The sequence below is a fragment of the Alkalibacterium sp. AK22 genome, assembly GCF_000585255.1.
Taxonomy (GTDB): Bacteria; Bacillota; Bacilli; order Lactobacillales; family Carnobacteriaceae_A; genus Alkalibacterium.
The window spans coordinates 115,344-160,245 of the sequence record NZ_JANL01000015.1 but is presented as its reverse complement, the minus strand read 5'-3'; the positions used below and the strand labels follow the sequence as shown (position 1 = coordinate 160,245).

Here is a 44,902-nt window from a genome sequence, read left to right as displayed (position 1 = left end):
TTGGAGCTATGAATTATTCAGGAATATATAACTTTTTTAACTTCTCCTGCATTGTACCACTAATTCTCCGGCTTACACATACTTCAGAAAAAATCTCTTGCTGTTACTCTTCTTTACCTGCAGGATTCAAATCGTCAAGAAATAGCCGCGATCTTCTAAAAGACACCCGCGCATCAAAGCAGACAAAAACAGGCTGATCCTGCATATGAAAGGATCAACCTGTTTGGATAAAATGGTCCTGTATCTTTTTTGAGAAACAAACGCCCGTCTGTCCTCTGTTTTCTGTTACTTGCCCAAAATCTCAGCAGCCTGCTGCAGGGACCGTCCTTCCACTTCTGCCAGCTTGCGTGCTTTGTCCATCAGAACGGCAAAAGCATCCGGGGTCAGGCACTGTTCGCCGTCACTCCATGCATTTTCAGGATCATTGTGTACTTCAATCATCAAACCATCGGCACCGGCTACGATGCCGGCTTTCGCTCCCGCCTCCACCAGATAGGACTCCCCTCCGGCATGGCTTGGATCGACAACGATTGGCAGGTGAGACAGTTTCTTGATGGCCGGTACAGCCTGAATATCTAAAGCATTACGCGTTTCTGTCTCGAAGGTTCGGATTCCCCGTTCACATAGGATCACATTTTCGTTCCCTTCTGACATGATGTATTCAGCTGACATCAGCCATTCTTTATAGGTAGCCGACAGACCGCGCTTCAAAAGAACAGGCGTCTGTGTTTTCCCGACTTCTTTCAAGAGATCAAAGTTCTGCATATTGCGGGCACCAATCTGAATCATGTCCACAGATTCAACAAACGCGTCAATCCAGCTGGTCGACATCAACTCTGTCACAATAGGCAAGCCTGTCTCTTTTTTGGCCGCTTGCAGCATCCGAAGCCCCTCCAGCTCCAGACCCTGGAAACTGTATGGTGAGGTCCGAGGCTTGAAGGCGCCGCCCCGCAAGAAGTTGGCTCCTGCTGCCTTGACGCGCTTGGCAACCTGGATGATTTGCTCTTCACTTTCAACCGAACATGGTCCGGCAATCACGCCTAAAGTGTCTCCACCAATCGTCTGATCACCGACCTGAATCACTGAATTATCTGGATGGAATTTGCGGTTGGCTTTTTTGTAAGGTTCCTGTACCCGGATGATCTGTTCAACGACTTTGTTGGCTTTGATATGATGCTCATCCAGTGCACTGGTATCGCCAATCAGACCCAGAAAATCCCGTCTGGCATCCGAAAAGTGACTGACAGCTACCCCTTTGCTTTCCAATCGATCGGCCAGTTGTCTAATATCTTCTGCCGGTGTCCCTTGTTTCAATACAATAATCACGTTTTTGTCTCCTTCAATAATCCTGATTTTATCGTGCTGTTTAAAGCTAGCTGATACCCGGGTAGACAGCTTCCATCCGGGTTTCAGCCTTCACCTTGCCTGTGTCCGCTGTTTTCAATGGGCTGCCTGTTTTTTTGAGGCCTGAATCAGTTTTTGGATTGTTTCCCGGTCATTGTCGTGGAAGCAGTTGACAATCTGACTCCCGACAACGACGCCGTCACCGTACTCACTCAGCTGGCGGACATGATCCGGGGTAGATACCCCGAACCCGGCCAGGACGGGTGTATCAGTCATTTTTTTGAGTTCCTGAATATATTCACCCACCGTTTCGGCAAAGGTTGTCTGCGCGCCTGTTGTGCCTTTAACGGTGACTGCATATAGAAAGCCTTCCGTCTTTTGAGCAATTTTCTCAAGCCGTTCTTTAGGGCTAGTCAACGCCGCTAGGCGGATAAGGGCAACATTGTTCTGCGTCAGATCACCAGTCAGCCGGCTTTCTTCTTCCATCGGCAAGTCTGGAATAATCAGGCCGTCTACTCCCGCTTTCGCACTGTCTCTGGCAAAAGCCTTGATTCCGTATGCAAAGATTGGGTTCATATAGGTCATCAGGATGATGGGAATCGACCGGTCCGCTTTGGTTTCTTCGAGTTTTTTCATTACCCCTCTTAGCGTCACTTTTTCACCTAGTGCACGGAGACCGGCTGCCTGGATGGTCGGTCCGTCCGCTACCGGATCGGAAAAGGGAATGCCCAGCTCCAAAGCTGTGGCCCCGGCTGCTTCCAGAAACTGAATCCGCTCATTCAAGACGTCTAGTCCCCCGTCTCCGGCCATGATATAAGGGACAAACAGCTTATCGCCCTTGTTTAGTGTCTCTTGGAATCGCTGGTCAAGTTTTTCTTTACCCATGAGAAGATCCTCCTAATTTTTCACGTACGGTCTCTACGTCCTTGTCGCCTCGTCCAGACAGGCAAATCACCAGGCTTTCGTCCGGTGTCATGTCCTGGGCGATTTTTTGTGCATAGGTGATGGCGTGCGCTGTTTCCAGCGCAGGAATAATGCCTTCTTTGCGGGACAGCAGCTGCAAGCCGTCCATCGCTTCGTCATCCGTGATCCCGGCATAAGTGACCCGTTTGGTTTCCATCAGATAGCTGTGCTCCGGTCCAATCCCCGGGTAGTCCAGTCCGGCGGAAATAGAATACGGCTCCGTGACCTGCCCGCCTTCATCCTGCAAAAGATAGGACATCATGCCGTGCAGGATACCGACTTTTCCGGCTGATAGTGTCGCTGCATGCTGGCCGGAGGAAATCCCTTTTCCAGCGGCTTCTGCTCCGTATAGCTTGACGGACTCTTCTTCCACAAAGGGGGCAAACATCCCCATAGCGTTACTGCCGCCGCCGACACACGTCACAATCGCGTCCGGCAGTTTATTTTCCACTTCCCGAAACTGCTTCTTGGTTTCCAGTCCAATGACACTTTGGAAATCCCGTACGATTTTAGGGAAGGGATGGGGTCCAACAACCGATCCGATAATATAGTGCGTATCTTCCACATTGGCTACCCAGTAGCGCATCGCTTCATTGACCGCGTCTTTCAAAGTCCCTTCACCCTGGTCGACGCTGACAATTTTGGCTCCCAATAGTTCCATTCGAAAAACATTCAGTTTCTGACGTCTAACATCTTCTTTACCCATAAAAATAATGCAGTCCAGATCCAGCAGCGCACAGGCTGTCGCAGTGGCCACCCCGTGCTGGCCGGCTCCGGTTTCCGCCACGACTTTACGCTTACCCATGCGCAGTGTCAGGAGCGCTTGCCCTATGGCATTATTGATTTTGTGTGCACCTGTATGGTTCAGGTCTTCTCTTTTCAGATATACTTTCGGTCCGCCAAAAACTTCTGTTAGACCCTTGGCAAAAGTCAGCGGGGTTTCACGACCGACATAATCTTTCAGATAACCATCCAGTTCTTTCTGGAAAGCCGGATCTTTCTGAGCTTCTTCATACGCCGCTTCCAGTTCAAGTATGGCCGGCATCAGTGTTTCAGGAACGAAGCGTCCACCGAACTGACCAAAATGGCCTGCCTGATCCGGTACCGTTGTCTGTTTATTCATCATGCGTTCTTCTCTCCTTTAGTTGTGTGCTCGTGTGTTCTCACGGTTTCTATAAACTGTCTAATTTTTTCAGGATCTTTCTGTCTATCTGTTTCCACTCCGCTGGATACATCGACTCCAGCCGGCTGCAGTGTGCGGATAGCGTCTAAAACATTGTCCCTATGGAGTCCACCCGCCAGCATAAAGGGACGGTTTGGGCGGTTTTTCTTTAATGTTTCCCAGTTGAACGGCTCTCCGCTCCCCGGGTGCGGGCTGTCAATCAGCAAGTGTGCAGCCAGCTTCAAGGCCTCTTGTGACTCTGTTATATCCTCCTGGCTTAAAGCACGAATCAGTGGGGCCTGAACACTTTTGCAGTCATCTAGGCTTTCCTGTCCATGCAGCTGGACATAATTCAGGTCCACTGCTTTTTGAATGGCATTGACTTCTTCTATCGGCTGATTACGAAAAACCCCCACAACTTTGACCCCCAGGTCCGTGCAGCTCTGACGGATCAGTCTGGCTTGATCTACCGTCACCTGCCGGCTGCTTTGGGCAAACACCAGACCGATCATGTCTGCTCCAGCTTCAGCCGCTACTCTGGCGTCCTCAACTGTCTGAATCCCACAAATTTTAATGAGCATGCTGAGTGGCTCCTTCTTTAAAAGTCTGAATCAGACCGGCCGGATCCTCTGCCCGCATCAGCGTTTCTCCAACTAAGACCGCCTTTGCGCCAGCTTTTGAAACCTGCTTAACGTCTGCTGCCGAGACAATTCCGCTCTCACTGATCAATACTTGCTTGCTTGTATCAATCTGATCAGCAAGGGCTTCTGTTGTAGCCAAGTCTACTTCAAATGTTTTCAAGTTCCGGTTATTGATGCCAATCAGCCGCGGTCCAACCTGCTGGACCCGCTTCAGTTCTGCCTGATTGTGCACTTCCACCAGCACATCCAGTTCTTTTGACCGGGCATAGGTGTAAAGATCGTTCAGTTGACTGTCCGACAAGGCAGCGGCGATCAGTAAGATCACGTCCGCTCCGTAAGCATAGGCCCGGTCAATCTGAATGCGGTCAATCACAAAGTCCTTGTTTAATACCGGCAGGTCCACAGCTTCACGGACTGCTTCTAAGTCCGCTATCGTTCCGCCGAAAAAGGGCTGATCGGTCAGAACAGATATCATCCCTGCACCCGCTTGTTCGTATACCTTGGCCTGCTTGTCTGGCTGGAGCGCTGTATTGATTTCTCCTTTAGACGGGGAAGACCGCTTGAATTCAGCAATCACCTGCATTCCGCCTTCTGTTTGACAGCGGTCATAAAAAGACCGGACCGGCTGCTTGCGCTGTATCTCTTCTATCGAAAAGTGTTCTTTCAAAAAAACGACTTCTTTTTTCTTTTCTTCTATTATACGGTCTAAAATGGTCTCCATTAGACCGCCTCCTTTTTATATGCTCTCAAGTTGTTCAGCCTTTCTAAGGCGGCACCTGAGTCGATGCTCGCTGCTGCCAGCTGCACCCCTTCTTCTGGTGTCGCTGCCTTACCACTAGCCAGCAGACCCAAACCGGCATTCAGCAAGACAACATCCCGGTGAGGGCCTTTTTTGCCTTCTAGTACGGCGGTCAAGATAGCTGCATTTTCTTTTGCGTCGCCGCCCTTAAGCTCTTCATTGTCGACTCGATTCAACCCAACAGCTTCCGGCGTTAGCTCAAAAGACTCAAGTTTGCCATCTGCTAGCAAGATGCACTGGCTTGGACCGGACAGAGAGGCTTCATCCAGGCCCCCACTGCCGTGAACAACCACTGCACGTTCTCTTCCCAAGTTTTTCAAGACCTGGGCAATGGCTTCCAGCTTGTCTTCCCTGTAAACCCCCATCAGTTGAGTCGTCAGGGCTGCCGGGTTGGTCAGCGGACCGATCAGATTGAATATAGTCGGAATCCCCAATGCCTTTCTGACCGGCATCACATGCTTCATGGCCGGATGAACCTGTTGAGCAAACAGAAAAGCGATATGGTTGTCTTCAAGAAGCTGCATCATGTCTTTTGGTGTCGCACTCAAATGGACACCTAGTGCTTCCAGGACATCGGCACTGCCTGTTTTGCTGGAAATGCTGCGGTTGCCGTGCTTGGCTACTTTAACGCCCGCTCCAGCCAGTACAAAAGCGCTGGTTGTACTGATATTGAAACTCTGTGAACCGTCTCCTCCGGTCCCACAATTATCCATGACACCTGCCAGTTCTTTCGGCAACTGAATGGCATGAGCCTTCATCTCTTTGGCTAAGCCGGTCAGTTCGCTGACTGCTTCGCCTTTCGTCTGTAGGGCGGACAGGAAAGCCGCTTTTTGACGTTCATCTGTTTCTGGCGAAAAGAGCTGCCGGCTGGCGTCCTGCATTTCGTCACTCGTCAAGTCCTGCTGCTGTATGACTTTTTCGATATAGCTTCTCATTGGACTGTCTCCACTTCCTTTTCAATCGTGTTCAGGAAATTCTGGATCATCTGTCTGCCGTTAAGCGTCCCGATAGATTCCGGGTGAAACTGGACACCATAAATCGGGTAGGTGTCGTGTTTCACAGCCATAATTTCACCGTCCAAAATGGAGGTGGCCGTTACTTTTAAGCAAGCGGGAAGAGTCTCTTTTAAAATAACGAGAGAGTGGTAGCGCATGACTTCAACTTTTGCTTCCAGTCCTTCAAACAAATCCGCTTGGTGATGCAGAACCTGGGCTGTTTTCCCGTGTTTGACTTCGTCCGCATACCCAACGATTCCCCCAAAGGCTTCTCCGATGGCCTGATGGCCCAGGCAGATTCCTAAAATAGGTAGCTCTTCTTTCAGTTCTTTAACCATATCGATACATATACCCGCTTCAGCTGGCGCACCCGGACCCGGGGATAAAACAATGGCCTTAGGCCCCAGCACTCTAATTTCTTCTATTGTGATCGCATCGTTTCGGACGACTTTGACTTCTTCTCCGCATTCGCCTAGGTATTGATACAAGTTGTAAGTGAATGAATCATAATTATCAATGAGTAAAATCATTTTTGTCCAACCTCCAGTAAGGATTTTGCCTTGTTCATCGTTTCTTGATATTCAGTGGCCGGATCGGAGTCGTACACAATTCCGGCACCTGCCTGTACGTAGGCTTTTTGATTTTTAATGACCATGGTCCGGATAGCTAGTGCCAGATCCAGGTCTCCATTCAAGTTGATATAGCCAATCGATCCGGCATAGACGCCTCTTTTTTTCTCTTCCAGTTCATTGACCAGCTGCATTGCCCGAATCTTGGGTGCACCTGAAACGGTGCCCGCTGGAAGCGTGGTCGTCAAGGCATCCAGGCCGCTCAGACCCTCAGCCAGTGTCCCGCTGACTTCAGACACGATATGCATTACATGCTGGAAACGCTCGATTTCCATAAAGGTATCGATACAGATTGAACCGATTTTTGAGACACGGCCCAAATCGTTACGGCTCAAGTCAACCAACATTTTGTGTTCAGCTACTTCTTTTTCATCTGCCAGCAGTTCCTCTGCATAAGCGGCATCTTCCGCTTCAGTCTTGCCTCTTGGCCGTGTGCCGGCGATTGGATTCGTAATGACCTGACCTCCTGATACTTTGATCAGACTTTCCGGAGAAGCCCCTAGCACGATATAGTCTTTAAAATCGACAAAAAACATGTACGGTGAGGGGTTCGACACTCTTAGCTTGCGGTAGAAACTGAAGGGGTCGACATGAAAGTCGGCCTGCATACGCTGAGACAGGACAGCCTGGAATATATCTCCGTCAATAATGTGCTGCTTGGTTTTTCTGACCAGTTCCATAAAGGTTTCTTTGTCTGTGGCTGCCTTGAATTCCAGTGGAGTCAGCTCTTCTCTTTTCTCTTCCATCGGCTGATTAAGCATGCTCTCAATTTGACTGATTTGCTCGGCGGCATCCCCGGTTTCGTGGACGTCAAGGGCTACGATTGTGACTTCCTGCTTCTTGTGGTCAAAGACGACCAGTTCCCGGTAAAACATTAAATGAATGTCCGGCATCCCGATTTCGTCTTCCAGCCGCTCACCAATCTGCTCGTACTGCCGGATAGCGTCATAGCCGATGTAGCCGACCGCTCCACCGTAAAAAGGAAACGGCAAATCAAGGGCTACGTTCGGGATATGGGCTTTCACGACTTCCAGTGGTTGGCCCGTGAGCTTTTCTGTCTGCCCTTGGGCTCTCACCTCTATCTTATCGCCGTCCCCGATGATTTCTTTGTAAGGGTCCATCCCGATAAAAGAGTAGCGTCCTTTTTCACCGTGGCCGCTCGAGCTTTCCAGAATGAACTTTTTTTCACCTTGCAGACGCTGGTAAACAGCTATCGGTGTCAGCATATCTCCGTTGATTTGTTTTGTTTCGTATGTGATTGTCATCTTTGTCTCTCCTCGTGTTTGTTTATCGTTTTAAGTTATATTTTTGAATGCAAAAAAGCCCCCCATCAGCTTTTATACTGATGCGGGACGATAAAATTTACCGCGGTACCACCACAATTCAGGAGGAAACCTCCTGCACTCTCATCCGTTATCGGGGATGAAGCGACCAGTCCTACTCTTTTTCAGACAGGTTCTCATAAGTCCATTCCATGCACTGTCCATACCTGCTTCTCAGCCCTGCAGGTTCTCTGTAGTGAAAACAAGTGCATGTACTCCTCTTACTTGTCGATACGTTATTTTTTTATGGATCCGGCTGTAAACCGCTTCGCCTTGCCTGTTCTTGATAACAAAAAAGGCAGAAACTCAGTGTAAATGAGTTTCTGCCTTGGCAGAGTCCACAAGTATTCAGGGTACAACGGTCTGCCGTTCTGATGCACCTGACGATACACCTTGCCTGCTGTTTAACCTGAATACCAATCATGTGTGTAAAGAATCACTCATCTACGATTCACTTCTTCAATTTTTGCGCAACGCCAATAACCAGCGCGTACGTCGACGCCCCAGCTTTGCCATGAATAATGTGCAGTCAATTGAACAAATAAATCCTTAGACATGATTGAGTGATCCTCCTCTCGTTTGAATGTGTGTTAATTTCTTAATTGTTTCTCATTATAGGGAGCCCCCATAAGAATGTCAAGCCTGCCGATCAAAAAAATAACCCCCGTTTTTTATTCTATCCGTTTCAACCTCTCATTCAGCACGGCTTGCAGGCTCAGTTAAAGGTCTTTTGGACGGTTTCAACCAGTTTACGGTTGAACTGTTCCTGCCTGTTTGACTGCTTGGCTTGCTTGTTGACCAGCAGGCTAACATAAAACTCAGGCGCATCGGTCAGTTCCAGCTTCACGATGTCGCTGCGGTCTCTGACCAGCAGATCAATCATCAGACCGGCACTCATGCCGGAAGCAATCATTGAATTGGCTGTCTGAATCTCGTTGCTGTAGTGAATATAGGAGTCCTCGATCTGATGGTCTTTGGCCCATTGCTCAAAAATACGCTGGTGTGTATAGCCTTTGGCCAAAGTTACAAAATGCGTTTCTTTCAGCATCCGGCTGCTGATACGCTTGAAGCCTGCCAAAGGATGGCTGGGTGATACCCACAAGTGCAGCTGTTTCTGAGCAATCGGCAACTGGATCAGGTGGCTGTCATCCAGTGTCTGCCTGTCACTGCCAACGATAGCCGCCGATACCTCTCCCTTTTTGACCAGCTCATACATCGCATCCGAACTTTCTTCTTCCACAAACTTCAGATCACTTAAGTATTCCGCCAGCTGCGGCATGATTTGGGGAAGGAAATGCCCTCCAATTGTCGGCAGGAAGCCTAGAGTGACCGTTTGGGAGCCCAGACTGTGCATCTCCTTTTTAGTCTGTTCAATCAGATCAGTGATTTCGACCGACTTTTCAAAGAGTAGCTCACCTGCTTCAGTGAGCTCTACGCTTTTTGAAGAACGATCACGACTGATCAAACTCGTGTCAAATTCCGTCTCTAGTCTTTTAAGCGCGATGGATATAGATGGCTGAGATATGTAAAACGCTTCCGCGGTCTGAGTGAAACTTCGTGTTTCAGCTAAGGTTCTGTAGTAAAAAAGATCCTGCAGTTTCATTTGTTCAAGGCCTCCATTAATATGTGAGCATACTCACGAATTTTCAACTTATAAATATCACTTATAATAACATAAAAAGGCCATATTTCCTATTTTGTAAACGCTTGCTATATTGAGTGTGTAGACAGCGCTTACATTAAAAATTGACTCACTTTCTTTTCAATGAAAGGTTTAGAGATGAAAGGTTCAGAGGTTTGTCGACAACTTCTGTTCGGGTCAACAGTCTGCCTGCTGTCCTGATTTTACACGTACACATGGAGGTGTCCTTTTTGAAAATCATCAAACAGTTATTTTGGTTATTTACTTTTTCTTTTGCCGGAGAAGTTTTGTCTTACCTCAGTCCGGTCGCTGTCCCCGGTAGCGTACTTGGCATGGTGCTGATGTTTCTAGCCCTGCAGTTCAACTGGATCAAAATGGAACAGGTGGAGGAGGCCGGTGAATGGCTGACCAATAATATGGCTATCCTATTCATCCCGGCCGGTGTCGGCTTGATGACCAACTTCGGCATCATCAGCTCTGTCTGGTGGCAGCTATTGATTGTTGTCTTTGTCTCTACCACACTGATGATCGCTCTGGTCGGTGTCACGGTCCAGGCCATTATCAGAAAAGCACATAAAAAAGCAGCGCAGGTCTCTGAGACTCCGCTGTCATGGAAGGGAGAGCGCGTCGTTGATTGAAGAACTGGCATCCAATCCGTTTTTCGGAATCATTCTATCTGTTTCTTTGTACCTGATTGGTCAAAGGCTTCATAAAAGGTGGCCGATCCCGCTCTTTACTCCACTGGTGTTTGCAATCATCATGACAATCGTGATCCTTTTGACCTTAAACATCCCTTACGCGTCCTACTTCAACGGCGGACAGTACATCAACATGTGGATCACGCCTGCAACAGTGGCTCTAGCTATCAAGCTGAAGAAAAATATCGAGCACTTGAAGAAAAACGTCACGGCGATACTGTCGGGCATCGGTATTGGAGTGATTTTCCACACTGTGATTATCGTTATGCTGAGTCTACTCTTCCAGTTCAATGAAGAGCTAGCCGCAACCCTGTTTCCGAAATCCGTCACCACAGCCATTGCACTGGGTGTATCGGAATCACTTGGCGGAATTGCTTCGCTAACTGTAGCCGTTGTTGTCTTTACGGGTGTTTTAGGCGCCGTAATCGGGCCGACGCTATTCAACTGGCTGAATGTCACTGATCCGGTAGCCCAGGGTGTTGCCATGGGCTCGGGCTCTCACGCCATGGGAACGACCAAGGCGATTGAAATGGGAGATGTTCAGGGAGCCATGTCCGGCTTGTCCATCGTCTTGACCGGCATCGCCGTCGTCATCCTGGCTCCTTTCGGTTTGATGCTGATCCAGCTGTTCTTCTAAACAACAGACTATTCAGTAAGGACTGGCCGCATTAAAACGTCGAATCGTTACGTTAAGGGCGGCTATCTTATCCGTCCCTTACCTGCTAAAAAATGCAGCCCCTATCTTCAGAAAAACTTATGCTATCAATGATTAAAAAAAAACAAACTTACAATGGAGGAATCAACAATGGAACAGACTTATGTTATGGAATATAAAGCACCGTCAGAAGTAAAGGACATCGATGTGGTCAACACTTATGAACTGGAAATGCAGGCAGGAGAGATCGTTCCTCAAGGCGGCTTCGACTATATTTCCGGCGGGTCCGGTGACGAATATACCCTCAAGCAGAATGTCGACTGCTTTAATCAAAAAGGCATCCTGCCTCGGGTTCTGGCTGACGTCGAAAATCCTGACACACACACATCCATACTGGGTCATGACATCAAAGCGCCTTTTATTATGGCACCCATCGCTGCTCACGGGCTGGCTCACCAGAGTAAAGAAGCTGGTACTGCCCGAGGCGTATCCGAGTTCGGTACGATCATGTCCATCAGTGCCTATTCCGGCGCGAAGTTTGAAGAAATCGAAAAAGGCCTGAACGGCTCTCCCCGCTGGTTCCAGCTTTATATGAGCAAGGACGACGAAATCAATAAGCTGATCGTCGATGAAGCCAAGGCTGACGGGGCTACCGCCATTATTTTAACCGCCGATGCGACGGTGTCCGGCAACCGCGAAAAAGATATCCGTAACAAGTTTGTTTATCCTTTCGGCATGCCGATTGTTTCTCGCTACCTGACCGGATCCGGTGAAAAAATGTCTTTGAACAATATTTATGCCCAGTCTAAGCAGAAAATCAGTCCACGGGATGTCACATTCTTATCTGAATACTCAGGCTTGCCGATTTTCGTCAAAGGGGTCCAGAGTGCTGAAGACGCCTTGCTAGCCATCGGTGCCGGAGCTGCTGGCATATGGGTCTCCAATCACGGCGGCCGTCAGCTAGACGGCTCTCCTGGTTCCTTTGAAGCTCTAGAAGATATCTCCAAAGCCGTTCAGGGACGTGTACCGATTGTCTTTGATTCTGGCATCCGCCGTGGCGAGCATATCTTCAAAGCCCTGGCATCCGGTGCCGATGTCGTAGCTATCGGACGACCTGCCCTATACGGCCTTGCCCTGGGTGGATACAAAGGTGTGAAAAGCGTCTTTGAATACTTCGAAAAAGACCTAAAACGTGTCATGCAGCTAGCTGGTACCCAGACGGTGGAAGATATCAAGCAGACAGAACTGTTCGATAAAAAATAAAGGCCTAGATATATAAAAGGCACAGGACCCAAAGCGTACCTCTCTGGTCCTGTGCCTTTTTGTCTGTGCAAGCATTTGGCATCTTCTAACTTTCCATAGCTGTCTGACACACCGACGAACCTGCAGTGCTGTGATCAGGTCATCTGATACGTCAGCACACTGAACGCCAGTGAAAGAACGAGCCATAAAACCTGAACAATGATAATCGCCCGCTTGATATGTGCAGGCTTTTGCGTACCGTAGAAGTAAAAGTACAAAAACAAACCGGTGATGACTGCCGAGTTGACCGCTGCCCAGATGACGTTGCCCCCCAGACCAATTAGATCAGTCAACACACTCAGCAGCATCCCGATCCCGTTAGAGTAAAAGAGTGCCGTCCAGATATCGTTGGTATAGACCTGCTCATCTTTGGCAATCCACTGCGTCGGAAACTTGATCAGCGCATACTGCACCACTGTAACCGCAAAAAGTCCCAGTCCACCAATCAGCAGACTGACCAGTATGACGACAGTGACCATCCCCATGCCACTTTCTGGATCAGTTGTGACCCCCTCTGTGACTAGCCCAGTCAACGCCGACAGCAAGATAACCCCTATGTAGAACCCCATCGCTTTTTTGGGGAACTGATCATGTGTCTGTGGCTGATCTGTCTGATTATTCGTTTGCTTCATCTGCTTTTCCTCCAGTATAGCCCGCCTGATGGCGACGACTTAATGTATGTCCACACGGCTTATCCGTTTTCACTTTAGCATAAGAGCAGCTTCGAGTACAATGAAATCGAGATTAGTGCTTCAGTATTATAGAGAGAGGACGACTATTCGCTCTGCCTAGTCACCCTTCTCTATATCGACAACGTATCCGGAAGAAGGCAGATAGTATATTCTGTAAACTTTCCCTTCTTCGAGCGAAAATGTCCAGGGATTTTTCGTATAAATTCGTCCGTCCATTTCAAACTGATTAGGATAGTACGAGGCCGTCATGACTCCCTCATGGATGCTGTAGTTCTGCTGAAGCGCATAGGGGATATCCTTGAATCCCACAAATAACACACTGTAGCCCCAGTAGATTAAAATACAAAGCATAAGCAACCAAAAGCTCCTCCCCTTTGTAGACAGTGTTTGACGAAACAGCTGGATAGTCAGTCCAGCGCATACAGCAGACACTATTAAAAAAATCAGGCTGGCCCATAATAAACCGGCAAAGTAATATCCCATCTGATTGTCCCCTCTTGAAGGCAGTGAAGCGTGCAGCCGAACATACTCTGCTGCACGCTTCTACATATGATCATTCTCCATTGAAAGATACTGCACTAGATTATATCGATGATTTCTTTTTTACCTGCGGCATTAGCTGGGGCATAGCTGAATATAAGCCCGACTAGCGAAGAGATACCCAAGGAAACTAAAACGGTCACCATATCGACTCCGGTTGAAAACGGAAGCAGTATCGCTGCAGCTGCCGAAAACATTAGGCCTAGAAGGTAGCCGAACGCTCCACCGATACTGGTCATCATGACTCCTTCCAACACAAACTGCAGACGGATACTTTTTTGAGAGGCGCCTAAGGCTCGTCGAATCCCAATTTCCTTTGTGCGCTCAGATACAGAAATATACATCATATTCATTACCCCAATCCCTGCAATAAATAAAGAAATACCCGCCACACTGGCGATGAACAAAGTGATGCCGTTGAGTACCTGCGAAACACCATCCGTCATCATCGACATATCCCAATGTTCGTAGCTTCCCATCGCACGCATGGAGCCTTCTTCCTCCAGGTAAGTCACGGCTTCACTGGCTACTTCAGAAGGCAGACTGCCCCTTTGAACAGTCAGACGGACTTCGCTGGCAGTGCCTCCCTGTGTATGGTAAAGGTTATAACTGGCTGCAGGGATTTCAACTTCATCCAGCATAAATTCGCTAAACAAACCCGTCCTATCGATTGCTGCTTCATAAACTCCTATAATGGTGTATAGTTCGTCTCCCAGTCTGATTCCTTTACCAACCGATTCTTCTGGTATTAGAAACATTTCCTCTGCCAGAGTGTGGGGGATAACCGCAACCCGGCTGCTTCTGGTGTAATCTGAAAGCTGAAGACCCCGTCCGACTGAGACTCCTCTTCCTGATTCTTCTGTCAGAGTGATATCAACATACCGTTCTTCCCCATTAACCCGTGTATCCAGAGACGTATACTGAAGATTCCCTTCGATTCTTGTAGCCTCTGCTACTCCGGATAAGCGCTCAAGAGACTGTAGATCACGGTCAGTGAACAGTTCGTCGTTCGTTTCAAGCATCCACATAGGATCTTCTGACTGGAATGCAATATCAACTGTCACTAGGTCTCCTTCTTCAGGGTTCAATGCATCCATGACATAGCGCTCAAATCCTCTACCTATGGACATGATTGTGCTCACTGCTGCAATCCCAATAACAATGCCGATCATCGTCAGAAAACTGCGTTTTTTGTTTTTCAAAAGAGCCATCCAAGCTCCTCTAATTACAACTTTGGGTTTCATCCTGCTAGTTCACCTCTTCCGTCAGCAGTCCATCCTGCATATGAACTACCCGGTTGCAGTAGTCTACCGTCGATGGATCGTGGGTTACTAACACGATTGTGACCCCTTCTATGTTGAGTTGCTGGAAAACATGCATGATATCTTCTGACGTTCTAGTATCCAGTGCACCTGTAGGTTCATCTGCTAAAATAAAGTCCGGCTCATTAATGATTGCTCTAGCAATAGCGGCTCGCTGCTGTTGCCCACCTGATAGCTGCTTTGGATACTTATCCTCCTTGTCACCAATTCCCAGTTTCGTCAGCAGTTCAGAAACTCTCACTTTAGTTTCTTTCTGTGTCCATCCTGCATACAAAAGCGGGAGCTCGACATTCTCTGCAACGGTCAGTGTTTCAATCAGATTGAACTGCTGAAAGACAAAACCGACTCGCTCATTTCTGAGCTGGGACAGGTCCTGGTCTCCCTTGGACATCACCTTTTCGCCATCCAGAAGATAGTCACCCCTGTAGGCTTTATCCACAAAACCAATCAGGTTAAGTAAAGTGGATTTCCCTGAACCCGACGGCCCCATGATTGCAAGAAAGTCCCCCTGCTCTACCGTCAAATCGATGTCTTTCAGTACGGGGATCCAGTCGTCTTCAGCTTTATAGGCTTTTTGGATTTTTTTTAATTTAATCATACCGTACACTTACCTCGTCCCCATCTGAAAGTGTGTCTTCCGGTTCCTCCAGCACCTCTTCCCCGGACATCAGTCCTTCTTTCAACAGGTACATATTCCCTTCGCTCTCAACCTCTACTGGCCGGCGTTCAGCCGTCCCGTCATTGTAAACATAGACATACGTCCCTTCCTCCTCGGATATTACTGTAGAAGCAGGCAAGTATATAAGTCCTTCATAGAAAGCTATCTCTACAGAAAAACCATACTGAATCGGTTCGTCCGGACTGACGGTAAAGAGGTAACGGGCTGTTTCATTTTCCCCACTCACTTGTGCTGGGATAGATGAAACATAGGTGATAGCTCCTTCCATTTCCCGATCAGAATTTGTCAGGCTGATATGTACCTTTTCACCTTTTTTAATTTTTTCAAAGTCGTATTCAGAAACACTTGCCTCAATTTCTACATCTTCCGATACGATACTTAAGTAGGGGGCGCCCGTCCCTTGGCCGTCTTCAGTTCCACCCGGGTTTACATGGACTTGTCCTGAAATAACAGCTTTTTCTGTGACCTTTGCCTGGTCACTTAATCGATTAATAGAAAAATCCAAGTCCTCAAGCTGTTCCAGCAGGTCCTGGTCAGCCTGATCAATTTGGCTAATTTCCATTTCAGCTTCTGCTATTTCCATTTCATAAGAAGACAGCTCTGATTCAAACCTGCCTACTGCTTCCCCCTCAAGAGCTGAGTCTTCTTTGTATTGATTGCCTTCTCTTTCTGCTCTGTCCCGCCCATTTACAGCATTGGCACGGTCTGTTTCAAGCGCCGACCGTCTGCTTACTAGACGCTCCCGTTGACGCCTTTGATCATCCAACTGCCTCTGAGCTTCTTCATTTTGGTATGTAAGTAATTCTGTTCCGGGTTCAACTGTCTGTCCGTTGGTTACATATAACTCTACCAGTTCTTCACTGCCTCCATCCAGATATACTTCCTGTATATCCAGTGCCTGTACCCGGCCGTCAAAGAGCACAGGTGCTTCTTCATACACTTCATAGACAGTATAGTCTGCTCCTTCATCTGTGCCTGACTCGCTTCCAGATACCCACTGCACACCAACAATCAGCACAAGCAGCACGCCTACCAGCAGGCCGGCTACCCAACCTTTACCGGGCTTCCAGCCTTTGTTCTGTTTTTTTTCTTTACCCATCTCTCAGCCTGCTTCCTTAAAGTGCCATACTACTTAGTAACATATCGCCAGCCACACTCAAACCAGTCCCTAGAATGAACCATCCTACTTGCACAATGGTCACAGCACGCTTGACATGTTGGGGCTTTTCGATCCCTGAATAATAAAAATACAGAAAGAGCCCGACACCTACTGCCGAAATGGTCATGGATACAAATAGATTGTCTGATACATTGAGCTGCGCAATCAAGAAGGCCAGCAGGACACCAATCGCTCCTGAATAAAAAATAGCTGCCCAGATATCATATTTATATACCTCTCTGTCTTTGGCAATCCAACGTGAGGGGTATAATATCAGCGCATACTCAATCACTGTCCCCACAAAAAGCCCCATTCCACCAAGCAAGCCGGCAATAAGCATAATCACTAAAGTTGTCTGGACGTCCCCTTCTCCTGTTACCTCTCCCCAGTCAAAAGCCAGCTGAAGCAGTCCCGCTAGCACAAACGACCCTATGTACAACCACATGGCCCCTTTCGGAAAAGTGTACCCCTGCCTGTTTTCTTCAATCAATTCTTCCTTATCATCCATACTTTTTCCTCCTTTTATAAATCAAACATTAATATTTCAATTCCATTACAATGTTTGCTGTCTATACCTTACCATAATTTAAAAGGCTGGTTCAACGCTTCACTATATATTGTTTTATAATATATCCGCCTATTTAAATATAAGTTTTTCCCAGTCATCCCTCCTGCCTTTCACTAAAATTCAAAAGTGACTCCGTGTGTTCAAATCATCGTCTGTTTACTGGTAGTCTCCGCTGTCACAAGATTCATCTGACGATATCATTGGATTTTAGGGCATGGGCAGCTTGCTTTGTACACAGAAATCCAAAATAAAAATCCCCGAATAAGGGAGAGACTATAACTAGCCGCCCTTATTCGGGGATTGTATGCGTATATCCAGCTTACGCTTTAGCTTTCGCTGTAGGCGAATGTTTTGCTTTCCGCTTTTTTCTGACTTTTAGCTTTTTCTACTTTGACTTCGCCAATTGGCAGAATCGTTTTACCATAGACTTCGTTCAGGACCTGAGCCATGGCTGCGTAGATAGCAGACAGACCACAGAAGATTCCTTCAAAGCCGGCAATCATTAAAATCAGTGCTGAGCCCGTGTAGTTTCCGACAGCCAGCAGGAAGAACAGGATAGTCAAAGAGCCGAAAACGACTTGCAGTGCGCGGTTGATGCGCAAAGTACCCACAAACATGAACAGAGTGAAGAGTCCCCACATGAAGAGGAAAGCGGCCATAGACAAAGCGTTAGGTGCTTCTCCGAGACCCAGCATCGGCAGGATGTTCAAGCCAACAAGGGCCATCCAGAAAAAGCCGTAAGAGGTAAAGGCTGTTGTCCCAAAGGTGTTGTCTTTTTTGAATTCCATAATTCCGGCAATAACTTGGGCCATCCCACCAAAAAAGATGCCCATCGCTAAAATCATTGCATCCAGACCGAAGAAGCCGGCATTATGAATATTGAGCAGTACGGTCGTCATCCCAAAGCCCATGAGACCAAGCGGTGCCGGGTTTGCGGTGATCTCCTTATATGAAACGATTTTTGTTTTTTCCAAAATTAACACTCCTATTTTCTCTTTTATTACACAAGTGCTAAGTATACAGACTGCATGTGAAGCCTGTCAATCTAAAATTAGTAACATCTTAATGTTATCGCTTCCTTTTTTCATTAAACAGTTAATATTTGGTCTTCTCCAGTTAAACAAAATGCATTGTTATTTTTTCAGAACTGAACTCTGGCTGCATCAAAAAAAAGAGCCTCACAAGGAGGCTCCCTATTCTGTTTCGTTTAAAGCTATTTTAGGCGGTCAGCTTTTTTCTTCATGCTGATAAATGCCCTCTTTTCCAAAGTAGTTTTTAGTCAGCTTGACAACAACTGGACTCAAAAGCAGCAGTCCCACTAAGTTTGGAATAGCCATCAGGCCGTTCAGCGTATCCGCCAATGCCCAGATTGCACGCAGGCCACCTGTTGCTCCGACAACGATCAGTGGAATAAAAATCAGGCGGTACAACACAATCGTTTTAGAGCCAAACAGAAATTCTATACAACGCTCGCCGTAGTAAGACCAGCCCAGCAAGGTAGAGAAGGCAAAGAATACTAGTCCAAAAGTGACGATGAAACCGCCAAAGGGCATGCCTTCGTCAAACGCTACAGTGGTCAGCGCTGCACCGTCAAAACCTGTATCCCAGGCACCGGTCATGACGATGACCAGAGCAGTAATTGTACATAGAACCAGTGTATCGGCAAAGACTTCAAAGATCCCCCACAATCCCTGACGGACAGGGTGATCGGTTGTAGCGGCAGCATGGGCGATTGGCGCACTACCCAGACCGGCTTCATTGGTAAAGACTCCACGGGCAATCCCGAAGCGGATGGCCATAGTCATGGTTGCGCCGACAAAGCCGCCGGCTGCCGCACTGCCTGTAAAGGCATCACGGAAAATGATACCGAAAGCTGCCGGCACCTGTGTAATGTTCAAGGCAATGATCAGTAGCCCACCCAAAATATAAACAGCTGCCATGAACGGAACCAGTACAGAAGTGACTTTACCGATTTTCTTGATTCCACCAATCGTCACCGTCGCTACAGCAATGGCCAGAACAATACCGGTGATCAGCGGATCGATATTGAAAGTCGTCTGCAGTGAGTCTGCCACCGAGTTGGACTGGACCATATTTCCGATTCCAAAGGTTGCCGTTGCTCCAAAGACAGCAAACAGAACCGCCAGCCATTTCTGGTTGGCCCCCTTGTCTAAGTAATACATCGGTCCGCCGATAAAGCGGCCGTCTTCAGTCTTTTCGCGGTATTCAATCGATAACACCACTTCTGCATACTTTGTTGCCATCCCGACAACTGCTGCCAACCACATCCAGAACACCGCACCAGGACCCCCGATGGCAATCGCTGTTCCCACACCGGCAATGTTCCCTGTACCGACAGCAGCCGCCAGTGCGGTAGATACCGCCTGAAAGGCTGTGACTTCTCCTTCTCCGACCTGTTCTTTGGCAAACATTTTGAAAAAGGTCTGCTTCATCGCGTAGCCGAACTTAGTAAAGGATACAAAGTCTGCCCGTATCGTGAGGAACAAGCCTGTTCCGATAATCAGAACCAGCAGCGGCCAGCCCCAGACAAGGTCATTGACCACATCATTAATCTCTAGAAAACTTTCGATAAAACTATCCATACTTTCTCTCCTCATAATAATATTATTATTTTTCTCATGATAATCTAATATTATTATACATAACCTTTGACAATTTGTAAAAAAAACTTCTATGAAGCCCTTTTATTTATTTTTATGGCATTTAAACTAGGAGCCTCTCTGGAAAAGAGTTGATTATATCCCTTTCGTCTTTGAGTTAAATCCTACTTTTACTCCAATTAAATGGATTACTTAGCCGGCTTCAATACCCAAGTTTATAAAAAGGACCACTACCGCTGCAGTGGTCCTTTCAGTCATCTAGTCATCCTATTCAGTTTTTTTCGTTTCTTTTTCGTAAATACCGCCTTTGCCAAAGAACTGCCTGGTCTGACTGACAATCACGGGACTCAGGATCAGCAGCCCGATCAGGTTGGGCAGCGCCATCAAGCCGTTCAGTGTATCCGCCAGAGCCCAGATTGCACGCAGGCCACCGACTGCTCCAACAACAATCAGCGGAATAAAGAGCAGGCGGTAAAAAATGATCGACTTGGGTCCGAACAGAAATTCCATACAGCGCTCCCCGTAGTAGGACCAGCCCAGTAAAGTGGAAAAGGCGAAGAAGACCAGGCCGAAAGTGACGATATAGCCCCCAAACAAGATCCCTTCATCAAAGGCCGAAGTGGTCAGCGCAGCCCCATCCAGACCGGTATCAACAGCCCCGGTCATGACAATGACTAGCGCCGTAATGGTACATAAGACAAGCGTATCGGCAAACACTTCAAAGATTCCCCACAGCCCCTGACGGACAGGGTGATCCGTGGTTGCGGCAGCGTGAGCGATTGGTGCACTTCCTAGCCCCGCCTCATTGGTGAAGACTCCTCTCGCTACACCGTAACGGATGGACAGAGTCAAGGTTGAGCCGACAAAGCCGCCGACAGCCGCAGAACCTGTGAAGGCATCACGGAAAATAATACCGAAAGCACTTGGAACCAGCTGGATATTGGCCAGAATGATGATCACTCCACCCAGTATGTAGATCGCAGCCATAAAGGGAACAATAATTTCTGTGACTTTACCGATTTTTTTGATTCCGCCGACAATAACCAGTGCCACCAAGACGGCCAGAACAACGCCTGTAATCCAGGGTTCGATATTGAAAGTCGTTTGCAGTGAGTCAGCTACTGAATTCGACTGGACCATATTGCCGATTCCAAAGGTCGCAGCAGCTCCGAAAGCCGCAAACAAAACAGCTAGCCATTTCTGATTGGCCCCTTTGTCTAGGTAATACATCGGGCCACCGACAAAACGCCCATCCGGAGTTTTTTCCCTGTATTGAATCGCTAGGACCACTTCTCCGTACTTCGTGGCCATGCCAAAGAGCGCCGCAATCCACATCCAGAACACCGCTCCCGGGCCGCCAATTGCAATCGCCGTACCGACTCCGGCAATGTTACCCGTTCCGACCGTCGCTGCCAGTGCCGTTGACACAGCCTGAAAAGCCGTGACTTCCCCTTCACCGACCTGTTCTTTAGCAAAAATTTTCAAGAACGTCTGCTTCATTACATAAACAAACTTAGTAAATGACACGAAGCGGATCATAAAGGTCAGCACGACGCCCGTTCCCACGATCAGAATCAGAAACGGCCAGCCCCAGACCAGATCATTCACCCCCTCATTCACTTCCAATAGCCATTCAAGCATTCTTTCCATCATATCCTCCCCTTTTTTAATCCTTTTCTCATTTTGTGCATAAGAGTAATATACACAATTATTGGCCTCCTGTATATCTCTTTTTCATGCTTTTGAAAATAGTGAATAGAGCTGGATAAATTCATAAATAAACAGTGTCTCAAAGCAGATGAGCTGGCCAGACCTTTTTTTAAAAAAAAGTCTGGCTTGTGTACTTTGTGCGAGAGTTGGGACCCCTTTTAAAGACTGCCAAATGTTAACGGGGCTCTATAGCGTCTTTAGAGACCCGTTAAATTGAAGGCTTCACTGAAACTAGTCTCTGTATGCATTTGGTGACAGATTTATTGTAATCATAGATAAGAAGTAAAACGACGAATGAACTTCCATTCGTTTATAGTAACTCTCGCCTCCGCTCATCCAGGATGACGTTGTTTCACCCGCGTAGTTGAGACAACGTCATCTGCATCATCAAAACAAGCGGGTTACCAAAAAAGCTGGACGAGACTTTACTGCCTTTTTACGCATTTTTTGAAGGTCGAGGGAGCTGTATGTTTAGACAAGCTGTTTTTAATGGTTAGATAAAAATATACTGCGCCGCCGCCCGTTGTGCTATACTTTCTTTACATAAAAGGAGACAGCTTGCCTAGGACCTGCTTGTGCTGCGTTGCCTTTTCTGTACTAGTCCCCTGACACACTGCAGTGGGGACACTCAACTGATAAGGAGATGCTTTATGCTGGATTTACTGGAATACACTTGGCCCTTTTTGCTTTTCGAAGGCTTTTTCTTGATTAGTGGTATTTTAATGCTGCTTACAGGGATAAAGATACGCCGACAACATAAATGGCCGGCTCTTTTAGTTACACTCTTGAGCTCCGTAATCATCCCTTTCTCTATCTATTTGCTTTACTGGACCTTCATGTTAGGTTACAATTCATAAGTTTTCTTTTTTGGGGACTAGTCTGAACAGTGTTTGGCGTATATCGTTATAACCCACTAACCTTTCTCTCCAGGTGCCCGATGTTAATCTTACGTTATGTTTAATCTAGAATTATTCAGTCAGGGGGTGAACATTTTGAAGCAAGTAGGTTTGACGCTGCTATTAATGGGTTCTATTATCTATGGGGCCGTACTTATTGCCGCTACCGTTTATGCTCAGATACTGATAGGGGCAGACGGAATAGGCTGGAATTCGATCTATGGTGTATATGGTACAGCTTATAGAGAGGTGGGACTCCTTCCCAGCTTTTTGGCCGCCGGTTTATGTGCAGCTGGTGCAGCTATTGTATACACCTCCTGGAAAAAAGAATAGCCGTAAAATAGAGATTCTTCTTACACTTAAAGGGTCTCTATTTTATTATTCAACTTTACGCTTCTGTTTAGGCAATTTCTTCTGCAAAACGGTACATATGATACACTGTCAACCCGTCTGTTTGGCGCTTTTCCATCACTTTGTAGCCAAGATGCTCATAGATTTCCTTGTTGGGTTCATCAGCTGTATAAAGGTAGATGCCCGAAGCCTTCCTATCTTTGGCCACCGTTTCTGCCTGCTGCATCAGCTTGCTTGCCATTCCCATGCCCCGGTGGTCTGACCTTACTGCTATGGCTTCCAGCAGGATAGCCTCTTCAGGGACCGCTTGGGAGGAGCTGATCATCCGCCCCACCTTAAAGGCCTTGCTCCAGTTAATTTTTAATAGTAGCGGGAAAGCACGGAAATCCTGGGGCAAAATAATTCTGAGCAGACGGGGCAGCGGCAATCTAGTCTTTCCTTTCATAATCAGGATCCCGACAATCGCCTGGTTCAGCCTGGCCATGTAAACCGGCTGACCGGCTTCAAGGTAGATGCGGGTCTTAAGAATGGACAATAGCGTATACCTGTATCTGACACCTGCTTTGCGGACATCAACAACTTCTTTTGTGATCCCTTCCTGTTCGAAGGCCGTAACCAGCAAGGCCATGGCTTCTTCCACATCTTGCGGCCTTAAGGGATCGATTTCTAGCTGACTCATGTCTCTCCTCCTTCTATTCTAAAATAAACCTATTCATCTCTTGCCTCTCTCCAGTTCAGATCCTGCCCTCATTCTGTGAGGTTCTCGACCAGATACTCTTTGTCTCTCTTTCCCTACCGTGTTCTGCTTCCTCATCTGACAGTACTTGCCGGTAAAGCGGACGGTAGACCAGCTTGCCGTTTACACGCAGACTTTCCATCAAAGACAGAGATCTCACCGCAATCTTTGCCTCCTCGACTACTATAGGCAACTCGTCTAAACTCTGGTTTTCTTTAAGCCGAACCTTTTTCCCCAAAGTGATGTGCGGCCGGTAAGGCCGTTCTTCCGCCTGAATTCCTCTGTGAGCCAACGCCTGCTCCAGTTCTTTGTACAAGGCGTTTAAAGCGCTCATTTCACCGTCTACTCCAAGCCAGACGATGGCCTTGCTTCCTTTAATAAACTGACCTGGTCCAGACAAATTCAGGTTAAAAGGTCGGCTGTTATAAGCGGCCTGATCTACTGCTTCTTTAAGCCTGTTTTTCAGGGCTTCATCTCCGTTTCCGATAAAGCGGACCGTCAGATGAAAGTTTGACGGCTCAGTAAAGCGGCCTTCTGCGGAAGCTGTTCTAATTTGATCCTGTACCTTTTCAGCGGACTGTCTGACCGCTTCTTCCAGTTCTATCGCAATAAACCATCTCATCTGCTACTCATTTCCTCTCTTAGACAGCAACCTGCTGTGTGTTTGCTTTCCTTTTATTATACTCTACTTTCTGCTGCCAGGTCCCCTGAACCCCTGGAAAGAGGCTTTCTATCTTCCGCAGTTTTGCCTGCTGACACAGACAGTCTACCTGAAAACAGCTTGAATAATATTCAAACCGCCTGCTGGCGTGAACCGTTTTTCCTGACACAAATCCTTTGGCGGTAGACACTGTATCTATGCTAGAATGAAGAACGGAATCGAATCTATGAAAACAGAAGCGAGGATCAGTCATGATAGCGAAAACAGCAGAAGATTTTGAAAAACTAAAAGAAATCGGACGGATCTGCGGCAAGATCCGTGACGAACTTGTCAGCCGGACGCAAGCCGGCATAACGACCAAAGAACTGGATGACTTGGCAGGTAGACTTTTTGAAGAAGAAGGAGCCGAGTCTGCACCGAAAAGTATTTATGACTTTCCCGGCTTCACTTGCATCAGTGTTAACGGCGCTGTGGCTCACGGCATCCCTGACGACTATGTAATTCAGGAAGGTGACTTGGTAAATATCGATGTTTCTGGGTCCAAAGACGGCTACTTTGCGGATACAGGTATTTCCTTTGTCACAGGCAAGGGGCACCCCGTACTGCAGACGGTCTGTGATGTGGCCAAAGAAGCTTTTGAAGCCGGCTTAACTCACGTCAAGCCGGGCGGCTACACTAGCGCTTTAGGGAAAGCTGTCCAGGAGACCGCTAAACAAAACGGCCTAACCATCATCAAAAATCTGACCGGTCACGGCATTGGCCGCTCAATCCACGAGAAGCCGGATCATATTTTCAACTATTATTCCAAGTGGGACGACGTCAAGATGAAAGATGGCATGGTCATCGCCTTTGAACCTTTTATCTCTACCAAGGAAGAAGAAGTCTTTTTAGGCGAAGACGGCTGGACTTTTCTCACGGAAGAAAGCTTCGTGGCCCAGTATGAGCATACAATCATCGTCACCAAAAACGGGCCGGTCATCACGACCCGATAACCCGTTAGGCAGAAAGACTTGAGAACTGTGTCACTCTCTAGTGCTGAATACCCGTTGTATTCAGTACAATATATAGAAGCTGCCTTACTGTGTGTGATTGCATACAGTCATACAGTAAGGCAGCTTCTATATATTGTAATTGTTTTCAAAAAACGCTTCTATTTTATATGACTTGTTTTCTGATTCTGGTTGAGACTTTTTCTGTAGCAATGACAAAGACGAGGATCAAAATCATGATCATCAGTGCTTCATCGAATCGTCTAAGCGTCATGGCAGTAGACAGTTCTACACCTATCCCCCCAGCTCCTACAAGACCAAGCACGACCGCTGAACGAATAGCTTTTTCGAGTGCATATAGACTGGTCGCCACAAAGGACGGAAAGCCCATTGGAATAATCGATCCTATGATCACTCCCACCTTTGAAGAACCCGTCGCTTCCAGCGCCTGAATCGGTCCGGCGTCCAGTTCTTCAATCCGTTCAGAAAAGAACCGGGCACAAAACCCGACACTGTCGACAGTAATGGTTAGAATCCCAGCCAGAGGACCCAACCCTACAGATATGACAAATATCAGTGCCCAGATCAAATCAGGGATGGTTCGAATCACAGAAACGAGACTTCGCACAAATCCTGCCAGTACCGGACTCGGACTGGTATTTGCTGATGCCAGTAAAGCTACCGGCAGGCTGATAAGCGTTCCGAAAGCTGTCCCTACCAGTGCCATTTGGAAAGTCGAGAACATCGCTGTAGTGATAAAAGATAAGCGCGAAGCATCCGGTGGAAAGGCTCTAGCCAGAAAAGTCATCATATTGATCAGACCGGTCCATAATCTGTCTGGGGTAATATTTGTGCTGTATAGACCTTGAACAAAGAGTGCCAGGAAAATGATCCATCCTATTATTGAGAATAGAGACGGTTTCTTCAATCGCTTAGGCATGTTCTTCAAATACATATTATTGGTCGCCATTTTCGCTGCCTCCTTCATCTTTTTCGGCTGTTGTCTCATAAAGCCAGTCCAAATCACAGGCAGCTAACTGACTGTTTTTCTGGTCTATGACTACATCCCCATTTTTCAGCCCAATAATCCGTTCACCATATTTTAGAGCCACGTCCATTTGATGCAGGACACAAATGACGGTCAAATTTCTTTCCCGGACTATTTCCCAAAGGAGATCCATGACTTCCAGGCCAGCTTTAGGATCCAGACTCGCTATGGGCTCATCGGCAAGCACTACTTTCGGTTCCTGCATCAGCATACGGGCAATAGCTACTCTCTGCTTTTGTCCACCTGAGATTTTGTCCGCTCTTTGTTTGGCCAAGTGACTTAGACCCACTCTATCCAGGCATTCCATTGCTTGTTTTCTCAAAGCGTCTGAAGCAAACGGAGCCAGTGTCTTTGCAAAGAACCCGACCCGGCCTAATGCCCCAAACAAAACATTCTGAAAGACACTGACGTTTTCAATCAGGTTAAAATGCTGAAATACCATGCCAATATCTTTTCTTGTTTCCTTTAGAGACGGTTTATCGCTGATATCAATCAGCTGCCCATTAACATGAATACTCCCCGCGCTTGGCTGTTCAAAGCCAGTAATGCACTTGAATAAAGTAGATTTTCCCGAGCCGTTGTGCCCCAGCAGCACTACCCCTTCACCGGACTTCACTTCAAAGTCAACGGTTTTTAGTGCCTGCGTTCCATCAGAATATGTTTTTCCTAAATCTTTTACTGCAACAGAATTCACTTTTAGACCTCCAAAGATTATAAATCGATTCCTAGTACACTGTATGTCTCTCTCATTAAATCATAGTCAGAATCCAGAATTTCAATGATTCTGGCAGACATATACTTATCTCTTTCTCCACTGGAGAGGATACTTTCAATTATTTCATCTTTATTGTCAAGTAGCCTCTGCTGCATCTCTACTACAAAATCTTCCGGTAAATTAGGACTCACAACAAACGGGTCTGCTGGAAGAGGGGGGCCTTCTTCAAGAATTCTATACTTCCCTTCTCCATCTTCTTCTACCATGCTGTGATAATCCTTGATTCCAGTAGCTAGAACATCTACTTCATGGTTCGTAAATGCTTCGATTCTAGCTGCGTCCAAAAGTAAAATTTCTACATCATTGTCTAAATCAAAGCCTGCTTCAACCAACATTGCGCTTGGCCCAATGTGTCCACTCGTGGATCCTGCATCCTTCATAGCTATTTGGCTGCCTTTAATATCATCTAATGTTTCGTATTCGCTGTCTTCATGTACGATAATTACCGCATTGTACTCATCTCTTTCAATGGCGACAATCGGTTCTACTCCCGGAATCGCACTTTTTATCTGCGCGTATTCCGACGGTCCGGCCAGAACGATATCTACTTGGTCAAACTCCAGGGCGTTCGTTGCAATCGTCCGGTCCGATACAGGGAAAAATTCCACATCCACTTCCAGTACCTCTTCAAGTTTTTCCTGAAAGGGTCCAAATGCGCGCTGCAGTTCTTCCATGCCCTCCAGCCCAGTATCAGCAAATCGTAATGTGGTCGGCCAATCTTCTTTTAGTTCTGTTTCAGTAGCTTCAGCTTCAGTCTCAGCCTCTCTAGCCCCTTCATTTCCACAGCCTACTATGACCAATACAAATGCCATCAATAGGCTGACTAACCCAATGCTTTGTTTCTTTTTCACTTGTAATACCCCCAACACTTATTTTTCTTACATAAACAACCTAACATCCCTATATGTATTTATAGTAATCTGTCTGTAAAGTTCCTGTAAAACTGTCATGCAAGCGTCTTTCTTCTTTGTAAACTTGTACAAGAGCTACACAGCAACGGTATGGAAGAAAGTGATTTAACCCTTTAAACAATAAAAACCACCGAAACAAGAGAACAGCGTCCTTGTTTCGGTGGTCTTTAATCTGTTCAACGCAGCTTTTCCAGACTTTATTTTACCGGTTTGCAGCAAAAAAGCCTGTTTCGTCTATACCGATTCTAAGCAGGTCGTAAGGTTGTTGCTTTGTTGAATAGCGCCCCTCACCTTACATCTTCTGCCTGTGTATAGAGGCCCGCCCCCACTAGTCTAAGTCTGATTACTCCCTTGATATTTCGCAGGCTCCACTGGATTCAGATCCATCTCGAGATCGGTATTTTTTAAAGCAGCGAGTACAAACAGGAGGTAGATCCGTCCTGACAGAGCAATCAGGAGACTAACTGAGACGAAGGCTGGTGAAAAGACGGTCAGGGCGGCCGTCATGAAGACGGTAGCGCTGCCCATCAGGATCAGATAAGCTTTGTCTTTTTTCCGGTAGACTTCATACTTTTCCGGGCGGTTACGTTGAGCCAGCAGGCGGGCTACGGCTTCCAGAAGTTTATGAAAAACAACTAGCTCCAGAATCAGATACAAAACCGGATAATACATCAGCGGCAAATACGTGTCGAGTGGCTGACTGGCCAGTAGATTCCAGAGGCTCTCAGCGAGCGACAGGACAATCAGTACATCGAGCACTTTTTTGATGACGGTCTGGCTGCTTTCTGGGAAGGTATAATCCATTTCACTGAAGCCCTGCCTGACAATCAGCCAGCCGACAAAAGCCGGGAGAATCGTTAAACCGCCGAGGGTAATGGTGACATGGACCAGCACAAACCCCCAGATGATATGTTTAAAGCCTTTTTTCATCGTTATCCTTCCTTTCTTTCCCTGATGTAGCGGTACAAACCGAAAAAGGTAAAGTTCGAAGGCGCATGATCGATGCCGTAAAGCCGAAAGACTTGCTCACCCTCTGCTGTTTCAAGCATTAATTCAGGTGAAATCCTTAGCTGACGGTACGCATCCAGAATCTCTGACGGCTCCTCAAGCTTTTTTTTAGTAGAAAAAATGTCGCCCTCTCCCAAGGTCAGACCTCTTGCTTCAGCTGCGGGCCGTTCTTCAACAGATACCCCGACCTGCTCCTCTACTGCTTTGGGGCCGCTGAAAGTCAGTTCTCCCAGGGTGAGGCTTTCTTCAGCCCGATAATGGGAGTCCGCTTCCCGACTGATGTAAAATCCCCCGTAATACCTCAGAGGTTGCTGGTCATTTACCTGTTCATAGAAGCTAAGCAGGCCGATGTCGGCCCTCATGACGCTGTCGTCACTCAGATGAATATCCAGTTCCGAGATCTGCTCACCTGAAAGCTGACCCAGCTCCTCAAAGGGCGGGAGTTCCATCCTGATCCGCCGAACAACATAGCGGCCATAATACTGGCCTGAAGAATTTTCATACCCATCTTCTGGTTGTAAAGCTTGTATGTAAATTTCAGGATACCCAGGCAGCGACACTTCTTTGACGGTTCGCCTGTCTTCCACGTTAGTAATGTACAGCACGTCCATTTCCAATCGGTCTTCACCCTGAGGGCTGCTGACAAGATTCAAGTCATACACATGCTCCAAAAAAACCGGTTCATCCAGTCTGCTGTGCAAGGAAAGCACATAACCCAAAATCATGAGGATACCCGTCAGAAAAAGAATTCCCTTGAATAATTGATGATTGATTGGCATCAGACACTCCTTTAGTTCTTTTTTGTTGTTTTAATTAATCTAAACGCTGACATGTTCAGTTTAACAAAACTGAAGCTGAGAGGACAGGAACATTTGAAAGCATCAGGCTTTTAAACCTTGAACCTGTCCTTTTGGTCCTCAAAACAGCTGACAGAAAAAACTTTACCGCTAGGCTTAGATCCTTCGATGAGGAGACGGTTCAGTGAGTCACACCCTGTTTCAGATCAACTGAGCCGCCACTTTTATACGCCTACTTTTGGGAAAAACAAAAAGGACCCGGCTGAAGCAGACAAAAGTACCGGTTGGCTGTCATCAGTGGTACACTGTAGATACTTTAATGAAAAAAGAAAGAAGGCAGATAAATATGACTCCTGTAAAGCTGACTACTCTGACAAAAAAAGGCGGCTGCGGCTGCAAGATTGGCCCGGGCGAGCTGCGTGACGTCCTCCACAGCCTTCCCGAAACAAAAAAAGACCCGAACCTGCTGGTGGGACTGGATACCGGTGACGATGCCGGGGTCTACAAGCTGACGGATGATCTGGCAATCGTTCAGACCCTGGACTTTTTCACCCCAATTGTTGATGATCCTTATGATTTCGGTCAAGTAGCGGCGGCCAACGCTTTGAGTGATGTCTATGCCATGGGCGGCACGCCTGTAACGGCGCTCAATATTGTAGCTTTCCCTATTTTTGACCTGGACAAAGCCATTCTGAGCGAGATTCTGCGCGGGGCCAGTGACAAAGTTCAGGAAGCCGGCTGTAACCTGGTCGGTGGACACTCGATCGATGACCAGGAGCCTAAATTTGGCTTGTCTGTGACCGGCACGATTCATCCCGATCAGATCCAGACCAATGCGGGTGCCCGGATCGGCGACCAGCTGATTTTGACCAAACCGATTGGTGTCGGCATTTCGACAACGGCTTTAAAACGCGGTTTATTGTCTGATGAAGAAGTCAGCCGGGTAACGGCTGTCATGGCCATGCTCAACAAAGGCGCCGCTGAAGTCATGAAAAACTATCCTGTTCATGCCTGTACCGATGTGACCGGTTTTGGCCTGCTGGGTCATCTCGGTGAAATGGCAGCGGAAAGCCGCCAGGCCATCACTTTGATGAAAGATCAGGTCCCAGTCCTTCCCCGTGTCCGTGAGCTGGCCGAGCAGGGAGTCGTTCCTGGCGGATCCAAGAGTAATCTTCGGCACGTCAAAGAGGCGGTCCACTTTGATGACCGCCTGGACGAGATCGACCAGCTCATTCTGGCAGACGCTGTGACTTCCGGAGGTCTCCTGATGGCTGTGGAGGCTGCACAAGCCGAGGCACTGCTTGCAGAGCTTAAAGCTAAAGGACTCGATGCCTCCCTAATCGGGTCAGTAACTGATGGACCGGCCGGCCAACTCTTTGTCAAATAAGAAAGGATTGCCTTATGTTTATTAATGTGACACCTGAAACTCTCCACCGACAAAAAGCGCAAGGACACATCATCGTCGATGTTCGGTCGCCTAAAGAATTTGCAGAAGCAACCATCCCTGGAGCCATCAATTTACCTCTGTTTTCCGATGAAGAGCGGGCTCTTGTGGGGACTACCTACAAGCAGCAAGGCCAGCAGGCCGCCAAGGACCTGGGACTTCAATTGTTTTCAAAAAAACTGCCGGACTATGTCCGACAGTTTCAGGAGCTTGATGCTCCAGTCACCGTTTTCTGCTGGCGCGGCGGTATGCGCAGCAAGACTGTCGCTACCGTCACCGACCTGATGAATGTCAAAGCCAGCCGCCTGACGGGAGGCATCCGGGCCTACCGGAACTGGATGAAAGAGCAGCTCCAAACGCTGCCCCTACCGCCTTTTTATGTGCTGAACGGCCATACCGGAAACGGCAAGACCCAGCTGCTGCGTCAGCTCAAGCAAGAAGGCTATCCGGTGATCGACCTAGAAGGCATGGCTGGGCACCGCGGGTCGATTTTCGGGCATATCGGTCTTGAACCGAATAACCAGCGCCTCTTTAACCTTAAGCTGGGTGAAGCTCTTTTAGAGTATCAGCAAGCACCTTACATCCTCATTGAGGGCGAAAGTGCCCGTATCGGTAAAGTCATCATTCCCGAGCGAATCTACCAGCACAAAGCAAGCAGTCTGCAGCTAGTTCTGGACTTGCCCGTCGCAGAGCGGGTCCAGATTATCCTGGCTGATTATTCACCTGAAGACTCTCCTGAAGCTTTTACAGCTGCCTTTGAAAAAATCAGGCGCCGGATTCATACACCAGTGGCCAAGGCTGTTTCTTCGGCACTGGAAGAAGGCGACTATCCCTCCGTGGTCAAGAATCTGCTCACTACCTACTACGACCCGCACTATGACCGGTCGACCGATTATCCAAAAGACCAAACCGTTTACCTTGAAGCCCGGACAATTGAAGAGGCCAAAGATCAGCTGACTTCCTGGCTGCGCCACGAGCACGGACTTAGTTTCATAAAACACCCTTAGGCTGTGCTGTCTGAGAAAACATTCAGCTGATCTGTTTCTCGTCGTAGCCCGCTTCGATCTGGCGGAACACATGCTCCTTGATCTGCTCATCAGCGAAGGCGTGCTGCATGGCCGTACGTGTAAGCTGTCCGATCTCCGAAACCGTCAGGCCGCAGTATTCGACCAGGAGCATCAGCTCATCTGTCATGGTGGTATTGGAAACGGTCCGGTTATCTGTATTGATACTAATATCTATCCCCTGTTCCATAAAGTATCTGACTGGATAGTCTTTAAAGGACGGGATGGCCCGTGTCTGAATATTGCTGGTCGGACACAGTTCCAGCAGAACACCCTTTTGTCTGACCGCTTCAAGGACCTTAGGGTCATCTTTGATCGCCACACCGTGACCGATTCGGCGGCTACCCATGCTCATCGCAGAGCTTACATTGCCGGCCGACCCACACTCACCTGAGTGGATTGTCATAGCCAGTGACTGCTCTCTTGCTTCACCAACAGCCAGCTGAACGTGTGCATTGGGAAAATTGGCTTCATCACCGGCGACGTCAATCGCGGCTACCATTCCTTCTGGGAGCTCGGCGACCTCTTTGAAGAGCTGAGTATTGCGCTCTTCGCTGTGGTGTCTGAGTGCACACACAATCAGACCGGCTTCAATCGGAAAATCTTCCGTTGCCCGCTTCATGCCTGTATAAGCTGCCTGGATCACTTCTTGTGTCGACAGCCCCTTGCGCTGATGTAAAAGCGGACCGAAGCGCATCTCCAGATAGACGACCTGCTCACGGCTGGCTGCTTCAACCACGGCATAAGCCGCTTTTTCCAGGTTTTCACTTGTCTGCAGCAAGGGTAAAATTACCTCAAAGGTGGCTAGATAGTCTTTCAGGTTCCCTGAATCTGCGGGAGCGATCGCCCCTTTCATACTTTCTTTGGGGATGCCTTCCTGCTCAGCCAGTTCCTCCAGCGTATGCATGGGTACGGACCCGTCCAGGTGGCAGTGCAGTTCAACTTTGGGTAAAGCCAGAATATCGTCTCTCTTCATCATTGTGCTCCTTTTCTCTTTTTGTTCGTCTGTTGCAAGTCATTTTTATTTTTAATGACTATACTATCACAAAAGGCCATCCATTAACAGACGTTATTTAAACTTTGACTATTTTACGTTCGGCTGTACACCTGTACTCTCAAGAATCGAACAACCCTATTCCTTACTGGTCCAGTACCTTGATAGAGCATTCTATCTGCACTTTTACTATACTTACAATAAATATGTTCAGGAGGGATCCTATCTTTACTTTAGGCAGAAAAATAGACTTCAACTATAAAACCAACCAGCTCATCACAGCCTTTGCGGCTGGCTCCGGCCTTCTTTTCTGGCTTTTGACCGGTGACGTGTCCAGTGGACTGACTGCGGCTTTAGCCGTCTTTTTAACCTGGGCATTGGCCCGTGAACTCGACCCGGCCCACCCCTACTCCGCTTTTTTTGCGGCAGCCCTTACCCTCTTTAGCCTCAACAGGACAGGAAGGCTGGATGGGCTGCTGTTGTTCTGGCTGCTGCTTTTACTGCGCTGGGTCAATGGCACGACCGGTAAACGTCTGTCCCTGATGGATATGCTCGCTCTGGCCGGCTTCACCCTCTTTGTCTCCCAGTCAACTGCAAACAGCCTCTTTCTACTTTTTTTCCTGGTGGCTCTTCTTGCAGTGCCCCACAGGCTGCCGTCTAGACCCTACTTCTTGTCGGCCTTAACTGCCTGGGGGGGATTGTTCATCTGGCAAACGCTGCTGCACGGCTTGCCGGTTCTTACTCTGCTCTCACTATCCACTTTCGAGCCTTTGCTTGCCCTGACTACGGTCGTTATAGCGCCCTGTGTCTTTTGGTTTGTCTGCAAAGTTCCGACTACGTGTGACCAGGGTAATCCATTGAATTTAGCCAAGCTTTATACCAGCCTGCTGCTTTTTCTGGCTGTTCTCGTCTTTCTTCTCTTCAGTGGCGCAGAAGCCAATACTTTAATCGTTATGTCTTCAGCTGCCTGGGGACCCATGGCTTACTTTGCTCAAGGCAAACTAAAAAAATTAACTTAATATGCAACAAAAGTGTACCGCCCAAGGAGATTTCCCCTCAGCGGCACACTTTTTTGTATTCTGAACCCGTCAGCCGTATTTTTTCTGATGGGCTTTTTTCAGTTCGAGGTAGTCTTCATCTTCCCGGACAGCTATCCATTTTTTCTCAAAAATAGCAGCCGACTGAGCTTTTTCGTCGTCAATTTCTCTCTGATTGACTTCCCCTTCGTCATTATACTTTTTCCCGCCTTTATAATTCGCATAGCGGCGCGAGCGAGTGTAACCCATCTGCAGAAATTTTCGGGACATGTCCATACCGACAAAGTCCCCGGCTTCTTTATAGTTTAAATACAGCTGATAAATTTTTTCAGAAGACTCTTCCGCAATCGCCGGTGTCTTGAAGCGCCAGTACGGCAGAATCTCACTCTTGTAAGGCTCCACCATCAGCACTCCCTGCTCTCCCCGACCCACTCGGTAGAGTTCCGGCTGCTCTCTGAAATCGATGGCATCGAAATCCATATCATAATCAAACGCCATAGTTGTTCCTCCCCTTTCTGCCTTTAACCCCTCAGCAATGAGTCAGGCGTTTCAGTAACTCCTCTGATCCAAATGTTTCACTCTCTTTTCATCCACCCTACTCTATTCCTCCAGATGGTACAAAAATTATCTCTCGGATCACTTGAAATAGCCAATAAATAGTCCCAGGATATCATGCAGTATTAGGATCTCGACAGTGGTAAACTGAATACACCTATTCCTATAGAAAGAAGGTTCAGCTATGTCCACCCCTTTATATGATCCTCTCAATACTTTGAAGCCGGTTGCTGCAGATTTGTGGATTGTCGACGGCGGAATGATCCGTATGCACGTCGCCGGTCTGGGTGTGCCTTTTTCGACCCGCATGACCGTGATTAGACTCACAGATCAGAGCTTGTGGATCCACTCTCCCATCAAGCCGGAAGCCAGTCTGTTTGACGCCATTGACGCGCTCGGTGAGGTCAGGCATCTCATTTCGCCTAATAAACTTCACTATGCCTATATTCCCGAGTGGAAAAAGCGCTATCCAGAAGCTCTGGCCTGGTCTAGCCCGGGGGTAGAAAAGCGGGCCGCCTCCCAGAACATCCCCGTCAGTTTCGACCGGGCACTGGAAGACCACGCCCCTTCCTTATGGTCAGAAGACATCGGTCAGCTAATATTTAAAGGTAGCCGGGTACTGGAGGAAGTCGTCTTTTTCCATAAAAGCAGCCAAACACTGATTTTAACCGATCTTATCGAAAACTTTGAGCCAAAAAAAACAACCAGCCGCTTTTACAAGGGGCTATATAAGCTGGCTGGGACCGCTGATCCGGACGGGAAAACACCTGTTGACCTGCGCGCAACGTTCAAAGGACGCAGGCAGGAAGCTTTTCGGTGCTACCAGCAGATGCTTCACTGGCAGCCGGAAAAAATCATCCTAGCTCACGGCCGGTGGTACGACACGGATGGAACCGCTGAACTGAAGCGGGCCTTCCGCTGGCTGGAAAAATAAGCTTTCATTAGGTTGATGCATCCTTGCCTCTAGGCCTCCATACACAGCATTCAAGCCTTGTTTCTATTGACCCCTTTCCTGTTTTTTTGCTTATTTGATTTTTACCGAAAAAGTATAGCTGACTTCTCCCTGCTCCTAGTAAGCCAAAACTTCATAAACTGCACCCTCTTCTCTGGTCCACTCGAATGCTTCCGTCCCCTCCCATATTCGCACATGGTAGTGGTCCGGCTCTTCTTCAAAAAACAGCTCAAAAGAGGAACCGGCTTCCACTTCTGCCGGTTCCATTCGGGAGGTCAGTTCAGGTGGGGCCGCTGCATCCACTTCGATAGCCACAACTGTCCCATTATCATACTTCACCGACCAACTGGACGTTCCTAACACTGGACGGATGACCTCCTCCCCCTGCCTGCACACTGACTGCCAGAGGTTCTAAGTACAGTCCTTCTGAAGAGAGGGCTGGTACAGATCCTTCGGTCTCTTCCGTCACTTGACTGTTCGAGGAGTCAACCTCACCTCTACAGCCAAAAAGAGTCAGGCTGAGTGTCAAAATAATCCACTCTGCTCTTACATGCTTCATTTTGTTGTCCCCTCACTGATCACTATAAAAATAGCTGCCCGCTCACAATCGGCAGTAAACCTTGTTTAACGACACTCGATTTTGTATTATTTTATCATACTCAGCAACCATAAACCGCTCATTACTCTTTATGCCCTGTCTGCTTTTTCGCTTATACAGACTTATTTTACAGCCTCTGCTTCCACCTATGATAACGAGCCTTATCGTTTGAAGGCTGAAAAGCCGTTCGTTATAATTCTTACATAAAACGTTTGGACCATAAAAGTGCAGAAAGGATGGATACTCTTGATAAAACTGACCGGCTTGCTTTTGACTGCCCTGTTTCTTTTTGCCTGTGGAGCTGAAGGGGCCCGGCTTCAGGAAGTCCAGCCTATGGCTGAAACAGCAGAGGAATGGAGCGAAACAGATTTGTCTATGCAGTACTACAGTTCTGGCAGCCGAGAGGGCTACCTGGTTTATCAGTCCCGAAAGAGAGTGACAGCTCAACTTGAAAGCGAAGAAAACAAGCTGACCATTCATTTGAGTGAATCTGAACAACTCTCATCCGATGATACAGACCTTTACTACTATACCTACTATCTGACTCTCGGGTCTGAACATGACACTTTGGACATTACAATCAACGGGGAATCTGTCCCGATTGAACTGATCCGCTCACTGTAAAGAGGGTCCGCTCTTTTTTTCTGCACTAGCACAGGGGAATGCTGTTTCAATCTCCCTTTGCAGCAAACTTCAGCGGACTTTATTCCATTTTTTTGAATAAATGAGAATAAACTCCTTGTTTTCTCATTTTATTTTATGTATTATTTAACCTAATCACTTGAAAGACAGCTCAATCAATCCACTGAAAGAGGGTCTCCCATGACTAAGCAATCCTTTAAGCACATCATTCTCATTATTATTTCGAGGACTTGACACTGCCGCTTTTTATGCAGATGTTGAAGTCCTATTCATGATTGCTTATGAATGGGACCAAGGCCTCCCATTCTTTATTTATAGAATGGGAGGCCTTTTTCTATTCTTTAACCTCGGGTCTAGCTGTTCGACTGGAAAGGAGTTTTGAGTCACCACACGTAGACAGATTTTACACTCATTCATAAAAAAGGGGTATGTTTTATGCACGTATTCGAAAAAGTTAATCAGACATTTACACAGTATCTTTCCTGGATTGTGGTGGCTGTCGCTGCAGTCTCTTTGTTCTTCCCGATAAGCTTTTTGTGGGCATCCGGCTACACTACGTATGTTCTGCAGTTCATCATGTTCACCATGGGCCTCACCATGAAGCCGGCGGATTTTAGCGCGGTCATGAAAAAGCCCTGGCAGGTCTTTATCGTTGTTTTTGCCCAGTACCTGTTCATGCCGCTGTCCGCCTTCCTTCTTGCCCGGCTGTTCCAGTTGCCCGCTGAGATAGCGATCGGGCTCATCCTGGTCGGTAGTGTCCCTGGCGGCACATCCTCTAATGTGATTGCCTACTTGGCCAACGGGGATCTGCCGCTATCAATCAGTGCGACCTCTGTTTCGACTCTGCTGGCTCCTTTTCTGGCTCCGGCCATGCTGTCCCTATACGGTGGCGCCTACTTGAGTGTCGATTTCTGGACTCTGTTTTTCTCGATTATACAAGTCGTCCTCGTCCCTGTTCTCCTGGGCCTGCTGATCAGTAAAGGACTCGGTGAACGCACAGCCAAAGTGGAAACATTTTTACCAACCCTGTCCTCTCTGGCCGTACTGGTCGTTTTGGGAGCCACTGTATCGGTCAACCAGGGTAACCTGCTGAGTACCGGTCCGGTCATCTTCCTGGCTGTCTGGCTCCATAATCTCAGCGGCTACGGCATCAGCTATCTGGTGTGCGGCCTCTTGAAGCGTGACACGGCAACGACCCGTTCGGTTGCAATCGAAGTCGGACTGCAAAATACCGGGCTGGCTGCCAGTCTGGGTCTAGCTCACTTCTCACCCGCTACCGCTTTAGCCGCCGCCGCAGGAGCCATCGTCCATACCCTATTCGGGACGATTTATGCCAGCTTTTGCCGGAAAAAGGACCGAAAAGAAAGTCAGCTTGCAGCTGCCGAAACACCAAATCCGGCAAGTGCCTGAAACACTTATTTCAATCAAGAGCAATTACCTTTAAAGCAGTCAAAATAATAGAAAGTGGGTTTTATGATGAAATTAAGTCAAGTCGTTAGAAGTGGTCCCGATCAGTACATCTGTCAGCCAGGAGCTTTGTCCTATTTGGATGAGAAAGTCGCTCATTTCAAGAAACCGGTCATCATTACCGGCGAGCAGTCTTACGCCGCTTTCTTGAAACACTATCCGGGAGCTTTGACCTGCCCGGTTCTTTGCTATGACCGGACCGCTTCCAATGAAGACATGGCCCGCCTGGCCGCTATGGCTAAAGACAGCGACTGTGTGATTGGCATCGGTGGAGGCAAAGCTCTGGATACAGCTAAGGGGACTGCCGAATTACTGGGCGTCCAGTATGTGATGGTCCCGACCGTTCTGGGCACTTGCGCGGCCTATACCCCTGTATCAGCTGTCTATCATCCTGATCATACGTTTAAATCGGTGGATTACTACACCCAGGCTGCTTTTCTCTGTCTGCTGGACCTGTCCCTTCTGGTCGAGTCGCCCAAGGCTTACCTGCTGGGCGGAATCGGAGATACGCTGGCTAAGTGGTATGAAGCGGAAGGGATCACCCAACACCTGGATGGTCCGCTACCGGCCATGGTTTCTGTGGGCCTCCAAACAGCCGAAGTGACTCGGGATATCCTGCTTTCAGACAGCCAGGAAGCTATCCGAAGTCTAGAAGAGCAGAGGATCACCCCTGCTTTTGAACGGGTGGTCGAAGCAATCATCGCCGTTGCCGGCACAGTCGGCGGCTTTGCCGGTGAATATGGACGCATGGCAGGTGCCCACGCGGTCCATAACGGCATGTCTTTAGTCAAGGAAACTCACACTTTTGAACATGGAATCAAAGTCGCTTACGGTATCCTGGTACAGCTGGCCGCTGCAGGCAATACAGATGAAGTCCGTCAACTTCAATCCTTCTACGCATCCTGCGGTTTCCCCCATAAGCTGGAAGCCTTTGGGGTCCATGATGGTCTGAATGGAAAAATGAAAGCCATTGCTGATTTTGCTTCTAGCTCCAATGAAACCTTCACCCTTGCTGTTCCCGATGCCACTCCGGATATCATCCTTGAATCCATGCATTATCTGGAAGCTCTCGACGTTTCTATTTCGTCATTTTGACCAGGAGGAAACCCAGCTGATTAACTGTCCGAAATTCAGCCAACTGACTTCAGAAAGAGCCTTGTCTGCTGAGCAAGAGGCTAGTCCCTCCTTGCATCCCATTCGATGCGTCAAGTCTTCCGTCTATAAAAAAACAGTGCCTCATTCGGGGGGCACTGTTTTTTTGAGCTATCCCGTTTATCCAAAGCTCAGCAAGACAGGCTGGAGAACATAAACGGCAAAAACGATAACAACAATCCCGACCATGTTCATCCAAAAGCCGGCTTTCATCATATCTTCGATATCTAGCAGGTCCGCACCGAACACTGCTGCATTCGGCGGTGTCGATATCGGCAGCATGAAGGCACAGGACGAGGCTAGAGCCACAACAGCCATGATCCCGTATGGCTCCACACCAATTCCCGCAGCCAGGCCGACACTGATCGGCATCAGCATATTGGAAACAGCTGTATTGGACATGATCTCTGTCATAAACAGTACCGTAGCGGTCAGAATGATCAGGATCAGCAGATAGTTGAACCGGTCCAGGTTGGACAGGATCTCGCCGAACCAGACCGTCAGGCCGGAAGACTCAAAGGCAGCGGCCAGAGACAGCCCGCCCCCGAAAAGAAGGAGTAGGCCCCAGGACAGGCCTTTCATGTCAAACCAGTCGAGCAGACGGCCACCTTTGGTATTTGGAATCACAAAGAGCGTGGTTGCTCCAAGCATGGATATCGTCGTATCCGAGAGTTCAAAGGGCAAAAATCCGCCGAAGATCCAGAGCAGGCCGGTAAGGGAAAAGATGGTCAGCACATATTTTTCCTCGGTCGACATTGGCCCCAGTTCCTTCAGCTGTTCTCTGGCAAATTCAGATGAAATCTCTCCTTCATCCTCTACTTTAAACTTGATTTTTGTGATATACACATACAGGACCACCAGCAGAATCAGGGTGACGATGATACCAAAAGTAAACCAGTCGGCAAAGGTGATGGTCTGTCCCAGCATATTGGAAGCCACTGCCACTAAAGCAGCATTGGGTACAGAACCAACAATCGTCGCCAGGCCTCCAATGGATGCCGAGTAGGCCACGGTTAGCAGCAGACCTTTGGCAAATTTCTGAAAGGAATCTTCATTTAAAAACTCTTTTTCTCTGATCTCCTTAATCAGAGCCAGGGCAATCGGCAACATCATCAAAGCGGTGGCCGCATTGGAAATCCACATTGACAGAAAGGCTGTGGCCAGACCAACGCCCATAATGATACGACTGCTGCTGGTTCCCAGCAAGGCAATGATGCTCATGGCGATTCGCTTGTGTAGGTCCCACTTTTCGATGCCCAGAGCAATTGTAAAGCCGCCCATGTACATAAAGACAATCGGATTCCCGTATGCCATTGAAGCGGTAGCCTGGTCGGCACCACCCGTCAGCGGCAGCAGAAAAATCGGAAGCAGTGAAGTGGCGGGTATCGGCAGCGCCTCTGTAATCCACCAAGTTGCTACCCAGGCTGTAACAGCCAGCACAGCCCGCGGACTGGCATCCAGTCCCGTCAGTTCTGGGATAAAATAAATAACGGCAAACAACAAGGGGCCGGTAACCATCCCCAGTTTCTTAAAGTCAATTCTCATAAAGCATCTTCTCCCCTATTCTCTCTCCACTTACCTCCAACTTGCCCTGGTCTGCTGACTCCTATCCAGTAGACCAAACGGGCTACACCCTGTGTCAGGCGCGCATAGTACTCAGTTTATCAGACATTTCGAATATAAAGTAGCGAACACGAAGTGAATCAAGTGTTTCTGTTTAAGGTTCAAAAAATTATAAAGTTTTTGAGTGTAAAACCTTATTTTATTAAGCAATCAGCTTCCCTTTTCCCCTTGAACAATCTAATTTTCTTCTTAATTCAGCCTTTATCCTCCTTGTCTACCTGGTATGATTTATTTAAAAGGAGTGAACAGCAAAAAAAAGCAGGTCGGAAAAATCCAACCTGCTTTCTTGTTGCTGTCACCTTATTTTTCTACATTGACGTCATCACTGATTCGAATCGGTCTGAGGGCAGTACTCCAGGCACTGACCTGATCCAGCATCGCATGAATATTTTCTTCATGCATGTCAGCCGGTTTGAAGTCACTGAAGTTTTCAAAATCAGTAAAGAGAGACAGAGTTGGGTGCACGCGGACATCCGCCACTTTCAGCTCACCCATTACACCACGCAGATGCTCGGCAGCTCTGGCACCACCGGTCGATCCGTAACTGACGATTCCGGCTGCCTTGTCGTGCCACTCGTCTCTCAGATGGTCAATGGCATTTTTCAACGCGCCAGTCATACCGTGATTGTATTCCTGCACGATAAAGACAAAGCCATCCAGTTCGTTGATTTTCTCACTCCAGGCAGCAATGCCTGGCTCTGTCCCATCTGTTGTGCCTAGAAAGGGCAGCTGATATTCCATAATATCAACAATCTGATAGTTTGCATCGTCTCGGCTGTCGGCTAATTCCTTAACCCAGTTTCCAACTTGCGGGCTAACCCGGCCGTCTCTTGTACTCCCTAAAATAATTCCAATGTTCAGTTTGTTTGTCATGATTTATTTTCTCCTTTGATATACTTATTTTTTATAGGTTATGTCAAATATATAAGAGGACCAGTGTCAATCGATAGGAGTCAGCTGGCTCTCGATTTCTTTGCGTCTGGCTTCCAGAAATGGCGGCAATACCAGTTTTTCTCCGAGATGTGCCACATCCTGATCCACACTGTATCCAGGACCGTCCGTCGCGATCTCAAACAGGATACCGTTAGACTCACGGAAATACAGACTTTCGAAATAATAGCGGTCAACAAGACCTGAGGAGGCAAAGTGATTGTCCTTAGCCATCTGATCCCAGTGTGTGAGCTCGTCAGGTTCTTTCACCCGGACGGCCAAGTGGTGCACGCTGCCTCTTCCGGGACGTTCAAAGGGGCCGTCCTCTTCCCTGACCAGTATTTCGCCGTAACTGTCAGCATTGACGGTCTGAAACAGACTGTCCATCTGATTTTTGTAGACAGGTCTATACCCCATCAGTTCAGTCAGCGTATGAGAAAAGCGATCACCATCTCTGACCGTGATTTCAATCGGTCCCATGCCGCGGATTTGATGCTCAACCGGCACTTCAGAAGCAATCACTGGCTGGAAGTCTGCTTTTTCATCATCACCAGCGACCACCAGTACCAGTCTCAGTCCATCCGGATCTTCGAATTTAAGCGCCGGACGTTGAGCGAAAGTTGTCCTGCTGCCGTGATAAACATCGGCTTCTTCAAAGCGTGCTTTCCAGTAACTCAGGCTCTCTTCCGTCGGGACCATCAGTCCGATGCGGGTAATGGCATTTGTCCCGTGATGCGTCCGCCCGATGTTCGGCATTTCAAAAAAAGTCAGTCCTGAGCCGGGATTTCCGACCTGGTCACCGTAAAAGAGGTGATACATGGATGGATCGTCCTGGTTGACCGTGACTTTGACCCGTCTCAGACCCATTATTTTTCTGTAAAACCGATCCGTTTCTCTGGCATTCTTCACCAGCATGGAGATGTGGTGATGCCCTAGAATTGTTGACATGGCTTTCCTCCTTTTTTAAATTGACTAGTCAAGTGATGCACTAAAAAAAATTAGCGGTCTAATTTTTTTTCAGCATGCTTCTGTACTTTTGTCATGAGTTTGTATAATTGCCTTTGTTCTGCTTCACTCAGGCAGTCGTCCATCAGTGAGGTCTGAAAAGCCAGCTGCTGTTCAAATACACTGTCCAGCTTTTTTTGTCCCAGATCAGTTAGACTGATCCATTTGGTTTTCCACTCACTTGTCCGCTCGATATATCCCTCGCGCTCCAGCCTACTCAACATGCGCGACATGCCACCGGCGGAAATTGTGATTTTATCTGCCAGCTCACTTTGTGATAATGGCTGATACGTCCCGACCTGGTTCAAAACATCGAACTGGGCCGCGGTAATATCATACTGTTTCAAGAAATCATTGGACAACCGGGCGCTCTGATGAGTAAATCGTGCAACACGAACCCATATCAGTGATCCAAGCGTATTTTTCTTCACCGGTATCCTCCCTTTCTATAGTTATTACTTTACATGTTAACTGATAAAAAAGCAAGCCTTTTTACTTATTTTTTTTAAGCCTTTAAAGTCAGGCTGATTAAAGGACCCGTCCAGTTCGTGCATTACCCCATTTTTGTCCCTTTTGTCCGCTGATAGAGGCTTGCCCATCTTTATTGGAGAAGCCAGTCAGCAAAATTACCTTTGAAGCTGCAGTTCGCTCTTGAGAATCTGATCCAAACTGCGCCTATTTTACTTTAGCTGTAGTTCAAGCTTTGATTCAGCTTCTAAACTAAACAGTCCCTTTAATTAGTGAAGTCCAGCTCTAGTTCGTTATGCTGAACTTGTATGTTTTCTGCTTTTCTGTAGTTCAGGCGTTCCTCTTCATGTAGAACTCGACGACTGAAGGTACAGCCTGAAGGACAGACCCAACCTAAGGAAATCAAAAAAAAGGCTGCAGTCCAAAACTGCAGCCTCTTCCTCTTGTATTTTCAGCTTGACCTATTTCATTTTGACGACTTAATTAGGAGGCTCAATCAGCTTCTCAGGCCACGGCCTTTTTCAATCAGGTTCCAGCAGACGGTATACAGCACAATGATGAACAAAATCAAAATACCCATTGTCCACACGATTGGCACATCAATGACTCCTAAAAAACCAAAACGGAAGCCGGAAATCATATAAACAATCGGGTTCACCCGTGACACGCCCCGCCAGAACGGCGGCAGCATGGAAATCGAATAGAAGACGCCACCCAGATAAGTCAGCGGCTGAAGGACGAAGGTCGGGACGATTGACACATCATCGAAAGACTGGGCAAAGATCCCATTCAGCAGTCCTGCCAGTGAGAAGACAACCGATGTCATGAGCAAGGTCAGGATAACGATTGGCCAGGCATAAACCTGAAGCGGCACAAAAAAGAGTGAAATCGATGTTACCAGTGTCCCCACAAGGATACTCCGTCCGAGTCCCCCGAACACAAAGCCCCACATGATAATATGTGTCGGCACGGGTGCAATCAGCAGCTCTTCGATGTTTTTCTGAAACTTCTGTGAGAAAAAGGAAGAGGATACATTGGAATAAGAGCTGGTGATGACCGACATCATGATCAGGCCAGGCACGATAAATTCCATATAGGAAAAGCCGCCCATTTCACCAATCCGCCTGCCGATCAAATTTCCGAAAATGACGAAATACAAAGACGTCGTAATCACCGGTGGGACCAGCGTCTGGACCCAAATCCTCAAGTACCGGTTCGTTTCCTTGACCGCCAGACTTTTAAGTGCTGTCATATATAAATTAAACATGTGAATCCTCCGCTATCAGTTTTTCTTCTGTCAGTTTCAGGAACAGTTCTTCCAGCCTATTTGACTTGTTACGCATGGAGAGAACTTTG

47 protein-coding genes and 1 other annotated feature (1 of these 48 running past the window's edge) are annotated in these 44,902 nt (G+C 47.7%); of the genes, 12 read left to right on the top strand and 35 right to left on the bottom strand.

The window, feature by feature from the left end; translation table 11 throughout:
* Positions 1–285: 285 nt before the first annotated feature.
* From aroF to ADIAL_RS03570, 9 genes are all read right to left on the bottom strand, one after another.
* A complete protein-coding gene (gene aroF, locus ADIAL_RS03610; RefSeq protein ID WP_034300104.1) occupies positions 286–1,326 on the bottom strand; it encodes a 3-deoxy-7-phosphoheptulonate synthase in 1,041 nt (346 codons plus the stop codon).
* Positions 1,327–1,440: 114 nt separating this feature from the next.
* Positions 1,441–2,229, bottom strand: a complete 789-nt coding sequence (gene trpA / locus ADIAL_RS03605; protein ID WP_034300103.1) for a tryptophan synthase subunit alpha — start codon at positions 2,227–2,229, stop codon at positions 1,441–1,443.
* Positions 2,222–3,430: a tryptophan synthase subunit beta gene (gene trpB / locus ADIAL_RS03600; RefSeq protein WP_442853024.1), complete on the bottom strand. Its 1,209-nt coding sequence runs from the start codon at positions 3,428–3,430 to the stop codon at positions 2,222–2,224. The genes trpA and trpB overlap by 8 nt, the downstream gene beginning before the upstream one ends.
* On the bottom strand, positions 3,430–4,050 hold the full coding sequence (locus tag ADIAL_RS03595) for a phosphoribosylanthranilate isomerase (RefSeq protein ID WP_034300101.1): 621 nt from the start codon (positions 4,048–4,050) through the stop codon (positions 3,430–3,432). The genes trpB and ADIAL_RS03595 overlap by 1 nt, the downstream gene beginning before the upstream one ends.
* A complete protein-coding gene (trpC, locus tag ADIAL_RS03590; RefSeq protein WP_034300100.1) occupies positions 4,040–4,831 on the bottom strand; it encodes an indole-3-glycerol phosphate synthase TrpC in 792 nt (263 codons plus the stop codon). Before trpC ends, ADIAL_RS03595 begins: the two co-directional genes overlap by 11 nt.
* On the bottom strand, positions 4,831–5,844 hold the full coding sequence (trpD, locus tag ADIAL_RS03585) for an anthranilate phosphoribosyltransferase (protein ID WP_034300099.1): 1,014 nt from the start codon (positions 5,842–5,844) through the stop codon (positions 4,831–4,833). The genes trpC and trpD overlap by 1 nt, the downstream gene beginning before the upstream one ends.
* Positions 5,841–6,434, bottom strand: coding sequence for an anthranilate synthase component II (locus tag ADIAL_RS03580; RefSeq protein WP_034300097.1), 594 nt, complete (start codon positions 6,432–6,434; stop codon positions 5,841–5,843). The genes trpD and ADIAL_RS03580 overlap by 4 nt, the downstream gene beginning before the upstream one ends.
* Positions 6,431–7,798 carry an anthranilate synthase component I gene (gene trpE, locus ADIAL_RS03575; protein ID WP_197017751.1) on the bottom strand — a complete coding sequence of 456 codons (1,368 nt, stop codon included), beginning with the start codon at positions 7,796–7,798 and terminating at the stop codon, positions 6,431–6,433. Before trpE ends, ADIAL_RS03580 begins: the two co-directional genes overlap by 4 nt.
* Before the next feature lie 80 nt (positions 7,799–7,878).
* Positions 7,879–8,093: a binding site (T-box leader), on the bottom strand.
* A gap of 477 nt (positions 8,094–8,570) precedes the next feature.
* Positions 8,571–9,458 carry a LysR family transcriptional regulator gene (locus ADIAL_RS03570; protein WP_034300095.1) on the bottom strand — a complete coding sequence of 296 codons (888 nt, stop codon included), beginning with the start codon at positions 9,456–9,458 and terminating at the stop codon, positions 8,571–8,573.
* 269 nt (positions 9,459–9,727) lie between these two features.
* Here ADIAL_RS03570 and ADIAL_RS03565 point away from each other — a divergent pair, with 269 nt between their 5' ends.
* The 3 genes from ADIAL_RS03565 to ADIAL_RS03555 all read left to right on the top strand — a co-directional run bounded on the left by ADIAL_RS03565 (position 9,728) and on the right by ADIAL_RS03555 (position 12,113).
* On the top strand, positions 9,728–10,135 hold the full coding sequence (locus ADIAL_RS03565) for a CidA/LrgA family protein (protein WP_051503686.1): 408 nt from the start codon (positions 9,728–9,730) through the stop codon (positions 10,133–10,135).
* Positions 10,128–10,832, top strand: coding sequence for an LrgB family protein (locus tag ADIAL_RS03560; protein ID WP_034300093.1), 705 nt, complete (start codon positions 10,128–10,130; stop codon positions 10,830–10,832). The genes ADIAL_RS03565 and ADIAL_RS03560 overlap by 8 nt, the downstream gene beginning before the upstream one ends.
* Before the next feature lie 168 nt (positions 10,833–11,000).
* Positions 11,001–12,113: an alpha-hydroxy-acid oxidizing protein gene (locus ADIAL_RS03555; protein ID WP_034300091.1), complete on the top strand. Its 1,113-nt coding sequence runs from the start codon at positions 11,001–11,003 to the stop codon at positions 12,111–12,113.
* A gap of 134 nt (positions 12,114–12,247) precedes the next feature.
* Here the strand turns inward: ADIAL_RS03555 and ADIAL_RS03550 are convergent, their stop codons facing one another.
* From ADIAL_RS03550 to ADIAL_RS03510, 9 genes are all read right to left on the bottom strand, one after another.
* Positions 12,248–12,784, bottom strand: a complete 537-nt coding sequence (locus ADIAL_RS03550) for a hypothetical protein (RefSeq protein WP_034300089.1) — start codon at positions 12,782–12,784, stop codon at positions 12,248–12,250.
* 156 nt (positions 12,785–12,940) lie between these two features.
* The gene (locus ADIAL_RS03545) at positions 12,941–13,195 is read right to left on the bottom strand and encodes a hypothetical protein (RefSeq protein WP_155849168.1); all 255 of its coding nucleotides are present in this window, start codon (positions 13,193–13,195) and stop codon (positions 12,941–12,943) included.
* A gap of 227 nt (positions 13,196–13,422) precedes the next feature.
* Positions 13,423–14,628 carry an ABC transporter permease gene (locus ADIAL_RS03540; RefSeq protein ID WP_034300084.1) on the bottom strand — a complete coding sequence of 402 codons (1,206 nt, stop codon included), beginning with the start codon at positions 14,626–14,628 and terminating at the stop codon, positions 13,423–13,425.
* Between the two features lie 4 nt (positions 14,629–14,632).
* Positions 14,633–15,304: an ABC transporter ATP-binding protein gene (locus ADIAL_RS03535; RefSeq protein ID WP_034300146.1), complete on the bottom strand. Its 672-nt coding sequence runs from the start codon at positions 15,302–15,304 to the stop codon at positions 14,633–14,635.
* On the bottom strand, positions 15,297–16,484 hold the full coding sequence (locus ADIAL_RS03530; protein ID WP_034300082.1) for an efflux RND transporter periplasmic adaptor subunit: 1,188 nt from the start codon (positions 16,482–16,484) through the stop codon (positions 15,297–15,299). The genes ADIAL_RS03535 and ADIAL_RS03530 overlap by 8 nt, the downstream gene beginning before the upstream one ends.
* Positions 16,485–16,500: 16 nt before the next feature.
* The gene (locus tag ADIAL_RS03525) at positions 16,501–17,052 is read right to left on the bottom strand and encodes a hypothetical protein (RefSeq protein WP_034300080.1); all 552 of its coding nucleotides are present in this window, start codon (positions 17,050–17,052) and stop codon (positions 16,501–16,503) included.
* 386 nt (positions 17,053–17,438) lie between these two features.
* Positions 17,439–18,086 carry an acetate uptake transporter gene (locus ADIAL_RS03520; protein ID WP_034300078.1) on the bottom strand — a complete coding sequence of 216 codons (648 nt, stop codon included), beginning with the start codon at positions 18,084–18,086 and terminating at the stop codon, positions 17,439–17,441.
* Positions 18,087–18,338: 252 nt separating this feature from the next.
* Positions 18,339–19,715 (bottom strand): alanine/glycine:cation symporter family protein, encoded by a 1,377-nt coding sequence (locus ADIAL_RS03515; RefSeq protein WP_231492062.1) that lies wholly within the window; start codon positions 19,713–19,715, stop codon positions 18,339–18,341.
* A 285-nt stretch (positions 19,716–20,000) separates the two neighbouring features.
* Complete coding sequence (locus ADIAL_RS03510; RefSeq protein ID WP_034300142.1) at positions 20,001–21,374, bottom strand: alanine/glycine:cation symporter family protein; 1,374 nt, start codon at positions 21,372–21,374, stop codon at positions 20,001–20,003.
* A gap of 1,061 nt (positions 21,375–22,435) precedes the next feature.
* Here ADIAL_RS03510 and ADIAL_RS03500 point away from each other — a divergent pair.
* The gene (locus tag ADIAL_RS03500) at positions 22,436–22,672 is read left to right on the top strand and encodes a hypothetical protein (protein WP_051503683.1); all 237 of its coding nucleotides are present in this window, start codon (positions 22,436–22,438) and stop codon (positions 22,670–22,672) included.
* A gap of 67 nt (positions 22,673–22,739) precedes the next feature.
* Here ADIAL_RS03500 and ADIAL_RS03495 read toward each other — a convergent pair whose 3' ends face one another.
* Both ADIAL_RS03495 and thpR read right to left on the bottom strand, forming a co-directional pair.
* Positions 22,740–23,369 carry a GNAT family N-acetyltransferase gene (locus tag ADIAL_RS03495; protein WP_034300075.1) on the bottom strand — a complete coding sequence of 210 codons (630 nt, stop codon included), beginning with the start codon at positions 23,367–23,369 and terminating at the stop codon, positions 22,740–22,742.
* A gap of 55 nt (positions 23,370–23,424) precedes the next feature.
* Positions 23,425–24,048, bottom strand: coding sequence for an RNA 2',3'-cyclic phosphodiesterase (gene thpR, locus ADIAL_RS03490; protein ID WP_051503682.1), 624 nt, complete (start codon positions 24,046–24,048; stop codon positions 23,425–23,427).
* A gap of 290 nt (positions 24,049–24,338) precedes the next feature.
* On the opposite strand from thpR, the gene map reads away from it, so the two are divergent.
* Positions 24,339–25,079: a type I methionyl aminopeptidase gene (map, locus tag ADIAL_RS03480; RefSeq protein WP_034300071.1), complete on the top strand. Its 741-nt coding sequence runs from the start codon at positions 24,339–24,341 to the stop codon at positions 25,077–25,079.
* A gap of 163 nt (positions 25,080–25,242) precedes the next feature.
* On the opposite strand, the gene phnE is transcribed toward map, so the two are convergent.
* From phnE to ADIAL_RS03455, 5 genes are all read right to left on the bottom strand, one after another.
* Positions 25,243–26,046 (bottom strand): phosphonate ABC transporter, permease protein PhnE, encoded by an 804-nt coding sequence (gene phnE, locus ADIAL_RS03475; protein ID WP_034300069.1) that lies wholly within the window; start codon positions 26,044–26,046, stop codon positions 25,243–25,245.
* Positions 26,033–26,818, bottom strand: coding sequence for a phosphonate ABC transporter ATP-binding protein (gene phnC, locus ADIAL_RS03470; RefSeq protein WP_051503681.1), 786 nt, complete (start codon positions 26,816–26,818; stop codon positions 26,033–26,035). The genes phnE and phnC overlap by 14 nt, the downstream gene beginning before the upstream one ends.
* A gap of 17 nt (positions 26,819–26,835) precedes the next feature.
* The gene (locus tag ADIAL_RS03465) at positions 26,836–27,750 is read right to left on the bottom strand and encodes a phosphate/phosphite/phosphonate ABC transporter substrate-binding protein (protein WP_051503680.1); all 915 of its coding nucleotides are present in this window, start codon (positions 27,748–27,750) and stop codon (positions 26,836–26,838) included.
* 393 nt (positions 27,751–28,143) lie between these two features.
* A complete protein-coding gene (locus tag ADIAL_RS03460; RefSeq protein ID WP_034300065.1) occupies positions 28,144–28,740 on the bottom strand; it encodes a hypothetical protein in 597 nt (198 codons plus the stop codon).
* Between the two features lie 2 nt (positions 28,741–28,742).
* A complete protein-coding gene (locus ADIAL_RS03455) occupies positions 28,743–29,597 on the bottom strand; it encodes a hypothetical protein (RefSeq protein ID WP_034300063.1) in 855 nt (284 codons plus the stop codon).
* A gap of 364 nt (positions 29,598–29,961) precedes the next feature.
* Between ADIAL_RS03455 and selD the strand changes: the two genes are divergently transcribed.
* Positions 29,962–31,002: a selenide, water dikinase SelD gene (gene selD / locus ADIAL_RS03450; RefSeq protein ID WP_034300061.1), complete on the top strand. Its 1,041-nt coding sequence runs from the start codon at positions 29,962–29,964 to the stop codon at positions 31,000–31,002.
* Positions 31,003–31,016: 14 nt separating this feature from the next.
* Positions 31,017–32,066: a tRNA 2-selenouridine(34) synthase MnmH gene (mnmH, locus tag ADIAL_RS03445; RefSeq protein WP_034300059.1), complete on the top strand. Its 1,050-nt coding sequence runs from the start codon at positions 31,017–31,019 to the stop codon at positions 32,064–32,066.
* 22 nt (positions 32,067–32,088) lie between these two features.
* Here the strand turns inward: mnmH and add are convergent, their stop codons facing one another.
* A complete protein-coding gene (gene add, locus ADIAL_RS03440) occupies positions 32,089–33,099 on the bottom strand; it encodes an adenosine deaminase (protein ID WP_034300057.1) in 1,011 nt (336 codons plus the stop codon).
* A 104-nt stretch (positions 33,100–33,203) separates the two neighbouring features.
* On the opposite strand from add, the gene ADIAL_RS03435 reads away from it, so the two are divergent.
* The gene (locus ADIAL_RS03435) at positions 33,204–34,136 is read left to right on the top strand and encodes a hypothetical protein (RefSeq protein WP_155849167.1); all 933 of its coding nucleotides are present in this window, start codon (positions 33,204–33,206) and stop codon (positions 34,134–34,136) included.
* Positions 34,137–34,205: 69 nt separating this feature from the next.
* On the opposite strand, the gene ADIAL_RS03430 is transcribed toward ADIAL_RS03435, so the two are convergent.
* Positions 34,206–34,652 carry a DUF4385 domain-containing protein gene (locus ADIAL_RS03430; protein WP_034300053.1) on the bottom strand — a complete coding sequence of 149 codons (447 nt, stop codon included), beginning with the start codon at positions 34,650–34,652 and terminating at the stop codon, positions 34,206–34,208.
* A gap of 241 nt (positions 34,653–34,893) precedes the next feature.
* On the opposite strand from ADIAL_RS03430, the gene ADIAL_RS03425 reads away from it, so the two are divergent.
* On the top strand, positions 34,894–35,643 hold the full coding sequence (locus ADIAL_RS03425) for a DUF4336 domain-containing protein (protein ID WP_034300050.1): 750 nt from the start codon (positions 34,894–34,896) through the stop codon (positions 35,641–35,643).
* A gap of 135 nt (positions 35,644–35,778) precedes the next feature.
* Here ADIAL_RS03425 and ADIAL_RS03420 read toward each other — a convergent pair whose 3' ends face one another.
* Positions 35,779–36,024, bottom strand: a complete 246-nt coding sequence (locus ADIAL_RS03420) for a hypothetical protein (RefSeq protein ID WP_155849166.1) — start codon at positions 36,022–36,024, stop codon at positions 35,779–35,781.
* A complete protein-coding gene (locus ADIAL_RS03415) occupies positions 35,990–36,220 on the bottom strand; it encodes a hypothetical protein (RefSeq protein WP_034300046.1) in 231 nt (76 codons plus the stop codon). Before ADIAL_RS03415 ends, ADIAL_RS03420 begins: the two co-directional genes overlap by 35 nt.
* Before the next feature lie 285 nt (positions 36,221–36,505).
* Here ADIAL_RS03415 and ADIAL_RS03410 point away from each other — a divergent pair, with 285 nt between their 5' ends.
* The 3 genes from ADIAL_RS03410 to ADIAL_RS03400 all read left to right on the top strand — a co-directional run bounded on the left by ADIAL_RS03410 (position 36,506) and on the right by ADIAL_RS03400 (position 39,463).
* The gene (locus ADIAL_RS03410; protein WP_034300044.1) at positions 36,506–36,883 is read left to right on the top strand and encodes a hypothetical protein; all 378 of its coding nucleotides are present in this window, start codon (positions 36,506–36,508) and stop codon (positions 36,881–36,883) included.
* Positions 36,884–37,336: 453 nt separating this feature from the next.
* The gene (locus ADIAL_RS03405; protein WP_051503679.1) at positions 37,337–38,311 is read left to right on the top strand and encodes a bile acid:sodium symporter family protein; all 975 of its coding nucleotides are present in this window, start codon (positions 37,337–37,339) and stop codon (positions 38,309–38,311) included.
* A gap of 63 nt (positions 38,312–38,374) precedes the next feature.
* On the top strand, positions 38,375–39,463 hold the full coding sequence (locus tag ADIAL_RS03400) for an iron-containing alcohol dehydrogenase family protein (RefSeq protein WP_051503678.1): 1,089 nt from the start codon (positions 38,375–38,377) through the stop codon (positions 39,461–39,463).
* A gap of 177 nt (positions 39,464–39,640) precedes the next feature.
* Here ADIAL_RS03400 and ADIAL_RS03395 read toward each other — a convergent pair whose 3' ends face one another.
* The 6 genes from ADIAL_RS03395 to ADIAL_RS03370 form a co-directional block, all read right to left on the bottom strand.
* The gene (locus tag ADIAL_RS03395) at positions 39,641–41,065 is read right to left on the bottom strand and encodes an SLC13 family permease (RefSeq protein WP_034300040.1); all 1,425 of its coding nucleotides are present in this window, start codon (positions 41,063–41,065) and stop codon (positions 39,641–39,643) included.
* Positions 41,066–41,443: 378 nt separating this feature from the next.
* Complete coding sequence (locus tag ADIAL_RS03390; RefSeq protein ID WP_197017752.1) at positions 41,444–42,004, bottom strand: NADPH-dependent FMN reductase; 561 nt, start codon at positions 42,002–42,004, stop codon at positions 41,444–41,446.
* 78 nt (positions 42,005–42,082) lie between these two features.
* Positions 42,083–43,021 (bottom strand): ring-cleaving dioxygenase, encoded by a 939-nt coding sequence (locus tag ADIAL_RS03385; RefSeq protein ID WP_034300036.1) that lies wholly within the window; start codon positions 43,019–43,021, stop codon positions 42,083–42,085.
* A 50-nt stretch (positions 43,022–43,071) separates the two neighbouring features.
* A complete protein-coding gene (locus ADIAL_RS03380; protein WP_034300035.1) occupies positions 43,072–43,509 on the bottom strand; it encodes a MarR family winged helix-turn-helix transcriptional regulator in 438 nt (145 codons plus the stop codon).
* A 533-nt stretch (positions 43,510–44,042) separates the two neighbouring features.
* Positions 44,043–44,813, bottom strand: coding sequence for an ABC transporter permease (locus ADIAL_RS03375; protein ID WP_034300033.1), 771 nt, complete (start codon positions 44,811–44,813; stop codon positions 44,043–44,045).
* On the bottom strand, positions 44,806–44,902 hold the 3' portion of the coding sequence (locus ADIAL_RS03370) for an ABC transporter ATP-binding protein (RefSeq protein ID WP_034300031.1). The gene runs 839 nt beyond the window's last position; 97 of the gene's 936 nt are visible here — the last part of the coding sequence; its start codon lies off the right edge, out of view; the stop codon is at positions 44,806–44,808. The genes ADIAL_RS03375 and ADIAL_RS03370 overlap by 8 nt, the downstream gene beginning before the upstream one ends.

Bases quoted from the DNA above. Each gene is read 5' to 3' on its own strand.
- trpE (WP_197017751.1), bottom strand. From the start codon at position 7,798: ATGACAATCACATACGAAACAAAACAAATCAACGGAGATATGCTGACA.
- ADIAL_RS03395 (WP_034300040.1), bottom strand. From the start codon at position 41,065: ATGAGAATTGACTTTAAGAAACTGGGGATGGTTACCGGCCCCTTGTTG.
- ADIAL_RS03375 (WP_034300033.1), bottom strand. From the start codon at position 44,813: ATGTTTAATTTATATATGACAGCACTTAAAAGTCTGGCGGTCAAGGAA.
- ADIAL_RS03405 (WP_051503679.1), top strand. From the start codon at position 37,337: ATGCACGTATTCGAAAAAGTTAATCAGACATTTACACAGTATCTTTCC.
- trpC (WP_034300100.1), bottom strand. From the start codon at position 4,831: ATGGAGACCATTTTAGACCGTATAATAGAAGAAAAGAAAAAAGAAGTC.
- ADIAL_RS03460 (WP_034300065.1), bottom strand. From the start codon at position 28,740: ATGAAAAAAGGCTTTAAACATATCATCTGGGGGTTTGTGCTGGTCCAT.
- ADIAL_RS03510 (WP_034300142.1), bottom strand. From the start codon at position 21,374: ATGCTTGAATGGCTATTGGAAGTGAATGAGGGGGTGAATGATCTGGTC.
- ADIAL_RS03545 (WP_155849168.1), bottom strand. From the start codon at position 13,195: ATGCTTTGTATTTTAATCTACTGGGGCTACAGTGTGTTATTTGTGGGA.
- add (WP_034300057.1), bottom strand. From the start codon at position 33,099: ATGAAGAGAGACGATATTCTGGCTTTACCCAAAGTTGAACTGCACTGC.
- trpA (WP_034300103.1), bottom strand. From the start codon at position 2,229: ATGGGTAAAGAAAAACTTGACCAGCGATTCCAAGAGACACTAAACAAG.
- mnmH (WP_034300059.1), top strand. From the start codon at position 31,017: ATGTTTATTAATGTGACACCTGAAACTCTCCACCGACAAAAAGCGCAA.
- ADIAL_RS03540 (WP_034300084.1), bottom strand. From the start codon at position 14,628: ATGAAACCCAAAGTTGTAATTAGAGGAGCTTGGATGGCTCTTTTGAAA.
- thpR (WP_051503682.1), bottom strand. From the start codon at position 24,048: ATGAGATGGTTTATTGCGATAGAACTGGAAGAAGCGGTCAGACAGTCC.
- trpD (WP_034300099.1), bottom strand. From the start codon at position 5,844: ATGAGAAGCTATATCGAAAAAGTCATACAGCAGCAGGACTTGACGAGT.
- ADIAL_RS03425 (WP_034300050.1), top strand. From the start codon at position 34,894: ATGTCCACCCCTTTATATGATCCTCTCAATACTTTGAAGCCGGTTGCT.
- ADIAL_RS03415 (WP_034300046.1), bottom strand. From the start codon at position 36,220: ATGAAGCATGTAAGAGCAGAGTGGATTATTTTGACACTCAGCCTGACT.
- ADIAL_RS03525 (WP_034300080.1), bottom strand. From the start codon at position 17,052: ATGGATGATAAGGAAGAATTGATTGAAGAAAACAGGCAGGGGTACACT.
- ADIAL_RS03555 (WP_034300091.1), top strand. From the start codon at position 11,001: ATGGAACAGACTTATGTTATGGAATATAAAGCACCGTCAGAAGTAAAG.
- ADIAL_RS03570 (WP_034300095.1), bottom strand. From the start codon at position 9,458: ATGAAACTGCAGGATCTTTTTTACTACAGAACCTTAGCTGAAACACGA.
- ADIAL_RS03530 (WP_034300082.1), bottom strand. From the start codon at position 16,484: ATGGGTAAAGAAAAAAAACAGAACAAAGGCTGGAAGCCCGGTAAAGGT.
- ADIAL_RS03535 (WP_034300146.1), bottom strand. From the start codon at position 15,304: ATGATTAAATTAAAAAAAATCCAAAAAGCCTATAAAGCTGAAGACGAC.
- ADIAL_RS03495 (WP_034300075.1), bottom strand. From the start codon at position 23,369: ATGAGTCAGCTAGAAATCGATCCCTTAAGGCCGCAAGATGTGGAAGAA.
- ADIAL_RS03455 (WP_034300063.1), bottom strand. From the start codon at position 29,597: ATGCCAATCAATCATCAATTATTCAAGGGAATTCTTTTTCTGACGGGT.
- trpB (WP_442853024.1), bottom strand. From the start codon at position 3,430: ATGAATAAACAGACAACGGTACCGGATCAGGCAGGCCATTTTGGTCAG.
- map (WP_034300071.1), top strand. From the start codon at position 24,339: ATGATAGCGAAAACAGCAGAAGATTTTGAAAAACTAAAAGAAATCGGA.
- ADIAL_RS03580 (WP_034300097.1), bottom strand. From the start codon at position 6,434: ATGATTTTACTCATTGATAATTATGATTCATTCACTTACAACTTGTAT.
- selD (WP_034300061.1), top strand. From the start codon at position 29,962: ATGACTCCTGTAAAGCTGACTACTCTGACAAAAAAAGGCGGCTGCGGC.
- ADIAL_RS03400 (WP_051503678.1), top strand. From the start codon at position 38,375: ATGATGAAATTAAGTCAAGTCGTTAGAAGTGGTCCCGATCAGTACATC.
- phnE (WP_034300069.1), bottom strand. From the start codon at position 26,046: ATGGCGACCAATAATATGTATTTGAAGAACATGCCTAAGCGATTGAAG.
- ADIAL_RS03430 (WP_034300053.1), bottom strand. From the start codon at position 34,652: ATGGCGTTTGATTATGATATGGATTTCGATGCCATCGATTTCAGAGAG.
- ADIAL_RS03385 (WP_034300036.1), bottom strand. From the start codon at position 43,021: ATGTCAACAATTCTAGGGCATCACCACATCTCCATGCTGGTGAAGAAT.
- ADIAL_RS03515 (WP_231492062.1), bottom strand. From the start codon at position 19,715: ATGGATAGTTTTATCGAAAGTTTTCTAGAGATTAATGATGTGGTCAAT.
- ADIAL_RS03595 (WP_034300101.1), bottom strand. From the start codon at position 4,050: ATGCTCATTAAAATTTGTGGGATTCAGACAGTTGAGGACGCCAGAGTA.
- ADIAL_RS03550 (WP_034300089.1), bottom strand. From the start codon at position 12,784: ATGAAGCAAACGAATAATCAGACAGATCAGCCACAGACACATGATCAG.